Source organism: Janibacter sp. Soil728 (genome assembly GCF_001428305.1).
GTDB lineage: Bacteria > Actinomycetota > Actinomycetes > Actinomycetales > Dermatophilaceae > Janibacter.
The window spans coordinates 454108-511606 of record NZ_LMRZ01000005.1 but is presented as its reverse complement, the minus strand read 5'-3'; the positions used below and the strand labels follow the sequence as shown (position 1 = coordinate 511606).

The following is a 57499-nucleotide window of genomic DNA, read 5'->3' as shown; positions in this document are numbered from 1 at the left end:
CGCGTCCGCCATCGAGGTGCTCAGCACGGCCGACCCGCTGCCCTTCCAGATCGACGAGCGCGTCAGCGTCGGCGAGGAGGCACGCCTGAAGCACCGCTACCTCGACCTGCGTCGCCCGGGCGCCACCAGCGCCGGCGCCGGCCTGCGGCTGCGCAGCAAGGTCAACGCCGCCGCCCGTACCGTGCTCGCGGACCGCGACTTCGTCGAGATCGAGACGCCCACCCTCACCCGTTCCACCCCCGAGGGGGCGCGTGACTTCCTCGTGCCCGCGCGCCTGGCCCCCGGCGAGTGGTACGCACTGCCGCAGAGCCCGCAGCTCTTCAAGCAGCTGCTCATGGTCGCCGGCATGGAGCGCTACTACCAGATCGCTCGCTGCTACCGCGACGAGGACTTCCGTGCCGACCGGCAGCCGGAGTTCACCCAGCTCGACATCGAGATGTCCTTCGTCGAGCAGGACGACGTCATCGAGCTCGGCGAGGCGATCGCCAAGGCCGTCTGGGGCACCATCGGGGTCGAGCTGGATGCGCCCTTCCCGCGGATGACCTACGCGGACGCGATGGAGCGCTTCGGCTCCGACAAGCCCGACCTGCGCTTCGGCGTGGAGCTGGTCGACTGCACCGACTACTTCGCCGACACCCCCTTCCGCGTCTTCAAGAACGACTACGTCGGTGCCGTCGTCATGCCGGGTGGCGCCAGTCAGCCGCGCCGCCAGTTCGACGCCTGGCAGGAGTGGGCCAAGCAGCGTGGGGCCAAGGGCCTGGCCTATGTCACGGTCGGCGAGGACGGCGAGCTCGGCGGCCCCGTCGCCAAGAACATCTCCGACGAGGAGAAGGCCGGACTCGCCGCGCACGTCGACGCCGCACCGGGCGACTGCATCTTCTTCGCCGCCGACAAGCCCAAGGCCGCGCGTGCGCTCCTGGGCGCCGCCCGTCAGGAGATCGCCAAGAAGTGCGACCTCATCGACGAGAGCGCCTGGTCCTTCCTGTGGGTCGTCGACGCCCCGCTCTTCGAGCCGACCGGTGATGCCGTCGCCGCGGGCGACGTCGCGGTCGGTGGCGGTGCGTGGACCGCGGTCCACCACGCCTTCACCAGCCCCAAGCCGGAGTTCATCGACACCTTCGACACCGACCCGGGGCCTGCCCTGGCCTACGCCTACGACCTCGTCTGCAATGGCAACGAGATCGGCGGCGGGTCGATCCGTATCCACCGCAAGGACGTGCAGGAGCGCGTCTTCGCGGTCATGGGGCTCGACGAGGCGTCCGCCCAGGAGAAGTTCGGCTTCCTCCTCGAGGCCTTCAAGTTCGGTGCCCCGCCGCACGGAGGCATCGCCTTCGGCTGGGACCGGATCTGCATGCTGCTCCTGGGTGCCGACTCGATCCGCGATGTCATCGCCTTCCCCAAGTCCGGCGGCGGGTACGACCCGCTGACCGACGCGCCCGCCCCGATCACCCCGGAGCAGCGCAAGGAGGCCGGTATCGACTCGAAGCCGCGCAAGGACGAGGACGACGCCGCCGGCGCGGAGCAGACAGGAGCTTGAGCCGATGAGCACGCCGGTCGAGGTGCTGCTGTGGGACTGCGACGGTGTCCTGCAGCACGGACGATTCGACTGGCGTGCCCGTCTCGACGGTGCGGTCCGGCCGGGTTTTGCGCGGCGCGTCTTCGAGGCCGAGCTGCCCGCCCTGCGTGGTGAGCGGCCACTGCGCACGGTGCTCGAGGAGCTGCTGCACGTGGAGGGGGAGCACGGTGGCCACGTGCCCGTGACCGTCGAGGACCTGCTCGACGTCTGGGAGCAGTTCGACCTCGACCCGGAGGCGGTGGCCGTGCTCACGGCGGTGCGCGAGCTCGGGGTTCGCTGCATGCTGGCGACCAACCAGCAGGACCACCGGGTGCAGCACATGCGTGGGGTGCGTGGCTACGACGACCTCGTCGACGGTTCCTACTACTCCAGCGAGATGGGGGCGATGAAGCCCGACCCGGCCTTCTTCGAGCACATCCTCGACGACCTCGATCTCCCTGCCGAGCGCATCGGGTTCGTCGACGACCTGGCGAGCAATGTCGCCGCCGCACGGTCCGTGGGCATCCGGGCGGTGCACCACGACCCGCAGGCCGGCGCCTCGGGCCTGGTCGAGGTCCTGACCCCGCTCGTGCCGCGGCTCGCCTCCCTTCGCGGCACCTGATGGCCGTCGGCCGCCGCCGGGGAGAACCTGCATTGCCCTAGGGCAATGCACCAGGACCCTGCATTGCCATAGGGGAATGCAGGGTGGTCGGGGTCAGAGGGCGAGCGCCTCTGCGACCCGGTCGAGGAAGGTCGTCTGGGCGGCCACCACGAGGTCACGGGCCGCGTCGAGGTCGTACCACTGCGCCAGGTCCAGCTCGGGGAAGGACTGCCGGCGCCCGGACCGGGGTGGCCACTCCATCTCGAAGCTGCCGGTGCGCACGAGACGGACGCTGTCAGGGTCGCTCACCCGTACCGCCCAGGCGTGCACGACCTTGCCGCCGGACTGCCGGATCTCTCCCAGCGGGATCCGGGGACCGGGCGGTGCCGCCGCGCCCGTCTCCTCGGTGAACTCCCGCTCGGCAGCCGCGAGGAGCTCCTCCTCGGGCTCGACCTCACCCTTGATCACCGTCCAGCCGCGTGGGCGGCGGGTCCACAGGGGCCCACCCATGTGGCCGAGGAAGACCTGCGTGCTCCCGTCGAGCACGACGAAGGGGAGGAGACCAGCACTCGTGCGCGCCACGGCTTCAGGCTTCGGTGAGGATCGCGCGGACCCGTCGCAGGTCGTCGATGATGTCCTCGGCGGCGCGACGCCGGGTGACCGGGTGGTCGGCCAGTGCCCCGAGTGCCTCGCGTGCCTGCGCCATGAGCTCGCTCTGCCCGCGCACCCTGGGGTTCCACGTCGCACCGAGCACGAGATAGCCGACCGCGGCGAGCAGCTCCTCCATGCGTCGGTATGGGCCCACGGCCTCCGGTGCATCGGCGAGGGCCCGACGGGCCACCTGGTCGGAGGCAAGGAGCTCGACGTACAGCTGCCGGCAGTGCTCCAGGTGAGCCGCCATCCCTTCGTCGGTCCGGGTGCGCCGCTCGGCGAGGTCGGCCAGAACGTCGTCGAGGGCAAGGACCACCCGGCGCGCGTGGGCCCGCAGGAGCAGCTCGGGCCGGCCCAGGTGGCTGGAGGCGACGAGGACGAGCACTGCCGCGCCGACACCGATGACGGTGTCGATGCCCCGGTCCAGCAGGATCATCGTCGTGTCCATGCCCGTGACCGCCTCGGAGATGACGAGTGCCAGGGGGGTGAGGAAGACGACGGCGAGCGCGTAGTTGCGGGTGATGAGCATCTCGACGACGAACTGCAGGGCGATGACGACCGCGACGGTCCACCAGTGCGAGAGGTCCAGACGCAGCAGCAGCGCGAAGGCGATCAGCCCGAGGGCGGTGCCGACGGTCCGCTGGAAGGCCCGGTGCAGCTGAGAGCTGCGCGTGCCGCCGACGTGGACGATGAGCACTGCGAAGGCAGCGGCCCAGTAGGCATGGGCGTTGTCGAGGAGCAGGGCCACCGACCCGGCGATGATCGCGGCGGCCGCGACCCGGATGCCGACGAGCAGGTCTTCGCTGGGCCATCTCAGGGCCTGTCGCAGCGACCACCCGGGGCGGGGACGGCCGAGGGAGACCTGGCGGACCCGCGCGGCCTCGTGCAGGGCGAGCTCTGCGGTGACCTCCTCGTCCGGGCCGCCGATCGAGCGCGAGACGGCGCCGGCGTAGCGGCTGTGGACCCGCTGGAGACGACCGTCGAAGCGGTCGGAGCCGCCGTCGGTCACTGCGGTCCAGGCCGTGTTGAGCGCCTGCGCGGCGGCTCGTCGCAGGGCGGGCACCATGTCCCGGTCGCTCTCGGACAGGTAGCGTTCCACGGCTTCTTCGGCGTGGCCGACGGCCGCGTCCTCGATGCCGTGCCCACCGAACCAGACGTCGGAGGTACCGACGACGACGGCCGAGAGGACACCGACGGCGGCGAAGCCGAGGATCGTCAGCGGATCGGCCCCGTGGCTGGCCGCGATGTTGGCGATGCCCGTGACGAGGGCGAAGAAGAAGGCTCCGGGAGGTCCGACCTGCAGCGCATAGGAGAGCACGGCCGCGATGGTCGCGGCCGCAGCCATGCCGAGGACCGCGAGGAAGGGGTGACCGGCGAGGAGGATGCCCAGAGTCATCGAGGCGAGCAGCCCGACACCCGCGAGCGGGGTGACGACGAACCGTCGTCGGACGGGGGCCGCGGCCCCGTAGAGCACGGCGAAGACGCCCATGCCGGCGAGGAAACCCTGCTGCCCGTGGCCGGCCAGCGTGAAGCCGACGAGCGGTAGCGCGACGGCCGCGGCAGCACGCAGGGCGATCCAGCGCCGCATGGGTCCGGGATTCCAGCGCGCGAGCGGGCGGAGGTAGTCGACGAGACCAGCCATCAACCCAACCTCCCGCTGCTCCACTCTGCCTGGACGACGTATCCCAGTGACCGGTAGATCCCGCGGGCCCGGTCGTTGTGGGAGTACATGCCGAGTGTGCACCACCCGTGGTCCGCGACGGCTCGGCGTGTCAGCTCGGCGGTGATCCCGCGTCCGAGCCCCAGCCCACGCGCCGCAGCGACCACCGTGATGCCGGCGAGCACGGGAGCACCGGAGGTCTCGAGCTCGCAGCAGCCCACCCCGAGGAGCGTCCCTGACCCGTCACGCACTCCCACCCACCGCTGTCCCGGTCGGGCGAAGGGCTGCCCATCGGTGTCGGGGTTGTTCTGGTCGAGCAGCGCCTGGATCTCCTCGCCTCGGCCCGCGTCGAGCTCGACCGTGCCGACCGGGGCGACGACGTCGGGAGCATGCGTGGTCGACAGGAACTCCCAACGACCGCGAACCTCGGGGAGCAGCCAGCGCAGGCCCTCGGCGGTGCGGGGGAGGGTGACGCCGTCCGCCCCCTTCGTCCGTGCCTGCGTCAACCACGTGGCGAAGGGGGGAGCCGTCACCAGCTCGTGGAGGAGCGCGTCGTCGCCTCGCAGCATGAGCGAGATGCCGTGCACGTGAGTTGGTCGGAGGAAGACGAAGGCCACGTCCGGGCCGCGGCGCAGGCCGAGCGCAGGCAGCGGCGTCGTGGGGGAGGCCTCGGCCCGCACGACCGGGTCATCGCCGCTCCAGCCCAGCAGCGCGCCCATCGGGATCTGCTCGATGCTCATTCGGTGATCCCGAAGCGCGCGTGCAGGCGCTTCATCCACCTCGGCGCCCACCAGTTCCACTCGCCGAGGACCGACATCGTCGCCGGGACGAGCAGCATCCGCACGAGCGTCGCGTCGATCGCGATGGCGAGCACGAGGGCGACCCCGGTCTCCTTGACCGCGAGGACCCTGGCCAGGACGAAGCCCATGAAGACGATGATCATCAGCAGGGCCGCGCTGGTGATGATCTTGCCGGAGCGCTGCAGACCGAGCCGGACGGCGTCGTTGGTGGTGTGGCCGCGCTCGTGCAGCTCGACGATCCGCGAGAGCAGGAAGACCTCGTAGTCCATCGACAGGCCGAAGCCGAAGGCGACCACGAGAACCGGGATCGAGACCTCGACGGCGCCGACGGAGGAGTAGCCGAGCAGCCCCTGGAGGTGCCCGTCCTGGAAGACCCAGACGAGGACTCCGAGCGAGGCCCCGAGGGAGACGACATTCATCAGCAGGGCCTTGATCGGCACGATGACCGAGCCCGTCATGAGGAAGAGGAGCACGAAGGTGGCGAGGATGACGGTGCCGACCGCCAGGGCCGCGTTGTCGGCGATGGACTGGGTGAAGTCCTCGAGGTCCGCGGCCTGGCCACCGATCTTGGCGTCGAAGGGGGGACGGTCGGTCCGTAGCTGCGAGACGAGGTCCTTGGTCTGGCGCCCGAGCGGTCCGTCGGACGTGCGCAGGTCGACGCTGCGGACCGTCCTGCCCTCGAGGGGGCCGACCGTCGTGACCTCGGCCGACTCGACGCCGGGCAGGCGCGTGGCTCCCTTCGCCCAGTCGCGGACCTCGGCCGGGCCGGCGCTCGTCACGACCCGCACGTCGGGCGCGGAGAGCAGGGGGTAGTCCGTGCCGAGGTCCTCGAAGAACTGTCGTTGCACGCTGTCGGTGGGCAGCAGCTCGACGCCCGAGGAGGTGACCTGCATCCGGGTCGCCGGGAGCGCCATCACCACGAGCGCGGTGAGGACCAGGGCCATGACCGCCCAGGGCGCCCGCTGCACCGTGGCGGCCAACGCCGCGAAGACACCGGTGTCGGGGGTGCGCTCGGTGCGGCCGCGCAGCAGTCGCCGTGCGGACAGGGCGCACAGGGCGGGGATGAGCGTCGTGGCCACCACGAGGCACAGGACGACGACGGATACCCCGGCGGCGCCCGCGGCCCGCATGAAGACGGAGGGGAAGAAGAGCAGACCGGACAGGGCGATGGCCACCGTCACCGCGGAGAAGACGACGGTGCGACCGGCCCGGTCCACGGTGCGACCAGTGGCCTCGATGACCAGGGCCCGGGAGTCCTCGCCCAGGGGTGCGCCGTCGAGGATGTCGCGCATCTCCTCCCGGAACCGGGAGACGACGAGCAGCCCGTAGTCGATGCACAACCCGAGGCCGAGCACGCTGACGATGTTGACGACCGTGGCGTCGAGGTCGATGACGTGGGAGAAGCCCCACAACGAGGCGAGCGCGCCGCCGATCGCTGCGACGGCTCCCGCGATCGGGATGCCCGCCGCGAGGAATCCCCCGAAGACGAGCACCATGACGATGAAGGAGATCGGCAGGGCCAGGCCCTCGCCCACCTTCATGTCGCTGGCCACCTGACCGACGACCTCGTCGATGAGCATCTTCAGGCTCCCGCGCTGGCTGTCGGTGGCGCGGGAGGAGGTGACGATCTGGTCGAACTGGATGCCGACGTCACGGCGGACGTCCTCCAGCTGGGCGTCGCTCAGGCCGTGCTTGAACTCGACGACGGTGAGGAAGCCATAGCGGTCCGTGCCCTGGTCGAGGACGAGCGGGGCCCCCTTCGGGTCCTTGACCCCGCCCTCCAGGACGAGGGGGTTGGCGACGCTCTCGACGGCGGGCATCTCGTGGATGCGCTTGACGGCCTCGGCGACGCCCTGACGGACGAAGGGGTCGGTCGCCGGGGACCCCGAGACCATGAGGGTGTCCGAGTCGAGGTCGCCGCCACCCGCGTCGATCAGGAGCTGTCGAGCGTCCTGGGCCTCGCCCGGGGTGGTCATGTCACCGCTGCTCAGCTGGTCGAAGAGACCGCTGCCGGTGACCCCGCCGAGGGCGAGGGCGAAGAAGGCCACGACGAGAGCGAGCCAGGTGGCCACGACGGTGCGAGGACGGCGACCCATCAGAGAGCCGAGACGGTGCAGCAGCGGCAACCTCGGGGCGCGGTGTCTGCTCACCGGGATAGCGTGCCACTTGTGGAATCGGACGACCTCTTCGCCTCTGCCGCCGGTGACGCAGCCCACGCCGGGGCAGACCTCAACGCGCCCCTCGCGGTGCGGATGCGACCGCGCACACTCGACGAGGTCCGTGGACAGCGCGAAGTGCTGCGGACCGGCTCGCCGCTTCGCAGGCTCGTGGAGGGCAGCGCCAACGCGGTCGCCGGTCCCATGTCAGCGATCCTCTGGGGGCCGCCGGGCACCGGCAAGACGACCCTCGCGCACCTCGTGGCGACCGCCGCCGAGCGTGAGTTCGTGCAGCTCTCGGCGGTGACCGCGGGCGTCAAGGACGTGCGGGCCGTCCTGGAGCGAGCCGCGACGAGCCGCTCGATGTACGGCCGTCAGACGGTGCTCTTCCTCGACGAGATCCACCGCTTCAGCAAGGCGCAGCAGGATGCCCTGCTGCCCGGGGTCGAAAATCGTGAGGTCGTGCTCGTCGCCGCGACCACCGAGAACCCGTCCTTCTCGGTCATCTCGCCGCTGCTGTCGCGCTCGATCCTGGTCACTCTCGAGTCACTCACCCGGGAGGAGGTGGGCGAGGTCATCGACGCGGCGCTGACCGACGATCGCGGGCTCGCCGGCGGCTATGACCTGGCGCCCGAGGCGCGCGAGCACCTCGTCGACATCGCCGGGGGTGACGCGCGACGGGCCCTGACCTCGCTCGAGGCCGCCGCGGGAGTCGCGGAGGAGGACCACCCCTTCGGTCGTGAGGTCCCAGAGGCCGGGGTGCCGCTCACCCTGGCCCACGTCGAGCTGACGGTCGCGCGGGCGGCGGTGCGCTACGACCGCACCGGCGACCAGCACTACGACGTGGCCTCCGCCTTCATCAAGTCGATGCGTGGATCCGACGTCGATGCCGCGCTGCACTACCTGGCGCGACAGCTCGAGGCGGGGGAGGACCCCCGCTTCATCGCCCGCCGCATCGTCATCTCCGCGTCGGAGGATGTCGGGTTGGGGGACCCGACGGCCCTGCAGACCGCGGTCGCCGCCATGCATGCCGTCGCCCAGATCGGTATGCCCGAGGCGCGGATCATCCTCGCGCAGGCCGTGGTGCACAACACGCTGGCGCCCAAGTCCAATGCCGCCTACACGGGGATCAACGAGGCGATCGCCGATGTGCGTGCCGGCAAGGTGCAGGCGGTGCCGCCGCACCTGCGCGGCAGCGGCTACACACAGGCATCCGAGCGAGCCGCCGGTGCGAGCGGGGGAGCCAAGGTCGAGGGCTATGTCTATGCCCACGACCAGCCTGACGCCGTCGCCGCGCAGCAGTACCTGCCTGATGATCTGCACGCCGAGCTGGCGGACCGGTCCTACTACCGACCGACCGATCGTGGCTTCGAGGCCCGCCTGCAGGAGCGGTGGACCTGGCTGCGCGGGCGGCTGCGCGGCAAGGGCTGATCGTCGGGCCGATGGCGAGACCTCGGCCCGCATCGAAGACGCAGGTCCTCAGGACACCGGCATTCCACCGGCGGGACCGGGCTCGTCCCCGATCCTCGAGGTCACCTCCAACCCGGTGGGTAGGGTGGGGGGCATGACTGTGCTTCTCGGACGACCGCGCCGGATCACCGCGCGGCGAGCTATCTCGGGGTCGGCTCGCGCCTGACGCGCCGGTCGCCCCCTTCGCTCCTGCCCGAGTCATCCCCGCACCTGCCCGTGCACACGCACCGATTGGACACGAGACACCCATGGAAACTGCCGAGATCCGGCGCCGCTGGCTCACCTTCTTCGAGGCCAAGGGACACACCGTCGTCCCCTCGGCCCCGCTGATCCACGAGGACCCCACCCTCCTGTTCGTCAACGCCGGCATGGTGCCTTTCAAGCCCTACTTCTCCGGGCAGGAGACCGCACCCTACGACCGCGCCACGAGCGTGCAGAAGTGCGTGCGCACCGGTGACATCGACGAGGTCGGCAAGACCTCGCGGCACGGCACCTTCTTCCAGATGAACGGCAACTTCTCCTTCGGGGACTACTTCAAGCGCGAGGCGATCACCTTCGCCTGGCAGCTGCTCACGACCTCACAGCCCGAAGGGGGCTACGGCCTGGACCCCGAGCGCCTCTGGGCCACGGTCTACGAGGACGACGACGAGGCCGAGCAGCTGTGGCTGGAGATCACCTCGATCCCGGCCGAGCGGATCGTGCGCCGCGACAAGGCCGACAACTACTGGCACATGGGCGTCCCCGGACCCGGTGGCCCCTGCAGCGAGATCTTCTACGACCGCGGCGAGGAGTACGGCGTCGACGGTGGCCCGGCGGTCGACGAGGACCGCTTCATGGAGATCTGGAACCTCGTCTTCATGCAGTTCGACCTGTCCGCGGTCCGGTCCAAGACCGACTTCGACATCGCCGGGCCCCTGCCGGCGCAGAGCGTGGACACCGGCATGGGCCTGGAGCGCATGGCCAGCATCCTGCAGGGCGTCGACAACATGTACGAGATCGACGAGGTCTACCCCGTGCTGGAGAAGGCCGCGGAGATGACCGGCCGCGACTACGGCACGCGGTCGGGCCAGACGGCGGGCGACTCCCACCCCGACGACGTCCACCTGCGGGTCGTCGCGGACCACATCCGCTCCTCCCTGATGCTCATCGGTGACGGCGTCACCCCGGGCAACGAGGGGCGTGGCTACGTCCTGCGACGGATGCTGCGCCGTGCGGTGCGCGCGATGCGGCTGCTCGGGTACGACGAGCCGGCCCTGCCGCACCTCATGCCCGTGTCGATGGAGCGGATGAGCGCCTCCTACCCCGAGCTGCGCACCGGTTTCGACCGGATCGCGCAGATCGCCTACGCGGAGGAGCAGGCCTTCCGTCGCACGCTCGCATCGGGCACCACCATCCTCGACACGGCGGTGACCAAGACCAAGCAGGGCGGCGGCGACACCCTCGCGGGCGCGCAGGCCTTCGCCCTGCACGACACCTACGGGTTCCCGATCGACCTCACCCTCGAGATGGCGGCCGAGCACGGGCTCAAGGTCGACCGCGACGGCTTCGTGCGGCTCATGGACGAGCAGCGTCAGCGGGCCAAGGCCGATGCCAAGGCCAAGAAGGGCGGCCACGCCAACACCGAGGTGTGGAAGGACCTGCGCTCGCTCGGGGCCACCGACTGGCGCGCCTACGAGGAGCTCACGACGACCGGCTCGATCGTCGGTCTGGTCCGCGACGGCGCACGCGTGGAGGAGCTCGAGCCCGGGCAGACCGGTGAGGTCGTCCTCGACCGGACGAGCTTCTACGCCGAGTCGGGCGGTCAGGTCGCCGACGGCGGCACCATCGTCGTCGACGGAGCACGCCTGCTCGTGCGCGATGTCCAGCGTCCCGTCAAGGGCCTGGTGGTCCACTCCGTCGAGGTGCTCGACGGTCCGGTCCGGGTCGGCGCCGAGGCCTCTGCCGAGGTCGACCCGCAGTGGCGTATCGACGCCTGCCAGGCGCACTCCGGCACCCACGTGGTCCATGCGGCCCTGCGCCAGGTGCTCGGTCCGTCCGCGCTGCAGTCGGGCTCGTACAACAAGCCCGGCTACCTGCGACTCGACTTCGCGTGGAACCAGGGCCTGTCCGCCGACACGCGTGCCGAGATCGAGCACGTCGCCAACCTCGCTGTCCGTGATGACCTGCCGGTCGCCGCGGACTGGATGACCCTGCCCGAGGCCCGCGACCGTGGCGCCCTCGCGCTCTTCGGCGAGACCTACGGCGAGCAGGTCCGAGTCGTCGAGATCGGCGGCGAGTGGTCGCGCGAGCTGTGCGGCGGTACCCACGTGCGCCACTCCAGCCAGATCGGGGCACTCACCCTCACGGGCGAGTCCTCGGTCGGCTCCGGCGTGCGCCGGCTCGAGGCCTTCGTCGGGATGAACGCGCTGTCCCACCTGGCGACCGAGCGCGCGCTGGTCGCCGAGCTGTCCGCCATCGTCAAGGCCCCGGCGGCCGACCTGCCCGAGCGGGTGGGCGAGCTCGTCGCGCGCCTGCGCGAGGTGGAGAAGGAGCTGGACAAGGTGCGCCGGGAGCAGGTCGCGGCGTCTGCCGGATCGCTCACCGACACAGCCCGTGAGGTCGCTGGTGTGACCTTCATCGGCCGACACATCGCCGGCGGCGCACCCGAGGACCTGCGTCAGATGGTCACCGACGCACGAGCCCGTCTGGGCGAGGAGCGCCCCACTGTGGTGGCCCTCACCGGCGATGGTCCCGGCAAGCCGGTGATCGTGATCGCCACCAACGAAGCCGCCAGGACGAAGGGGGTCAGGGCCGGCGCCCTCGTGCGGGTCGCGGCCCAGGTCCTCGGTGGCGGTGGGGGCGGCAAGGACGACCTGGCTCAGGGCGGCGGCCAGGACGCCTCCAAGGTCGAGGACGCCCTGTCGGCCGTCGAGCGGGAGCTCGGTGCCTGACGCAGCCGGTACCGCGCGCCGCGGCGTGCGGATCGGCATCGACGTGGGGGAGGCCCGGGTCGGGGTCGCCTCGAGCGACCCCTCGGGCCTCCTCGCGACACCTGTCGAGACCGTGCCGCGTGATCTCGAGCACGACAGCGATGTCGACCGGGTGGTGCAGATCGCCACGGACATGGACGCCATGGAGTTCGTCGTCGGCCTGCCTCGCTCCCTCGACGGGAGCGAGGGACCGGCGGCCGACAAGGCCAGGTCCTGGGCCAGACGCCTGCGAGCGGTGCTCGCTGAAGCACCGATCGGCAACACGCCGATCCGCCTGGTGGACGAAAGGCTCACCACGGTGGATGCTCATCGTGGCCTGCGAGAGAGCGGACTGGACGGGCGCCGTCATCGCGATGTCGTTGACCAGGTGGCCGCCGTCCTCATCCTGCAGACTGCGCTGGACACGGAACGCGCAACCGGTAGACCCCCCGGGGAACGGGTCGGTCGGCCGCGCCGACGCACACCGCTGAAGGGCAAGGACGCATGAGCGAGCTGCACGAGGACATCTTCGACGAGGGGCCGGCCGAGGTGGCCGGCACCCGACGTCAGCAGCGATCGACGCAGGCGCGTTCTTCGCGTCGTGGTGGAGCCGGTTGCCTGGCGATGATCCTGGCCGCGGCCGTCGTCCTGGTGGCGATCTTCTTCGCCTTCGGCTCGTTGCGCTCGCTCATCCCGGGCAGCTCCGAGGCCAAGGACTACGCAGGACCGGGGCACGGGTCGGTCGAGGTGGACATCTCGTCCGGGATGGCCGGCTCCGAGATCGGCGAGACATTGGTCGAGGCCGGGGTCGTGAAGTCCACGAGCGGTTTCACCCAGGTCGCGACGGCGCAGCCGGACAAGGCCGCCTCGATCCAGCCCGGCACGTACGCGATGCTCAAGGAGATGCCGGCCGCCGACGCCTTCGACCGCCTCCTCGACCCGGCCAACCGCGTGGCCAAGGGCATCACGATCCCCGAGGGCCTGTGGCGCTCCGAGATCTACGCGAAGCTCGCCAAGGGCACCGGCACCCCCGTCTCCGCGTACGAGAAGGCGGAGAAGTCCGCCAAGCTCAAGCTGCCCGAGCAGGCCGGCGGCGATGTCGAGGGATGGCTCTTTCCGTCGACCTACGAGTTCGAGAAGGGCACCAGCGCCGTCGCGCAGCTGAACACGATGATCACGCTGACGACCGACCACCTCACCAAGGCCGGCGTCGCCAAGGACGACTGGGAGCGCACGCTCATCGTGGCCTCCATCGTCGAGGGCGAGTCCGGAGCCGCAGACCGCAGCAAGGTGGCCCGCGTCATCGAGAACCGCCTCAAGGACGTCGACGGGCCGACCGTCGGCATGCTCAACATGGACAGCACGGTCCACTACATCTTCCAGGGGCGCGGCAAGGCCGGTACGACGGACGAGATGCGCGCCAGTCCGAGCCCGTACAACACCTACATGCACAAGGGTCTGCCGCCGGGCCCGATCAACAACCCGGGCGGCGCAGCCATCGAGGCGGCGGGCAACCCGGAGCCCGGTGACTGGCTCTTCTTCGTCACGGTCGACCCGGACACGGGCGAGACGAAGTTCGCCACCACCCAGCGCGAGCACGACAACAACGCCAAGGAGTTCGACCAGTGGTGCGCGGACAACCAGGACCGGTGCTGAGCCCGACCCACCACGCGGGGGTCCTCGGGAGCCCGATCCGGCACTCCCTGTCGCCGACCTTGCACCGGGCGGGATATGTGGCAGCTGGCCTCTCGGGCTGGGACTACACCCCTCATGACGTGGACGAAGGGGGGTTGGCCCCCTTCGTCGCCGGGCTGGACGGCTCGTGGCGCGGGCTCAGCCTGACGATGCCGCTCAAGGTCTCGGCCTTCGAGGTGGCTGACGAGGTGAGCGAGCTCGCGCACCGTGCGGGAGCGATCAACACGCTCGTGCGCACCGATGCCGGCTGGCGCGGGGACAACACCGACGTGCACGGGGTGACCCGCGCGCTGGCGGACGCGGGCGCCACGGGCATCACCTCGGCGACGATCGTCGGGTCCGGCGCGACGGCACGCTCCGCCCTCCTCGGCCTCGTGGGGCTCGGGGCCACCCGCATCACGGTCGCTGCTCGCACGCCGCAGCGAGCCGAGGAGCTGCGCGACGTCGCTGATGTCGACGTGCTCATCGTGCCCCTGGACGAGTGGTCACTCACCGGCGACGCGGCGATCGTCTCCACCGTGCCGGGAGGACCGGCCAACGCAGCGGCCGCCGGGCACCTGACCGGAGTCCTCGACGGGGTGACCCTCCTCGACGTCGTCTACGCGGACTGGCCGACGCCGCTGGCGAGGGCCGCACGCGAGCACGGTGCGACGATCGTCTCCGGGCTCGAGATGCTCGTCCATCAAGCCGCGCGGCAGTTCGAGCTGTTCACCGGGACACCCGCGCCGGTCGAGGCGATGCAGTCGGCAGGACGAGCGGCGCTGGGCCACACCCCGGACGCCTGACGGCGCCCCGCGATCGAAGTGCGAGGATTGCGCCCATGTTGCGTTGGTTGACCGCTGGTGAGTCGCACGGCCAAGCCCTCGTGGCGACCCTCGAAGGGCTGCCCGCCGGGGTCGAGGTGAGGACCTCGGACGTGGCTGCTGCTCTCGCCCGACGCCGCCTCGGGTACGGCCGGGGCGCCCGGATGAAGTTCGAGCAGGACCAGGTGACCTTCCTCGGCGGGGTACGTCACGGGAGCACCCTCGGCTCGCCGCTGGCCGTCATGATCGGCAACACCGAGTGGCCCAAGTGGGAGACGGTCATGGGTGCCGACCCCGTCGAGAGCGCGGCCCTGGCCGCCGCCGACGACATCGGCGCCGACAAGGAGATCGCCCGCAACCGTCCGCTGACCCGCCCGCGTCCGGGGCACGCCGACCTCGTGGGCATGCAGAAGTACGGCTTCGACGAGGCCCGCCCGATCCTCGAGCGCGCCTCCGCGCGCGAGACCGCGGCGCGCGTCGCCCTCGGCGAGATCGCCGAGCGCTTCCTCGAGCAGGCCTACGGCATCCGCCTCGTCGCGCACACCGTCGCCATCGGTGAGGGTGAGGCGCCCGCCGACGGGCCGCTGCCCACACCCGACGATGTCGACGCACTCGATGCCAACCCCGTGCGCGCGATGACCCGCGAGGGCACCGACGCGATGGTGGCCGAGATCGAGGCGGCCAAGAAGGACGGCGACACCCTCGGCGGCGTCGTCGAGGTGCTGGCCTACGACCTGCCGCCCGGGCTGGGCAGTCACGTCCACTGGGACCGGCGGCTCGATGCGCGTCTGGCCGGCGCGCTCATGGGCATCCAGGCGATCAAGGGGGTCGAGGTCGGTGACGGCTTCACCACCGCCCGCCGTCGCGGGTCCGCGGCCCACGACGAGATGGAGCGTGACTCCGCCGGCGTCATCCACCGGCGCACGGGTCGTGCCGGGGGGACCGAAGGGGGGATGAGTACCGGTGACGTGCTGCGCGTGCGCGCCGCGATGAAGCCGATCAGCACCGTCCCGCGCGCCCTGGAGACCGTCGACGTGGCCGGCACCGACCCCGCGACCGCCATCCACCAGCGTTCCGACGTCTGTGCCGTCCCGGCCGCCGGGGTCGTCGCCCAGGCGATGGTCGCCCTCGTCCTCGCGGAGGCCTGCGTCGAGAAGTTCGGCGGTGACTCGGTCGCGGAGACCGCCCGCAACCACCGGTCCTACCTCGAGTCGATCCCCGAGCTCATGCGGACGTGGGAGGCGTGAGCGGGGCTCCCTTCGTCGTCGTCATCGGTCCTCCCGGCGTCGGCAAGTCGACGGTCGCCCGAGGGCTGGCCGAGCGCCTCGGCCGACGCCTCGTCGACACCGACGCCCTCGTCGAGGAGCGGGAGGGGCGCAGCATCTCCGACCTCTTCGTCGAGTCGGGCGAGGACTACTTCCGGGCGGCGGAGCAGCGCGCAGTGCTCGATGCACTCCGTGAGGACGGCACCGTCCTCGCGCTCGGTGGTGGCGCGCCGATGATCCCTGCAGTGACCGAGGCGCTGGAGGGACACACCGTGCTCTTCCTCGACGTCGGCATCGCTGACGCCGCCAAGCGGATCGGCTTCGACAAGAGCCGGCCGCTGCTGTCGGTCAACCCCCGGCAGAGCTGGATCAAGACCATGGAGAGCCGTCGCCCGACCTACGAGTCGCTGGCCACCCACCGGGTGGACACCGCCGGGCGCGGGGTCGACGACGTCGTCGCCGAGGCACTGTCCCGGTTGGAGGATGCATGAGCGGCGTGACCGACGATGTGACGGCCATCCCTGTCGGGGAGGACTACGACGTGCTCGTCGGCCACGGGGTCTCCGCCCGGGTGGCCGAGGTGCTCCCACAGGGCGTGGCCCGGGTCCTCGTCGTCCACGGTGCGCCCCTGGCGCGACTCGCGGCGCCCGTGGTGACGGCCCTGCGTGACGCCGGGCTCGAGGTTCATGTCGCCGCGGTCCCGGACGCAGAGGCAGCCAAGACCGTCACCGTCGCCGCCGACCTGTGGGCGACCATGGGGCAGGCCGGCTTCACCCGCAGCGACGCGGTCGTCGCTGTCGGTGGCGGCAGCGTCACCGACCTCGGTGGCTGGACCGCAGCGGCGTGGCTGCGCGGCGTGGCCGTCGTCCACGTGCCGACGACCGTGCTCGGCATGGTCGACGCCGCGGTGGGAGGCAAGACGGGGATCAACACCGCAGAGGGCAAGAACCTCGTCGGGGCCTTCCACACCCCGGCCGCGGTCCTGTGCGACCTGGACCACTTGAGCACCCTGCCGCCGGCGGACCTGTCGGCCGGGCTGGCCGAGGTCGTCAAGGGCGGGTTCATCGCCGATCCGCGCATCCTCGAGATCGTCGAGGTGGACGAGTCGGCCGTGCAGGACCCCGGGTCGGCCGCGCTGCGCGAGGTCATCGAGCGCAAGATCGCCATCAAGGCCACGGTCGTGGCCGCTGACCTGCGCGAGTCGCACCTGCGCGAGATCCTCAACTACGGCCACACCCTCGGGCACGCCATCGAGCACCACGAGGGCTATCGGATGCGGCACGGCGAGGCCGTGGCGATCGGCATGGTCTACGCCGCCGAGATCGCCCACCGGACCGGGCGGATCGACGCCGCCCTCCTCGAGCGTCACCGGTACGTCCTGGGACTCCTCGGCCTGCCGACGACCTACTCGCGGGCGACCTTCGACGAGCTGCTGGTCGCGCTGCGCCGGGACAAGAAGACCCGCGGGGCGACCCTGCGCTTCGTCGTCCTCGACGGCCTCGCCGAGCCCGGCCGCCTCGAGGGTCCCGACGAGTCGCTGCTGCGCGAGGCCTACGCCGCCCTGGCCTGACCCGGCCACCACGACCTGACCGTGCATTGCCCTATGGCAATGCACGGTCAGGGGGCGTCGAGCTCGGCCTCGTGCACGGCGATGGCCACCTGCACCCGGTTGTCCGCGTCCAGCTTGTCGAGGATGCGGCCGACATGCGCCTTGACCGTCGCCACGCTGAGGTAGAGCTGGCCGGAGATCTGCGCATTGGACAGGCCCGAGCCGACGGCTCTGGCGACCTCCAGCTCGCGATCGGTGAGTGCAGCCAGTCTGGCCCGGGCCTCGTCACGAGATGCACCTGACCCGGAGCCGCCGCTCGCCCGCACGGAGCTGAGCACTGACGCCGTGACGCTGGGGGAGAGGATCGACTGCCCCGCGGCCACGAGACGGACCGCCTCGACCAGCCGGTCCGGAGGAGTGTCCTTGAGCAGGAAGCCGTCCGCGCCGTGCTGCAGGGCCCGCATCACGTCGTCGTCGGCGTCGAAGGTCGTGAGGATGATGACCTTGCTCGACGACCCGCTGCGGACCAGCGCGTCGGTGGCGGCCAACCCGTCCATCCGCGGCATCCGGATGTCCATGAGGACGACATCGGGGGAGTGCTCGGCGATGACCGACAGGCCCTGCCGACCATCCGGCGCCTGGGCGACGACCGTGATCTCCGGCGCGCCCCCGAGGATCATCGACAGCGCGGTGCGCACCATCGGGTCGTCATCGACGAGGACGACCGAGATCGGGTCGTTGCTCGGGGTGCTCACGGGGCCCACGGTAGCCACACCTTCAGCCGGTGCTGGTCGTCACGCCAGCCGTGCTCCATCCGTCCACCCGCCAGGCTCACGCGTTCGGACAGGCCGAGCAGCCCGACCCCCGCACCGGGGACGGGGCGCGCATCGCGGCTCAGGGAGCTCGGGTTGGTGACCGTCACCTCGAGCCCGCCACCGGACCGGCCGGCGAGGTGGATGACCACCGTGGCGCCGGGTGCATGCTTGCGGGCATTGGTCAGGCCCTCCTGGATGACGCGATAGGCCGTCCGGCTCGTCGTCTCCGGGAGGGTCGTCAGATCCGGCCCACCCTCGGTGAGGTTGACCCTGGTGCCCGCGGACCGCGCGTCGTCGAGCAGCTCCGGTAGGTCGGCGAGAGTGCGCTGCGGGCGAAGGGGGGAGCCCCCCGCGTCCTCTCGCAGCACGCCAAGCACCTCACGCAGGTCCGTCAACGCGGCTCGTGCGTTGGTGTCGATGGCCGTGATGGCGGCCCGGCGCTCGTCCTCGGGGAGGTCGGGTCGATAGCTGAGGAGACCGGAGTGCATCGTCACCAGCGAGATGCGGTGCGCGAGCACGTCGTGCATCTCCCGGGCGATCCGGCTGCGTTCGGCCGTCTGTGCCTGGGCCACCCGGGCGCGCTGCTCGGACTCCGCCGTCTGGGCCCGCTGCACCCAGGAGCGCACGAGGGCGCGCCGTGAGCCGATGGAGTACCCGACGGCGACGATGATGCCCACGACGAGCACGTTGACCAGGCCCTCGATCCACAGCGGCAGGGAGCCGGGTCCGGGTTCGGGGTAGATGATGCGCGCGGAGAAGAGGCCGGCGGCCACGGTGAGCGCGCCCATCGGGAGGATCTCGCGCCAGCGCTGACGCGTGGCCAGTGACGTCAGGGCGATGGTCTGCGCGCCGGCGGCCACGGTCGAGGCAGCCGTCAGCACCGTCGTCACGGCCGTGATGGTGACGGGCCAGCGCCGGCGGAGCAGCAGGCACCCTGCGGCGATCAGCCCCAGGAGCGGGTCGACGAGGATGAGCCAGAGTCCACGCCAGGTCTCCGGCTCCTGGTCGGGGTCGGGGAAGAGGAGCGCCGCGGTGAAGACCCAGAACACCAGGCCGAGCAGGAGGGCCACGCCCACCCGCCACGTGGTGTCCCACCACGTCAGCCGGTCCGGGAGCCGCTCGTCGAGAGCTGGGGTGGAGGTCACGCCCCAACCGTAGGTGGCAGGCGACCGAACCGGCATCCGCCACAGGTCGGGCTCTCGGGGAGCAGCCCCCTCCCAAAGTCGTAGGTGGGTTCACGACCTGCGGCCGATGCCCACGTCGCCTCCCACGACGCATCGTTGGGGCATGATCACGGCCACCGACCTCACCAAGCGGTACGGCGACTTCACCGCCGTCCACGACATCTCCTTCACGGCCCGCCCGGGCAGCGTCACCGGGTTCCTCGGCCCCAACGGCGCCGGCAAGTCCACCGCGATGCGGATGATGACCGGGCTCACGCCGCCGACCTCCGGTGAGACGCTCGTCCTCGGCCGCCGGTACCGGGAGCTGCCCAACCCCGGGCGCCATGTCGGCGTCATGCTGGACGCCTCCGCCCAGCACCCGGGACGCACCGGCAAGGAGGTCCTGTCCCTCGCCGCCAGGACCATCGGTGTCGGACCGAGCGCAGTCACCCAGGGGCTGGCCACCGTCGGCCTCACCGACAAGGAGGCCGGTCGGCGAGTGCGCAACTACTCGCTCGGCATGCGTCAGCGTCTCGGCCTGGCCGCTGCACTCATCGGTGATCCCGAGGTGCTGATCCTCGACGAGCCGGCCAACGGTCTGGACCCGCAGGGCATCCACTGGATGCGCGGGCTGCTGCGTGGCTTCGCCGACCGCGGCGGCACGGTCCTGCTGTCCTCGCACCTGCTGTCCGAGGTGCAGATCGTCGCCGACGAGCTGGTCATCATCGGGGGCGGCCGCATCGTCGCCGAGGGCACCGTCGAGGAGCTGCTCCAGCAGCAGGGCACCCGCGTGCGGTCCACCGATGACGCGGCGCTCGCCGATGCACTGACCCGAGCAGGCATCGAGGTCACCTCGAGTCCCGCCGGGCTGCTCGCCCAGACGAGCAGCGAGGCCGTCGGCCGCATCGCGCTCGATGCCCGCGTCGTCCTCACCGACCTCGCCTCCGGCTCCGCCGGCGGCCTCGAGGAGCTCTTCCTCACCCTGACCGCCGCCGAGTCCCGAGAGGGGATTGCCGCATGAGCACCGCCACCGCACCCACCGAGTCCGCATCGCAGGCCACGTCGTCGAGCGCCGCGCGACCACCCGTCGACGTGTCCGGTGACCGGGTGCCCTTCGTGCGACTCGTCACCATCGAGGTGCGCAAGATGGTCGACACCCGCGCCGGACTGTGGATGCTCATCACCATGGCCGGAGTCGGTTTCCTCGTCGCCGGCGGTCTGGTCATCTGGGGGCAGGAGCAGGATCACCGGTACCCGACCTTCCTCGGCTTCATCACGATGCCGCTGATGATGCTGCTGCCGATCATGGGCATCATGTCCGCGACCCAGGAGTGGAGCCAGCGGACCGGTCTGGCGACCTTCACCCTCGTGCCCCGACGAGGGCGGATCATCGCCGCCAAGGTCGCGGCCGCGCTCGTCCTGTGCCTCGTCCTGCTGGCTGCAGGCGGGACTGCTGCCGCGTTGGCGACCTTGGTCTCCGCAGGAGAGTTCACCCTGACCGGGATCTCGCTCGCCGGCGTGGTCCTCACCGCGCTGATCTTCACCCTGCAGGGTGTCGCCTTCGGTGCGGCCTTCCTCAACACCCCGATCGCCATCGTGGCGAGCCTCGCGCTGCCGACGGTGTGGACGATCCTCACCGCGATGATCGAGCGGATGTCGGATGTCGCGAGCTGGCTCGACCTCAACCTCGTCACCGGGCCGCTCACGGAGGGGACCATGACCGGGGAGAGCTGGGCGCAGCTGGCCACGAGCTTCGCGATGTGGGTCGGTCTGCCGCTCGTGATCGGCAGCTACCGGATCCTCACCCGCGAGATCAAGTAGCCGGGACCACCTCGTCCTCGCCCGAGGGCGCGGTCCGCCTCATCAGCTCGATGATGGCGGCCGCGTCCTCCTCACCGAGCCGGCCCCAACCGGGCTCGTAGTCGTAGACCTCGCCCAGCGCTGTCGCCTTGCGGTTGCCCAGCAGCAGGTCCACGTCACCGACCGTCAGCAGACCCGGGTGCCAGACACCACAGGCCTCCGACACCTTGAGCAGGTCGCGGCGCAGGGTGCGGATGTAGTTGTTGACGCGCTGCGCCTTGAGGGTCGGGTCGAGACCGCGCGCGAGCCACTGGTTCTGCGTGGCGACCCCGGTGGGGCAGTGGTCGGTGTGGCACTGCTGCGCCTGGATGCAGCCGACGGCGAGCATCGCCTCACGGGCCACGTGCACCATGTCGACGCCGAGCGCGAAGGCGACGAGCGCATTCTCCGGCAGGCCGAGCTTGCCGGAGCCGACCCATACGACCCGGTCGGTGAGACCGGCCTTCGCGAAGATCGCGTAGACGCGGGTGAAGGCCAGGCGGAAGGGCAGGGCCACCGCATCGGTGAAGACGAGGGGAGCCGCGCCGGTCCCCCCTTCGCCGCCGTCGATGGCGATGAAGTCGACGCCACGAGACCCGTCGGCCATGGCCTCGGCGAGGTCTTCCCAGAAGGTCAGGTCCCCGACGGCCGACTTGATGCCCACGGGCAGCCCGGTCTCCGCCGCCAGGAGCTCGACGAAGTCCAGCATGGAGTCGATGTCGTCGAACTCCGTGTGGCGGGAGGGGCTCGCGCAGTCCTCGCCCTGCGGGATGCCACGGGTCTCGGCGATCTCGCGCGAGATCTTGGCAGCGGGCAGCATGCCACCGAGGCCGGGCTTGGCACCCTGACTGAGCTTGATCTCGATCGCCTTCACCGGTGCGGACTCGACGACGGCCTGGAGCTTGGCCAGGTCGAAGCGACCCTCGTCGTCGCGGCAGCCGAAGTAGGCCGTACCGATCTGGAAGATCAGGTCGCCACCCTGCCGGTGGTACGGGGAGAGGGAGCCCTCGCCCGTCAGCTGCATGCACCCGGCGAGGCGGGCGCCCTCGTTGAGGGCGTGGACCGCGTTGCCCGAGAGCGAGCCGAAGCTCATCGAGGAGATGTTGACGACCGACTCCGGCCGGAAGGCATGACGTCGCCCACGAGCCGCGCCCAGCACCTTGGCGCAGGGGAGCGGGGTCTCCTCCCCGTGGTGGGTCGGGGTCGAGGCCGAGACGTCGGAGAAGGTGCGGTGCTTGAAGATCGGGTAGCCCTCGACCCGCTCGACGTCGTTGTCCGTGCCGAAGCCGACGTAGTTGTTCTCCATCTTCGACGACGCGTACACCCACGAGCGCTGGTCCCGGCTGAAGGGACGCTCCTCGTCATTGCTCGTGACGATGTACTGCCTCAGCTCGGGCCCGATCTTCTCGAGGAGGTAGCGGGCATTGGCGAGGACCGGGAAGTTGCGCTTGAGCGAGTGCTGCTTCTGCAGGAGGTCCCGGGCGGCGAGGCCGGCGGTCCCGGCGGCGAGCAGAGCGAGGGCGGACGTCGACTTCATGCCCGCCATACTGCCTCCAACACGAGGGCTTTGCGAGGATGGGTGGTGTGCTGACCTCGATGAGCTCACGTCCCCGCCGGAGGATCCTCGTGGCCGTGGTCCTGGTGATCGCGGTGGTCGCGGCGTTGCTCGTGTGGAGCGCGAACCGAGGCGAGGAGGGCGCCGGCACGCCGAGCGGTCCCCCCGGAGCTGCCTTCTACGAGGTCACGGCGCAGCAGCTGTCGGCCGACCGCCACGGGAGCCTCATCTGGTCTCGTCGGGTGGTCGACGGTCCGACGATCGGTGGCACCACCCATGTGGTCATGTACCGCTCCACCAGCGCGAAGGGGGAGCCCGTCGCCGTGTCCGGGGTGGTCTCGGTGCCCACGGGGGACCCACCGGAGGGTGGCTGGCCGGTCATCAGCTGGGGGCACGGCACGACCGGGATGGCCGACGACTGCGCGCCCTCACGCTCGCTCGTCGACCAGCAGACGGGCGTCTACACCGCCTCGATGGATCAGACCACCGCCGACCTCGTCGACGACGGGTACGCCGTGGTGCGGACCGACTACGAGGGCCTGGGCACTCCGGGGCCACATCCCTACCTGATGGGCCAGTCGGCCGGGGCGGCCATGACGGACATCGTCCTGGCCGCCCATGAGCTCTCCTCGAACCTGTCGGCCCGGTGGGTGGCCATGGGCCACTCCCAGGGTGGGCAGGCGGCGCTCTTCACCAGCAGGTTCACCGATGCCTACTCGCCAGGGCTGGAGCTGAGGGGCATCGTGGCGCTCGCGCCTCCGAGTCAGCTCGGCGCCGTGGTCGAGATGACCGGGAGCTCCACGGTGCTCGGTGCCAGCGAGAAGGAGAAGGCAGCTGCCGCCGAGGCGGGTTCCGGCGCGGCATTCCTCGGACCGCTCATCGTCTCCGCCGCTCGCACGTCCGAGGTGCCGGTCGAGGACCTCGTCAGCCCGGCTGGGCTGAAGCTGCTGCCACAGCTGGAGACGAGGTGCATCGCCGAGCTCTTCGCGCAGGACTCCTTCGGTGGGATGACCCTGGACGACTTCGTGCGCGACGGCGCCGACCTGTCCCGGATCCGGCGCACGGTCGGGACCAATGACGCCGCCGAGGTGCACCCGCACGTCCCCGTGCTCATCGTCCAGGGGACGCAGGACACCACCGTGCCGATGATGCTGAGCGATCGTCTCGTCGAGCAGTACACGAAGCAGGGCGCCGACGTCGAGTACGCGCGGGTGCCGGGGGCAGACCACATCTCCATGCTCCGTGAGAGCGCGCCGACAGTGAATGCGTGGGTGTCCGGGGCGCTCGCCGGTTAGGATGCATGGCGGCCCGCGCGCGCCCACGGCGCAGCAGCAGTAACGGACCGACCAGACGACATGACAATGCGAAGGCGAGCACACACGTGGCAACGACGAATGACCTCAAGAACGGCATGGTCCTCAACATCGATGGCCAGCTCTGGAGCGTCGTGGAGTTCCAGCACGTCAAGCCGGGCAAGGGCCCGGCCTTCGTCCGCACCAAGCTGAAGAATGTCACCAGCGGCAAGACGATCGACAAGACCTTCAACGCCGGCACCAAGGTCGAGACCTCGAATGTCGACAAGCGCAACATGCAGTACCTGTACCACGACGGCACGGACTACGTCTTCATGGACGGCGACACCTATGACCAGATCCCGGTCCCGCCCGAGGTCGTCGGTGATGCCGCCAAGTACATGCTCGAGAACCAGGAAGCGGTCATCGCCCGTCACGACGGCACCGTCCTCTACGTCGAGCTGCCGGCTTCCGTGGTCCTGGAGATCACCTACACCGAGCCCGGCCTGCAGGGCGACCGCTCGACCGGCGGTACCAAGCCCGCCACGCTCGAGACCGGCGCCGAGATCGCTGTGCCGCTCTTCCTCGAGCAGGGCACCAAGGTCAAGGTCGACACCCGCGACGGCTCCTACCTCGGTCGAGTGAGCTGAGTGGGAGCACGCACCAAGGCACGTCGACGGGCCGTCGACCTGCTCTTCGAGGCGGAGTCGCGCGGGCTCAACGCCGGTGACCTCGCGCGCGATCGCGCGGTCACCCCGGTGACCCCGGCTCCGCTCAACGAGTACACCGTGACCGCGGTGACGGGCGTGGTCGCGAACTGGAATGACATCAACGACGCCCTGACCACCTACAGCCAGGGCTGGACGCTGGACCGGATGCCCGACGTCGACCGCGCGATCCTGCGCCTTGGCACCTGGGAGATCCTCTTCAGCGACGACGTCCCCGACGAGGTCGCCGTCAGCGAGGCCGTGGTCCTGGCCACCGAGCTGAGCACCGACGAGTCCCCGAAGTTCGTCAACGGCCTCCTGGGCCGCATCGTCGAGGTCAAGCCCACTCTTGTCTGAGGAGTTGCCCGTGAGCACGACGCCCGATGCACGACCCACCCCGCACACCCCCGACCGTGGCGCTGTCATCGGCGACGGAATCGCCTGGCTGGCGCGATGGTCGATGCGGCTGCTGCTCGTCGCGGCAGGTGCCTTCATCATCTGGTGGCTGCTGGCCAAGCTCTGGGTCGGGGTCTTCCCCGTCCTGCTGGCGCTGATCGTCGCGACCGTCCTGTGGCCCCCGACCCGGTGGCTGCGCAGCAAGGGCGTGCCCGCCGCGCTCGCCGCGGCCCTGGTGATCATCGGTGCTCTGGTGGTCTTCTTCGGTGTGCTCGGTGCGATCGCTCCGTCCCTCGTCAGCCAGTCGGGTGATCTGGCCAGCCAGGCGAGCAAGGGGCTGACCGACCTGCAGGACCGCGCTGCCCAGGCGCCCTTCAACCTCGACAGCGCGACGATCAACGACGCGGTCAAGTCCGCCACGACGTGGCTGCAGGACCAGAGCGGCCAGATCGCCTCCGGTGCGCTCGCCGGTGCCTCTGCGGTCGGCTCGGGCATCGTGACCCTCGTGCTCGTGCTGGTGCTCGTCTTCTTCTTCATCAAGGACGGGCCGCAGTTCCTCCCCTTCGTCCGCCGGGTCTCGGGCGAGCGGACCGGTCAGCACCTCACCGAGGTGGCCACTCGGTCATGGAACACGCTCGGCGGGTTCATCCGCACCCAGGCCCTGGTGTCCGCGGTCGACGCGGTGCTCATCGGCACCGGTCTGGCCCTGCTCGGTGTGCCGCTGGCCTTCGCGCTGGCCATCCTCACCTTCTTCGGTGGGTTCATCCCGATCGTCGGTGCCTTCGCGGTCGGCTTCCTGTCCGTCCTCGTGGCCCTGGTCGCGCAGGGCCCGATGACCGCGCTCTTCGTCCTCATCCTGATCATCGCGGTGCAGCAGCTCGAGGGCAATGTCCTCTCGCCCATGCTGCAGGGGCGGTCGATGCAGCTGCACGCCGGGATCATCCTGCTGTCCGTCGCGGTCGGCAGCACGATCTTCGGCATCGTGGGCGCCTTCCTCGCGGTGCCCGTCGCGGCCGTCGCGGCGGTGATCCTGCGCTATCTCAGCGAGCAGGCCAACCTCAAGGCGGGCATCATCACCGCCGACGACGTCGAGGCGGAGTCCGACGAGGGCGAGGACGTGGCCGAGTCGCTCGACGACGAGGCCGCGGTCGCCGAGTGACTCCGGTTCCGGCGAGGCCCGCCGTAAGCGTCATCCCCCTTCGTGACGCAGGGGAGGGGCTGGAGGTCTTCGTCCAGCACCGCCAGCTGACCATGGACTTCGCTGCCGGCGTCGTGGTCTTCCCCGGCGGACGGTGCGACCCTGCCGACGAGGCACTGGGAGCGCAGCTGCCCCTGCCCGAGGAGGTCGTGGCCGACCACGTGCGTCGTTGGTCCGACCTCGACGGACCGAGTGACGACGCGCAGCTGCGCGCGCGCACCCGCCTGGCCACCGGCGTGCGGGAGCTCGCCGAGGAGACCGGGTACATCGCGAACCCGGCCGACCTGCATCCGTGGGACTCCTGGGTGACGCCCGAGAGGGCACCCAAGCGCTTCGACGTGGCCTTCTTCGTCCTGCCGGTCGAGCGCGCGGGGCCGCAGCCGGTCCACCAGACGAGCGAGGCGGTGGACTCGCGCTGGGAGTCCGTCGCCTCGCTGCTGGCCGATCACGCTGCCGGTGACCTCCGCCTGATGACGCCGACCAGGGTCCTCCTGGAGGAGCTGCGGGACCTCGGCACGCTGGCGAAGGTCATGGCGCTGCAGCCGGTCATCACCGGGGTGCGCGACGACCGAGCCGAAGGGCGCCCCCGCCGTCGTCAGTGAGCCCCTCGCCCAGTGGGATCAGAAGGCGGGCAGGACCTCGCCGCCCGGCCAGGTCTTCTCGATGTAGGCCTTGACCTCGGGGGAGTGGAGCAGCTCGTCGAGCTTCTTCAGGCCGGGGTTGTTCTCGTTGGCCTTCTGCACGGCGAGGAAGTTGGCGTACGGGCTGTCCTTGCCGTCCTCGACGATGAGCGCGTCCTTGGTCGACAGGTCCGCCTCGATGGCGTAGTTGCCGTTGATGACGGCGGCGTCGAGGTCCTGCAGGGAGCGAGCCAGCTGGGCCGGGTCGGTCTCCTTGAACGTCAGCTTCTTCGGGTTGTCCTTGACGTCGAAGATCGTCGCGTTGGTCGCGTCCTTGCCGTCCTTGAGGGTGATGACGCCGTTGTCCGCCAGCAGCTGCAGGGCCCGACCCTGGTTGGACGGGTCGTTGTTGACACCGATCTGGGCGCCGGACTTCAGGTCCTTGACGTCCTTGACCTTGTCCGAGTAGAGCGCGAAGGGCTCGATGTGGATGCCCGTGAAGTGCGCGAAGTCGTACCCACGGTCGGTGACCTGCTCCTCGTAGTAGGGGAGGTGCTGGTAGTAGTTCGCGTCGAGCGTGCCCTCGGAGAGCTGGACATTGGGCTGGATGTAGTCGTCGAAGGTCTTGATGTCGAGGTCGAGCTCGGCCGCGGGAGCCAGCTCCTTGTCGACGTACTCGAGGATCTTGGCGTGCGGTGTCGGGGAGGCGCCGACGGTGATCGTGGTGATGCCCTTGTCGTCGGCCGCGGGGCCCTCGGAGTCACCCTTCGCCAGTCCGCAGGCCGAGAGGCCGAGCGAGGTGACGATGATGACCGCGGCGGCGCGGGTCGTGGAGCGGAAGGTGGACATGGGTGTCCTTTCGAGTGGTGGTGCGGTGGCTGGTGGTGCGGTGGCGTCGTGCGGGTCAGCGGCGGTCGAGGCGGCGGGCGACGAGGTCGCCGATCACCTGGACGATCGTCACGATGACGACGAGGAGCACGACGCAGACGATCATCACGTCGGACTCGAAGCGGTTGTAGCCGTAGCTCATGGCGACCGCGCCGAGCCCGCCGCCCCCGACGGCGCCAGCCATGGCGGTGTAGCCGATGAGGGCGATGACTGTGGTGGTGAGCCCGGCGACGAGGCCAGAACGGGCCTCGGGGAGCAGCACCTTGCGGGTGATCTCGCCGCGACTGGCGCCCATCATCGTCACGGCCTCGACCTTGCCGGCCGACACCTCCCGGAGCGAGGTCTCGACGAGCCGGGCGTAGAAGGGGATGGCCCCGACGGTCAGCGGCACGACCGCCGCCTGCCAGCCGATGGAGGTCCCGACGACCAGGCGGGTGAAGGGGATGATCGAGATCATCAGGATGAGGAAGGGCAGCGACCGCCCGATGTTGACGACGGCCCCGACCGCGCGGTTGAGGAAGGCGCTGGGTGCGGTCCCGCCGGGGGAGGTGGTGAAGAGCAGCACGCCGAGGGGGATCCCCAGGAGCGCGGTGAGGATGCCGGCGACGACCGTCATCGCGAGGGTCTCCCAGATGGCGGTCGGCACGGCCTGCTGGATGATCGGGTTGTCGAACCAGCGGCCCTCGGCCGCCAGGGTGGTGAGGGCGATCATGCGGCGACCTCCGGGGAGAGGTGGGCGGCCTGCAGGAGCCGGACCGCCTCCTGGGTGCGCGTCGGGTCCACCTCGAGCTGGATGCGTCCGACCCGGCGTCCGCCGATGGTCTCGAGGGTGGCCGCGGCGACCTCGGCGGGCACACCCCCTTCGCGCAGGAGGGCCAGGACCGCGTCAACGCTCGTGGTGCCCGAGCGCGCGTCTCCCAGGGCGACCTCGACGTAGCCGCCGTCGTGCTCCAGCGGCAGGGGCGGAAGGGGGACGAGGTCCCGGTGGAGCTGTCCGGTCGCATCGGCGACCACGTCGCTGATGGCGCCGGTCTCCACGACGGTGCCGTCGGCCAGCAGGGTGACGGTGTCGCACACCTCGCGGACGACCGAGGGCTCGTGGGTGATGATCACGACGGTGATGCCGAGTCGCTCGCGCAGGTCACGCAGCAGACCGAGGATCTGGCGGGTCGTCGCCGCGTCCAGTGCCGAGGTCGGCTCGTCGCACAGCAGGATGTCGGGGCGGGTCGCCAGGGCGCGGGCGATGCCGACGCGCTGCTGCTGTCCACCGGAGAGCTGGCCCGGGTGGTTGTCCGCGCGGTCGGTGAGGCCGACGAGGTCGAGCAGCTCGGCGACGCGGGCGCGTCGCTCGCCGGCCGACCAGCCCGCGATCTCCAGCGGGAGAGCGATGTTGTCCGCGGCGGATCGCGAGTCGAGCAGGTTGGCATGCTGGAAGACCATGCCGAAGCGGCGGCGGACCGCGCGCAGCTCGTCGCCGGTGAGCGCCGGGATGTCGGTGCCGTCGAGGTCCACGGTTCCGGCGGTCGGCCGCTCGAGGCCGGTGAGGCAGCGGATGAGGGTGGACTTGCCGGCGCCGGAGCGACCGACGATGCCGTGGATCGAGCCGCGGGCGATGGACAGGGTGATGTCCTCGAGGGCGACGACGGGGCCGCGCGAGGAGGGGAACTCCTTGCGCAGGCCGCTCAGGCGGAGAAGTGGTGGTGTCTCGGTCACGAGTTAGATAATAAGAAGTTATACCTGCCATAAGCAAAACGTTCATATGTCTATTGCGTCTCCTTCGGGTGAGATGAGTTCGAGCTGCTCGGGGGTCGAGCGGTACAGTCGTCGCGACCGACATCCTTTAACCGCTGTCCTGTGAGGCAGAGAAGGAGGTCTTGAGACACCCATGTGTCCGGAGACATCCGCTGAGGGGACACCCCAGCCACCCGCCCGCGAGGTCATGAGCACCTCTGACGTCGCGCGAGGCCTGCGCCGCATCGCCCACGAGATCGTCGAGCGCAACAAGGGAGCCCAGGACGTCGTCCTGCTCGGCATCCCCAGCCGCGGCGTCGAGCTCGCCCAACGCCTCGCCGTCCTGATCACCGAGATCGAGGGCGCCTCGGTGCCCGTCGGGTCCCTCGACGTGACCATGTACCGCGACGACCTGCGCGACCGCCCCATGCGGGCGCCCCAGCAGACCCACTTCCCGCCCTCCGGGGTCGACGACCGGGTCGTCGTCCTCGTCGACGACGTCCTCTACTCCGGGCGCACCGTGCGGGCGGCGCTCGATGCGCTGGCCGACTACGGCCGGCCGCGGGCCGTGCGGTTGGCGGTCCTCGTCGACCGTGGCCACCGCGAGCTGCCGATCCGCGCCGACCACGTGGGCAAGAACCTTCCGACCTCCCAGGCGGAACGGGTCACCGTGCGCCTCACGGGTCACGACGACGTCGACGACTCCGTGACGATCTCCGGCGGTGACCCCCGATGAACCGCCACCTGCTGTCCATCGCGGACCTCGGCGACGCCGACCTGCGCGCCGTCCTCGACACTGCTGCCGAGATGCACGACGTGCAGTACCGCGAGGTCAAGAAGCTGCCGACCCTGCGTGGCCGCACGATCATCAACCTCTTCTTCGAGGACTCGACCCGCACCCGCAGCTCCTTCGAGATCGCCGGCAAGTGGATGAGCGCCGACACGATCAACATCACCGGCAAGGGGTCCTCGACGTCGAAGGGGGAGTCCCTCCGCGACACCGTGCGCACCATCGCGGCCATGGGTGTGGACGCCATCGTCATGCGTCACCAGGCCTCCGGCGCTGCCCACCAGGTCGCCCGCTGGTTCGACGAGTCGGGCGTGCGCGCCGGCGTGATCAACGCCGGTGACGGCACGCACGAGCACCCCACGCAGGCCCTCCTGGACGCCTACACGCTGCAACGCCGGCTCGGCACCCTCGAGGGCAAGCGCATCGCCATCGTCGGTGACGTCACGCACAGCCGGGTCTTCCGCTCCAATGTCCTGTCGCTGCCGCGCCTGGGCGCCGAGGTCACGGTCGTGGCCCCGCCGACCCTGATGCCGAGCGGCGCAGCGCGCTGGGCGGAGTCGGACGGCTTCACCCTGAGCAACGACCTCGACGAGGTCATCGACTCCGGGGTCGACGCACTGATGATGCTGCGGGTGCAGCGCGAGCGGATGGCCGGCGGGTTCTTCCCCACGGCTCGCGAGTACACGGTCGGGTACGGGTTGACCCGCGACCGCTTGGCCGCGCTCACCGCAGTCAACCCCGAGGCGGTCATCTGCCACCCCGGCCCGATGAACCGGGGCCTGGAGATCGCCGCGGACGCGGCCGACGCCGCCGGCAGCCTGGTCCTGGACCAGGTGAGCGCCGGTGTCGCCGTGCGGATGAGCGTCCTCTACCACCTGCTGGCCTCCGGCCTGACCGACGAAGGGGGCGCCGCATGAGCGACCTGCTGATCACCGGCGCCTCACCGCTGGGTGGCCGGGCAACCGACCTGCTGGTCCGGGACGGCGTCATCGCCGCGCTCGGCGCCGACGCAGCCACCGACGCCCCTGCGGACGTCGAGCGTCTCGAGGCCGACGGGCTCGCCCTGCTCCCTGGCCTGGTCGACCTGCACACGCACCTGCGCGAGCCGGGCCGTGAGGACGCGGAGACGGTGCGCACCGGCTCCGCCGCCGCTGCGGCCGGTGGCTTCACCGCCGTCCTGGCCATGGCCAACACCAACCCCGTCACCGACACCGCAGAGTCCGCCGAGCGCGTCCTCGACCTCGGGGTCGCTGCGGGTCACTGCGATGTGCAGCCGATCGGTTCGGTGACCAAGGGGCTCGAGGGCGCCGAGCTCGCCGAGCTCGGGCTGATGCACCGCTCGCGGGCCCGGGTGCGGGTCTTCTCCGACGACGGACGCTGCGTCCACGACGCCCGTGTCATGCGCCGGGCGCTGGAGTACGTGCGGGCCTTCGACGGGGTCATCTCCCAGCACAGCCAGGACCCGGCGCTCGCCGGCCCGGCCGCCTGCTGCCACGAGGGTGAGGTGAGCGGCCGGCTCGGGCTGACCGGCTGGCCGGCCGTCGCCGAGTCGAGCATCATCGCCCGCGACGCCGAGCTGGCGCTGCACACCGGCTCCCGGGTGCACGTCGCCCACGTCTCGACCGCCGAGGGCGTGGAGGCCGTGCGCTGGGCCAAGCGACGCGGGGCCCGGATCACCGCAGAGGTCACCCCGCACCACCTCGTCCTGACGACCGACCTGCTCACCGGCTACGACCCCGTCTACAAGGTCAACCCGCCGCTGCGGCCCGCAGAGGACGTCGAGGCGCTGCGCGCGGCCCTGGCCGACGGGACGATCGATGCCGTCGCGACCGACCACGCTCCGCACGCCCGGCACGACAAGGAGCACGCCTTCCCCGATGCGGCCTTCGGCATGCTCGGGCTGGAGACCGCCTTCTCCGTCGTCCATGACGTCATGGTCACGTCGGGGCGGACCGATCTGGTCACGCTCGCCGAGCGGATGTCCCACGCACCTGCTCGCATCGCCGGGCTCACCGACCACGGACGGGCGATCGAGGTGGGCGCTCCTGCCAACCTCGTGCTCGTCGACACCAGCGCCCGGGTCACCGTCGACCCGTCCGCCTCGCAGTCACTGTCCCGCAACACCCCCTTCGCCGGGCACACCCTCACCGGGGCTGTCCGTACGACGATCCTGCGCGGCCGCGTCACGGCCACCGATGGAGAGGTCATCAATTGAGTCAGCACAGCACCACCCCAGCGGTCCTCGTCCTCGAGGACGGGCGGACCTTCTCCGGAACCGCCTACGGCGCCGTCGGCGAGACCGTCGGTGAAGCGGTCTTCTCCACCGGCATGACCGGTTACCAGGAGACGCTCACCGACCCCAGCTACCGCGGGCAGGTCGTCGTCATGACCTCGCCCCACGTCGGCAACACCGGGTGGAACGACGAGGACGACGAGTCCTCCCGCATCCACGTCGCCGGGTACGTCCTGCGCGACCCCGCGATCCGACCGAGCAACTGGCGATCGCGTCGCTCGCTCGAGGAGGAGCTGACCGGGCAGGGCATCGTGAGCATCGCCGGCATCGACACCCGCGCCCTCACCCGCCACCTGCGTGAGCGCGGCGCCATGCGCGTGGGCATCTTCTCCGGGGACGCCCTCGCGGACGAGGCCACCCTGCTGCAGCGGGTGCAGGCCGCACCCGAGATGGCCGGCTCCGCCCTGGCGGCCCAGGTGAGCACCACCGAGGCCTATGTCGTCGAGGCGAAGGGGGACAAGCGGTTCACCGTCGCGGCGATCGACCTCGGGATCAAGACGATGACCCCGACGCGGCTGGCCGAGCGCGGCATCGAGGTGCACGTCCTGCCTGCCACCGCGACCCTGGAGGAGGTGCTGGCCGTCGGTCCGGACGGGCTCTTCTTCTCCAACGGCCCGGGTGACCCGGCCACGGCCGGTGACCAGATCGCCCTCCTGCAGGAGGCCCTGCGGGCCGGTCTGCCCTACTTCGGCATCTGCTTCGGCAACCAGCTCTTCGGGCGGGCGCTCGGCTTCGGCACCTACAAGCTGAAGTACGGCCACCGCGGGATCAACCAGCCGGTCTTCGACCGGACGACCAACAAGGTCGAGGTGACCGCGCACAACCACGGCTTCGCCGTGGACGCCCCGCTCGACGAGGTGACGCAGACCCCCTTCGGCAGCGCGAGCGTGAGTCACGTGTGCCTCAACGACGACGTCGTCGAGGGGCTGGAGCTCCATGACGACGGCGGACGCCTGCTCGCCTTCTCCGTCCAGTACCACCCGGAGGCGGCGGCCGGCCCGCACGACGCCGCCTACCTCTTCGACCGCTTCACCGATCTGCTGGCTGCCAGCACCAAGGAGACCCAGGCCTGATGCCCAAGCGCGACGACATCACCAGCGTTCTCGTCATCGGCTCCGGGCCGATCGTCATCGGACAGGCCTGCGAGTTCGACTACTCGGGCACCCAGGCCTGCCGCGTGCTGCGCGAGGAGGGGATCCGGGTCATCCTGGTCAACTCCAACCCCGCGACGATCATGACCGACCCCGAGTTCGCGGACGCGACCTACATCGAGCCGATCACCCCTGAGGTGATCGAGAAGATCATCGAGCGTGAGCGCCCCGACGCGGTGCTGGCCACCCTCGGTGGGCAGACCGCGCTCAACGCGGCCATCGCGCTGCACGAGGCCGGGATCCTCGAGAAGTACAACTGCCCGCTCATCGGCGCCAGCGTCGAGGCGATCGAGCTCGGTGAGGACCGCGAGCGCTTCAAGGGCGTCGTCGAGCGCTGTGGCGCCGAGTCGGCCAGGTCGCTCATCTGCCACACGATGGAGGAGTGTGTCGCGGCCGCCGAGGAGCTGAGCTACCCGGTCGTCGTGCGCCCCTCCTTCACCATGGGCGGTCTCGGCTCCGGCTTCGCCTACGACGAGAAGGACCTGCGCCGCATCGCCGGTCAGGGCCTGCAGTACAGCCCGACGACGGAGGTGCTCCTCGAGGAGTCGATCCTGGGCTGGAAGGAGTACGAGCTCGAGGTCATGCGTGACACGGCCGACAACGTCGTGGTCGTCTGCTCGATCGAGAACTTCGACCCCGTCGGTGTCCACACCGGCGACTCCATCACCGTCGCGCCCGCGCTCACCCTCACCGACCGCGAGTACCAGCGGATGCGTGACGTCGGCATCGCCGTCATCCGCGAGGTCGGTGTCGAGACCGGTGGCTGCAACATCCAGTTCGCCATCGACCCGAGCGACGGCCGGATGATCGTCATCGAGATGAACCCGCGCGTCTCGCGCTCCTCGGCGCTGGCGTCGAAGGCCACCGGCTTCCCGATCGCCAAGATCGCCGCCAAGATGGCCATCGGCTACACCCTCGACGAGGTCCCCAACGACATCACCCAGGAGACCCCGGCCGCCTTCGAGCCGAGCCTGGACTACGTCGTCGTCAAGGTGCCGCGCTTCGCCTTCGAGAAGTTCCCGGCCGCCGACCCGACCCTCACGACGACGATGAAGTCCGTCGGCGAGGCGATGGCCATCGGCCGCAACTTCACCGAGGCGCTGCAGAAGGCGCTGCGCTCCGCCGAGCGCAAGGACGCGACCTTCCACTGGGACGGCGACCAGCCCACGATCGAGGAGGGCCGCGCGCTCATCGAGGCCGCGCGGACGCCCACCGACGGGCGCATCGTGCAGGTGCAGCAGGCCATGCGTGCCGGAGTGTCGGTCGAGGAGGCCTTCGAGGCCACCAAGATCGACCCCTGGTACCTCGACCAGCTGGCGCTGATCAACTCCATCGCCCAAGAGGTGCACGACGCCGACGAGCTCAACCCGCAGGTGCTGCGCCTGGCCAAGCGGCACGGCTTCTCCGATGCCCAGATCGCCCGGCTGCGCCGGATGGACGAGGCCGTGGTGCGCGGTGTGCGCCACGCCCTCGGGGTGCGCCCGGTCTACAAGACGGTCGACACCTGCGCTGCGGAGTTCGCCGCTCGCACGCCCTACCACTACAGCTCCTACGACGAGGAGACCGAGGTCGAGCCGCGTGAGCGTCCGGCCGTGATCATCCTCGGCTCCGGGCCCAACCGCATCGGCCAGGGCGTCGAGTTCGACTACTCATGCGTCCACGCCAGCTTCGCCCTGCGCGATGCCGGCTACGACACCGTGATGGTCAACTGCAATCCCGAGACCGTCTCGACGGACTACGACACGAGCAGTCGGCTGTACTTCGAGCCGCTGACCCTCGAGGACGCCCTGGAGGTCATCCACGCGGAGACCAAGGCCGGTCCGATCGCGGGCGTCATCGTCCAGCTCGGCGGGCAGACCCCGCTCGGCCTGGCGGCTGCGCTCAAGGCCGCCGGTGTGCCGATCGTCGGCACCTCGCCCGAGGCGATCGATCTCGCCGAGGACCGCGGCCACTTCGGCCGGGTGCTCCACGAGGCGGGCCTGAACGCCCCCAAGCACGGCACCGCCTTCAGCGCGGAGGAGGCCGTCGAGATCGCCCGCGAGATCGGCTACCCGGTCCTCGTCCGCCCGTCCTATGTCCTCGGTGGGCGGGGCATGGAGATCGTCTACGACGACGCCACCCTCTCGGAGTACGTCACCCGGGCGGCCATCGCCAGCCCGGAGCACCCGATCCTCGTCGACCGCTTCCTCGACGACGCCATCGAGATCGACGTGGACGCCCTCTACGACGGCAAGGAGATGTACCTCGGCGGGATCATGGAGCACATCGAGGAGGCCGGCATCCACTCCGGCGACTCGAGCTGCACCCTGCCGCCGGCGACCCTCGGCACCTCGGAGCTGCAGCGGGTGCGCGAGGCGACTCTCGCCCTTGCCGAGGGCATCGGTGTCCGCGGCCTGATGAATGTCCAGTTCGCCCTCGCCCAGGACGTCCTCTACGTGCTGGAGGCCAACCCGCGCGCCTCGCGCACCGTCCCCTTCGTCGCGAAGGCCACGGGCGTGCCCCTGGCCAAGGCCGCGGCTCGCGTCATGCTCGGCACGAGCATCGCCGAGCTCAAGGACGAAGGGATGCTGCCGCGCCACGCTGACGGCGGCTCGATGCCCGCGCACGCGCCGATGTCGGTCAAGGAGGCCGTGCTGCCCTTCAAGCGCTTCCGGACCAAGGAGGGCGACGTCGTCGACTCGCTGCTCGGTCCCGAGATGCGCTCCACGGGTGAGGTCATGGGCATCGACGCCGACTTCGGCGCCGCCTTCGCCAAGAGCCAGCTCGGGTCCCTCTCGAGCGGTCTGCCGACGACCGGGCGGGTCTTCGTCTCGGTGGCCAACCGGGACAAGCGGGCGATGATCTTCCCGATCAAGCGCCTGGCTGACCTCGGCTTCACGATCCTGGCCACGCAGGGCACCGCAGACGTCTTGCGCCGCAACGCGATCGAGTGCGAGGTCGTCACCAAGCACTCGGAGCGGGCCGAGGGCGAGGAGAGCGTCGTCGACAGGATCCTCGCGGGCGAGATCGATGTCGTCTTCAACACTCCCTCCGGGCAGAACGCCCGGGCCGACGGCTACGCGATCCGGGCCGCGACGACGGCCATGGACAAGCCGATCGTCACCACGGTCCAGCAGCTCGGTGCAGCGGTGCAGTCGATCGAGGCACGCATCAACGGCGAGCTGCGGGTCAAGCCCCTGCAGGAGCACGCACGCGACCTCGACCTGTACGGGGTGGGCCGGTGACCGCACGCACCATCGCGGCTCGCGAGGGATCCGGGGTCGTCCAGGTCGACGCCGAGGTGCTCGGCAACACGGCGGTGGGTGCCTACCGGCACCTGACGCTCGTGACGCCCGGCCTGCCCGAGATCGCCCGACCGGGGCAGTTCGTGGCCCTGTCGGTCGGTGACGGTACGAGCTCGATGCTGCTGCGCCGCAGCTTCTCGATCCACCGGGTCAGCCCTGCCGGGACCTACGGCGCCACGACCGAGATCGTCGTGGCAGCCGCCGGGCCCGGCACCCAGGAGCTGACCCGCCTCGAGGCCGGCGAGAGCGTCAGCGTCATCGGGCCGCTGGGCAAGGGCTTCCCCCTCCCGTCGCAGCCGGTCCCGTGCATCCTCGTCGGCGGTGGCTACGGCTCCGCCCCGCTCTTCTGGCTCGCCGAGCAGCTGCGTGAGCGCGACTGCCCCGTCGAGATCGTCCTCGGTGCGGCCTCGGCCGACCGGCTCTTCGGTGTCGTCGAGGCCCGCCGGGTCGCCGACGGGGTCACCGTGACCACCGATGACGGGTCCGCGGGGACCAAGGGATGGGTCTCCGACGTCCTGCCGGACCTCATCGCGCGCACCGGCGCAGGCGTGCTCTACGGGTGCGGACCGATGGGCATGCTGCGCTCGATGAGCGCGATCGCCTCCGACCACGGCATCGTCGCGCAGGTCGCGGTCGAGGAGGCCATGGCCTGCGGTGTCGGGATCTGCATGACCTGCGTCATGCCCGTGGCCGATCAGCACGGCACCACCAAGATGGTCCGCAGCTGCCTGGAGGGCCCTGTCTTCCGGGGCGACCGGGTGCGCTGGGAGGCCTTCGACGACGGACTGTGCCGGGTGCCGGCCGATGCCGTCGGTGCACCCAAGGAGGTGCGCTGATGACTGCGCTGTCACCCCCTTCGGCCGTGGACATGTCCGTCGACCTGGCTGGAGTCCGCCTGCCCAACCCGATGATGACGGCGAGCGGGTGCGCCGCCAACGGCCGTGAGATGCACCGCTTCATCGACATCGCGCAGCTCGGTGCCTTCGTCACCAAGTCGGTCAAGGCCCAGCCGGTGTCCGGCCGGGGCACGCCCCGCATGGCCGAGACGCCGTCCGGGATGCTCAACTCCATCGGTCTGCAGGGACCGGGAGTGCAGGCCTTCGTCGAGGAGGACCTGGCCTGGCTGCACTCGATCGGCGCCCGGGTCGTGGTGTCCATCGCCGGGAGCACTGCGTCGGAGTTCGCCACCGTGGCCAGGACGATCGTGCGCAGCAGGTACGCCAGCGCCGTGGCGGCCATCGAGGTCAACATCTCCTGCCCCAATGTCGCCAACCGCGGGCTCGTCTTCGCCTGCGACCCGGCGAGCTCGCACAAGGTCATGACATTGGTGCGTGAGGAGGTCCCGCGAGGCCTGCCGATGCTCGCCAAGCTCAGCCCCGATGTCACCGACATCGTCGGGATCGCCGACACCGTCCTCAAGGCCGGAGCCCACGGGCTGACGATGATCAACACCACGCTGGGCGTGGCCATCGACGTCGACCGGTTGCGTCCGCACCTCGTCGCCGCCACCGGCGGACTGTCCGGCCCGGCCATCCGGCCGATGGCCGTGCGAGCGGTGTGGCAGGTCGCCGGCGCGATGCGTGCCGGGCGGATCAAGACCGCGCCGATCGTGGGCGTCGGGGGAGTGCGGCACGGTCGTGATGCCCTCGAGCTCATCGCCGCCGGTGCCAGCGCGATCCAGGTGGGGACGGCTGCCTTCAACGACCCGACGGCACCCGAGCGGGTGGGACGCGAGCTCGAGACGTTGATCGCCGAGCGCGGCTTCACCCGTCTGTCCGAAGTCACCGGTATCGCCCACGAGAGGTTCGTCCCATGAGCATCGACACCGTGCCCTTCGGCGCGCGACTGCAGGCGGCGATGGGGCAGCACGGTCCGCTCTGCGCGGGCATCGACCCGCACCGCGGGCTCGTCGAGTCGTGGGGACTGACCTATGACCTCGCCGGCGTCGAGCGGTTCACCATGACCTGTGTCGAGGCCTTCGGCGGGGCCGTGGCCGCGGTCAAGCCACAGTCGGCCTTCTTCGAGGTCTTCGGGGCGAAGGGGGTGGCCCTCCTCGAGCGGGCCCTGACCGATCTGCGTGACGCGGGCACCCTCACTGTCCTCGACGTCAAGCGCGGCGACATCGGCACGACCGTCGACGCCTATGGCGAGGCCTTCCTGGGCAAGGATGCGCCGGCTGCGGCCGACGCGATCACGCTCAGCCCCTATCTCGGCTACGGCTCGCTGCGCCCGGCCATCGACCTGGCGCACGCGACCGGTCGTGGGGTCTTCGTCCTGGCCCTGACCTCCAACCCCGAGGGCGCTCAGGTCCAGCACGCCCGGCTGGCCGACGGGCGCTCCGTGGCCGGAGCTATCGCCGATGACGCCGGCGTCGACAACGCCGAGGCCCGCGGACGCGGTGAGCTCGGGAGCGTCGGTCTCGTCGTGGGCGCGACCGTGGGCTCGGCAGTACGGGACCTCGGTGTGGACCTGCCCGGCATGGCCGGCCCGGTCCTTGCGCCCGGTCTGGGCGCACAGGGCGCGACCGCTGCCGATGTGCGCTCGGTCTTCGCCGGGGCGCTGCCCCAGGTGCTGGCCAGCAGCAGCCGCGATGTCCTGCGGGCCGGTCCTGGTGTCGCTGCCCTGCGCGACCGTGCGCGGGTGGTGGCGACGGAGGTCGCTGCCATCACCGCCTCGTGAGATGGTGAGCCGATACCCACCACCCGCTCCTTCGGAGGTCCCGTGCCAGTGCCCGTGCCGACGCTCAGCCCGCAGCAGCGGGCCGCAGCGCTGACCCGGGCGTCGCAGGCACGAGCGGCCCGGGCGGACCTTCGGCAGCGCCTGAAGAGTCGAGCCGTCGGACTGCCGGAGGTCCTGGACGCCGGCCGCACGGATCCCGTCGTCGCGCGGATGCGCGTGGTGACGGTGCTCGAGTCGATGCCGGGTGTGGGCCCTGCGACTGCAGTACGCATCATGCAAGAGTTGGGGATCGCGGCCTCCCGCCGCGTCCGCGGGCTGGGCCCGCACCAACGCACCGCACTCCTCGAGAGGTTCACCCGGGTATGAGCTCACCCCGTCTGACCGTGCTGGCCGGTCCCACCGCCGTGGGCAAGGGCACCGTCGCCGCATGGATCCGTCAGAACCACCCGGACGTCTGGCTCTCCGTCTCTGCGACGACGCGGCCGCCGCGCCCCGGCGAGGAGGACGGCGTGCACTACCACTTCATGTCCGGCGACGAGTTCGCCGACAAGGTGGCCACGGGGGAGATGCTCGAGTGGGCGGTCGTCCACGGCCGTGCCTCCTACGGCACTCCGCGGCGCCCGGTCGAGGAGGCCCTGGCCGCCGGCAAGCTGCCCCTCCTCGAGATCGACCTGCAGGGGGCCCGCCAGGTGCGCGCCTCGATGCCGCAGGCCTGCTTCGTCTTCCTGGCCCCGCCGTCGTGGGACGAGCTGGTCGACCGGCTGGTGGGGCGCGGCACCGAGACGGCGGAGGAGCGGGCCGTGCGGCTCGAGACCGCCAAGGTCGAGCTGGCCGCCCAAAACGAGTTCGACCGCGTGGTCGTCAACGACGACATTCGTCGTGCGGCCGAAGAACTCGTATCATTGATGAAATCCCACTGACCTCGACGACAAGGACCACCTCGACGTGTCCGGCACCAAGGCAAACCCCATCGGCATCACCAACCCGCCGATCGACGACCTCCTGACCAAGGCCGACAGCAAGTACGCACTGGTCATCTACGGCGCCAAGCGCGCTCGTCAGATCAACGCGTACTACTCGCAGCTCCAGGAGGGCCTGCTCGAGTACATCGGCCCGCTGGTCGACGCACAGGTCCACGACAAGCCGCTGTCGATCGCCCTGCGTGAGATCAACGAGGGCCTGCTGACCAAGGAGGCCAGCGCCTCCGACGAGGGTACGGCTGCCCCCAAGGCGCCGGCCGCCGCTGCCGACGAGGCCTGACGGAGCCCCCTTCGTGCGCATCGTCCTCGGTGTCGGCGGCGGTATCGCCGCCTACAAGGCGGTTCTCCTGCTGCGCCTGTTCACCGAGAGTGGGCACCAGGTCACGGTCGTCCCGACCGAGGCCGCGCTGAGGTTCGTCGGTGCCCCGACGTGGGAGGCCCTGTCCGGTCACCCCGTCCAGACCGATGTCTGGAGCAACATCACCGATGTGCCGCACGTGCGCATCGGGCAGGAGGCGGACCTCGTCGTCGTCGCACCGACGACCGCTGACCTGCTGGCCAAGGCGGCCCACGGGCTCGCCGGCGACCTGCTGACCAATGTGCTGCTGACCGCGCGCTGCCCGGTCGTCCTGGCGCCGGCGATGCACACCGAGATGTGGGAGCACCCGGCGACGCGAGCCAATGTGGCGACCTTGCGCCACCGCGGCGTGAGCGTCGTGGAGCCCGCCTCGGGGCGCCTCACCGGCGCCGACACCGGGCCCGGTCGGCTGCCGGAGCCCGAAGCGATCCATGCCGCGGCCCTCGCCGTGCTCGAGGCGAGCACGGGTGGAGCACAGATCCCCGCTGACCTTGCCGGACGCAGAGTGCTGATCAGCACCGGTGGCACCCGCGAGCCGCTCGACCCGGTGCGCTACCTCGGCAACCGGTCCTCGGGCAAGCAGGGGCTGGCCCTGGCCGAGAGCGCCGTCGCGCGCGGTGCGTCCGTCACGCTCGTCGCGGCCAACGTGGACCTTCCGGTCCCTGCAGGTGTCGATGTCGTCCGGGTGGAGACCGCGCAGGAGCTGCAGCAGGAGATCACCGCCCGGGTGGCCCACCACGATGTCGTCGTCATGGTCGCGGCGGTGGCCGACTTCCGCCCCGCAGAGTACAACGACAGCAAGATCAAGAAGACGCACGACCCGGCCGACCCCGACGCCGCACCCACCATCACGCTGGTCCGCAACCCGGACATCCTCGCCGGCATCGTCGCCGATCGGGGCCCGGCCACGACCCCCCTGATCGTCGGGTTCGCGGCAGAGACCGGTGACGCCACGGGATCGGTCCTCGACCTGGGCCGGGCCAAGCTGGCACGCAAGGGCTGCGACCTGCTCGTGGTCAACGAGGTGGGCGTCGACAAGACCTTCGGTCAGGACGAGACGAGCGTGCACGTCCTCACCCGCGGCAGCGAGGCGGTGACCGCGCTCGGCCCGGCCAGCAAGTCCGAGGTGTCGCACGGCATCTGGGACGTCGTCGCGAGATCGCTCACCGTCGACTGACCACGGGTGCTTAGACTGGGCCCGCCCTACCGGACGGTCACGTCGGCCGTCCATCCACGATCTTGGGAGTTCTGCGTGTCCGGACGTCTCTTCACCTCCGAGTCGGTGACCGAGGGTCACCCCGACAAGATCTGCGACCAGATCTCCGACTCGATCCTCGACGCCATGCTCGAGCAGGACCCGCACAGCCGGGTGGCCGTCGAGACGATGGTGACCACTGGTCTCGTGCACGTCGCCGGCGAGGTCACCACCGAGTCCTATGTCGAGATACCCAAGCTCGTGCGCAAGGTCATCGCCGACGGCGTCGGCTACGACTCCTCGGAGAAGGGCTTCGACGGCCGCACCTGCGGCGTCTCGATCTCCATCGGCCAGCAGAGCCCCGACATCGCCCAAGGCGTCGACACCGCCTACGAGAACCGCACGGGTGGCGTCGATCCCAAGGACAAGCAGGGCGCCGGCGACCAGGGCCTGATGTTCGGCTACGCCTGCGAGGACACCCCCGAGCTCATGCCGCTGCCGATCTTCCTCGCGCACCGGCTCTCCCAGCGGCTGACCGAGGTGCGCAAGTCCGGCGAGCTGGACTACCTGCGGCCCGACGGCAAGACGCAGGTGACGATCGACTACGACGGGGACCGGGCCGTGCGCCTGGACACCGTCGTCCTGTCCACCCAGCACTCCGCCGAGATCGACCACGAGCGTCAGCTCCCGCAGGACATCCAGAAGCATGTCTTCGAGCCGGTCATGTCCGCGCTGAAGGACTCCGGCGTCGAGCTCGACACGTCGGACTACCGCAGCCTGATCAACCCCACCGGCAAGTTCGTCATCGGTGGCCCCATGGGCGACGCCGGCCTCACGGGCCGCAAGATCATCGTCGACACCTACGGCGGCATGGCCCGCCACGGTGGCGGTGCCTTCTCCGGCAAGGACCCCTCCAAGGTGGACCGCTCCGCTGCCTACGCCATGCGCTGGGTCGCCAAGAATGTCGTCGCCGCCGGACTCGCCGGTCGGTGCGAGGTCCAGGTCGCGTACGCGATCGGCGCCGCGCAGCCGGTGGGCCTGTACATCGAGACCTTCGGCACGGAGAAGGTCGCGGTCGACAAGATCCAGGCCGCCGTCGACAGCGTCTTCGACCTGCGGCCGCTGGCCATCGTCGAAGAGCTGGACCTGCTCCGCCCGATCTACGCCCCGACTGCCGCCTACGGCCACTTCGGTCGTACCGAGGCGGCCGGGTACGACAACGCCTTCCCGTGGGAGCGGACCAACAAGGTCGAGGCTCTCCGGGCCGCCGTCGGCGTCTGATCCTCCACAACGCAACCGGGCGGGATGTCGTTGACACCCCGCCCGGTTACGTTTGTCCCCGTGCGCGTCGCCCAGGTACTCATCGACTCGGGGCTGGTCCATCTGGACCGGCCCTTCGAGTACCTCGTGCCCGAGGAGCTGGACGAGGCCGCACAGCCCGGCGTGCGGATCAAGGCGCGCTTCGCCGGCCGAGACCTGGCCGGCTACGTGGTCGAGCGCAGTGATGTCGCCGAGCACACGGGCCGCCTGGCCCCCGTGCGCACCGTCGTCTCGCCCGAGCAGGTCCTCACCCCGCACATCCTCGAGGTGGCCCGCCGTCTGGCCCGTCACCAGGCGGGCACAGTCATGGACGTGCTCAGGCTGGCCATCCCACCCCGCCACGCGCGCGCCGAGAAGGCCTTGTCGCTCGAGCCGCCACAGCCCGCCCCGCCTCAGGACGACCAGCCACAGGACGACCCGGCTCAGGACGACCCGGCGACGGTGGCGGTGACCGAAGCGGGCGAAGGGGGCGACCCCCCTTCGTCCCTGACGCCGCCGGAGGTGTGGTCCGGCTACCGGGCAGGCTCCGCTTGGTGGTCCCGCGTCGCGGGTGGCGAGTCGCCGAGGGCGGCGTGGATCGCCGGCCCGTCACGACCGCCCGAGACCGACTGGCCGCAGGCCCTCGCCGCGGCCGCCCGGGGCGCCCTGCTCTCTGGCCGGGGGAGCGTCATCGTCGTCCCGGACCAGCGCGATCTCGCGCGGGTGGATGCGGCGCTGACCGAGGTGCTCGGCCCGGGGCAGCACGTGCGCCTGTCCGCGGACCAGGGCCCGCAGGCCCGCTACACGGCGTGGCTGAAGGTGCTGCGCGGGCACGTGCGGGTCGTCGTCGGGACCCGCGCTGCCGCCTATGCGCCCGTGCACGACCTCGGGCTCGTCGCATGGTGGGACGACGGCGACGACCTGCACCAGGAGCCCCGCGCTCCCTACACGCACGTGCGCGATGTCCTGACCACCCGGGCCGATGTCGAGGACGCTGCCCTGCTCGTCGGGGGCCTCGCCATGTCGATCGATGTCGCCGCGCTCGTCGAGGCCGGTGTCGTCCACCTCGTCGGGGGATCGACCCCTCGCCGGGAGGCGCCGCGGGTCGTCGTCGCGGGCGAGGGCGTCGACGAGGAGCGTGATGGTCCCGGTGCCCGTGCGCACATCCCGTCGTCGGCGCACCGCGCCGCGGCCGCGGCACTCACGTGTGGTCCCGTGCTCATCCAGGTGCCTCGACGGGGCTACCTCCCCGCGATGTCCTGCGCGACCTGTCGCGCGCCGGCCCGCTGTCCCGAGTGCCAGGGGCCGCTGGCCCTGCCCTCGCCCGATCGGGCTCCCGAGTGCGGCTGGTGCGGCCGCTCGCCACGCGGATTCCTCTGCCCCCACTGCGACGGCGACCGACTCCGCGCCGGGATCATCGGCGCCCGCCGCACCGCCGAGGAGATCGGTCGGTCCTTCCCCGGGACCCGGGTCATCACCTCAGGAGCGGGGGACGTGCAGGAGAGCGTCGGGGCCGAGCCCGCGATCGTGGTCTCCACCCCGGGGGCCGAGCCCGTGGCCGAGGGTGGCTACGCCGCGGTCCTGCTGCTCGATGCCTGGGCGAGCCTCGACCGGCCCGACCTGAGGGCCGCGGAGGAAGCAGTACGCCGATGGTTCGCCGCATCCGGGCTGGCTCGGCCCTGGACCGATGGGGGACTGGTCGTGCTCTGCGGTGCGCCTTCTCACGTGACGATCCCTGCGGTGGAGGCGCTCGTGCGCTGGGACCCGCAGTGGTTCGCGGCGCGAGAGCTCACCGAGCGCGCGGAGCTGTCGCTGCCCCCGACGACGTGGAGCGCGGAGATCCAGACGGACCGCAAGCGGATCGAGGCGATCGAGCACGCCGTGCGGGCAGCGGCCCCCGCCGCACAGCTCCTCGGGCCGCTGCCCGTGCCCGGGTCCGACCAGCGTCGCCGACTGGTCGTCACCGCTCCCTTCGCCGACGGGCCGCTCGTCGCCGCCGCGCTCAAGGACGTGCGGGCGGGCGAGAGTGCGCGCAAGGCCCCGGACCTGACCTCGGTCAAGGTCGGTCACCTCACCACGGGATGACGCCGTCGGCTTGGGGGCAGTACTCCGCATTGCCCCATGGCAATGCAAGCCTGACTCCCTGACCAGAGCCGCTGCGAGCGACCGGCGGGCGCCCGGGGGCGCTGAGGGCACCTAGACTCGCCCCGTGCGACTGATCTTTGCCGGGACCCCACAGGTCGCCGTCCCCTCCCTGCGTGCCCTGCTCGACTCCGACCACGAGGTCATCGGGGTGATCACCCGTCCGGACGCCAAGGTCGGGCGTGGCCGACGTCTCGAGCCGTCACCGGTCAAGGTCGTCGCCCAGGAGGCCGGACTCGAGGTCCTCGCACCGAGCAGCCCCAAGGACCCACAGTTCCTGGGGCGCCTTCGCGAACTGGCCCCGGACTGCTGCCCCGTCGTCGCCTACGGAGCCCTGCTGCCCGCCGAGGCACTGGACATCCCCGCGCACGGCTGGGTCAACCTGCACTTCTCGCTGCTGCCGGCCTGGCGGGGGGCAGCGCCCGCGCAGCGAGCCCTGATGTCCGGCGACGAGTTCACCGGCGCGAGCACCTTCCTCATCGAGACCGGGCTCGACACCGGACCGGTCCTCGGCACGATGACGGAGCGGATCCGCCCCGATGACACCTCCGGCACGCTGCTCACCCGGCTCGCGGATGCTGGCGCGCCCTTGCTGGTGGCGACCATGGACGGCATCGCCACCGGCGACCTCGAGCCTCGGCCCCAACCTGGCGAAGGCGTCAGCCATGCCGCCAAGATCACCGTCGAGGACGCCCACGTCGATCTCGCGCACCCCGCGCTGGCGGTCGACCGACTCATCCGGGGCTGCTCGCCGGCACCGGGCGCCTGGACGACCTTCCGCGGCGAGCGGCTCAAGCTCGGACCGGTGACGATCACCGACGAGCGGCTGCCCGCTGGGAAGATCGACGCCCGCAAGCGAGAGGTGCTCGTCGGGACCGCCGACCGAGCCGTGCGCCTGGGTGAGGTGACGCCGCTGGGCAAGAAGCCCATGCCGGCTGCCGACTGGGCCCGCGGGGTGCGCATCGATTCCGGGGACCGCCTCGGAGAGGAGACGGCATGACGTCAGAGAACCACCACAAGGGACCGCGCCAGAAGTCGCGGACTGCACCTTCGGCGCGAGCACGCCGGGCAGACGTGCCCCGCGCGACCGCTCAGCAGGTCCTGCGCGCCGTCTCCGAGGACGGCGCCTATGCCAACCTCGAGCTGCCCAAGGCGCTGCGCCGGGCCCATCTGAGCGGGCGGGACGCCGCCTTCGCCACCGAGCTGACCTACGGCACCCTGCGCATGCAGGGGCTCTACGACGCCGTCATCACCCACGCCTCACAACGACCCGTCGCGAAGCTGGACGGGGGAGTGCTCGACGTCCTGCGCATGGGTGCCCACCAGGTCCTGGGCATGCGCGTCCCCGTGCACGCGGCCGCCGACCAGTCCGTCGCCCTCGCCCGCTCCGCAGCCGGACAGGGAGCCGCTGGCCTGGTCAACGCCGTCATGCGGCGCGTCGGTGAGCGCAGCCGCGAGGAGTGGCTCGAGCTGGTCACTCCGACCGAGCCGGTGACCGAGCGACTGTCCGTCTCGCTCTCGCACCCCGTGTGGATCGTCAAGGCGCTGCGTCAGGCCCTGATCGGTCACGGCGTCGCGACCACGGACGACGCGGACGACGTCCTCGAGCAGCTGCTCGAGGCGCACAACATCCCTGCCGAGGTCTCGCTCATCGCTCGTCCCGGCCTGTGCGAGGTCGACGAGCTGCTCGCTGCCGGTGCGCAGCCCGGGCGGTGGTCCCCCTTCGCCGCAGAGCTCGACAGCGGTGACCCGGGCAGCATCGACGCGATCCGCGAGGGCCGCGCCGCCGTCCAGGACGAAGGGAGCCAGCTGCTGGCTCTCGCGCTGGCGGGCGTGCCGGTGCACGAGCGCGCCGACGGTGCACCCGAGCGCTGGTTGGACCTGTGTGCTGGGCCCGGGGGGAAGGCGGGCCTGCTCGCCGCCCTCGCCCTGCGTCAGCGCGCCGACCTCGTCGCCAACGAGCTGAGCGAGCACCGCACCGAGCTGGTCCGGCAGAGCCTGCGTCCCGCGATGGCCAAGGCCAAGGACCACGGTCGCGAGCTCGTCGTCCGCACGGGGGACGGCCGTGAGGTGGGCCGGGACGAACCGCAGACCTACGACCGCGTGCTCGTCGACGCGCCCTGCACCGGGCTCGGCGCGCTGCGCCGCCGCCCCGAGGCGCGCTGGCGCCGGCAGCCGAGCGACCTCGTCGGTCTCGGCCCCCTGCAGCGCGAGCTGCTCGCGGCCGGTATCGATGCCACGCGTCCCGGCGGCGTCATCGCCTACGCGACGTGCAGCCCGCACCTGTCGGAGACGACCTTCGTCGTGCGTGACGTGCTCAAGAAGCGTGACGACGTCGAGGTGCTCGACGCCCGCGAGCACCTGTCTGCCGCAGCGGTGGCCACGCTCACCGGTCTCGGTGACGGACCGCACGCCCAGCTGTGGCCGCACCTGCACGGCACCGACGGGATGTTCCTCGCGCTGCTGCGCAAGACGTCCTGACACCAACTCCATGTCCGCTGTCTGAACCCGTCTCTCCAGCAAGGAAACCCGTGCAGATCTCCCCGAGCATCCTCTCCGCCGACTTCGCCAACCTGCAGTCCGAGCTGGACGCGATCAGCAACGCCGACTGGGCGCACGTCGACGTCATGGACGCGCACTTCGTGCCCAACCTCACCCTCGGCCTGCCCATCGTCGAGTCGCTGCTGCGGGTCAGCCCGATCCCGATCGACTGCCACCTGATGATCGAGGACCCCGACCGCTGGGCACCGCCCTACGCCGAGGCCGGGGCGAAGTCGGTCACCTTCCACATCGAGGCCGCGAAGAACCCCGTCACCCTGGCCCGGGACATCCGGGCCCAGGGCGCGCGAGCGTCGATGGCCCTCAAGCCGGGAACTCCCTTCGCCCCCTACGAGGAGCTGCTGCCCGAGCTCGACATGGTCCTCGTCATGACGGTCGAGCCCGGATTCGGTGGGCAGTCCTTCATGGCCGACCAGATGCCCAAGGTCGCGCAGGTGCGCGAGGCCGTGAAGAAGCACGGCGGCGAGATCTGGATCCAGGTCGACGGCGGTGTCTCCGCGAAGACCATCGAGCAGTGCGCCGAGGCGGGCGCCGATGTCTTCGTCGCCGGGTCGGCCGTCTACGGAGCCGAGTCGGCTGCTGGGGCGATCGACGAGCTGCGGGAGCTGGCGCAGGGCCACGGCCACTGAACGAGCCACGACCGACATCTCGTCTCCTGAGGAGGCGTGGCCAGCCCGTCGCACCACCGCCCCTGGGATGTGCGCCCAGCGCCGTCTGGTCACCGTTCCCTGAGGAGGCGCGCCAGCGCCGTCTTCTTACCCGTTCCCTGAGGAGGCGCGCCAGCGCCGTCTGCTCACCGTTCCCTGAGGAGGCGCGCCAGCGCCGTCTGCTCACCGTTCCCTGAGGAGGCGCGCCAGCGCCGTCTCGAAGGGTTCGTGCGTTGCCCCCTTCACAGGGGGCGAACGGTCTTGGTCCCCGTGGGCGGGGACGAACTGTCTTGCCTGAACGGTCTTGCCCCCTTCAGAGGGGGCGAACGGTCTTGCCCCCCGTGGAGGGGGCGAACGGTCTTGCCCCCCGTGGAGGGGGCGAACTCGTCTTGGTCCCCGTGGGTGGGGACGAACTGTTTGGCCTGAACGGTCTTGCCCCCTTCAGAGGGGGCGAACGGTCTTGCCCCCCGTGGAGGGGGCGAACTCGTCTTGGTCCCCGTGGGTGGGGACGAACTGTCTTGCCTGAACGGTCTTGCCCCCTTCAGAGGGGGCGAACGGTCTTGCCCCCCGTGAGGGGGCGAACTCGTCTTGGTCCCCGTGGGTGGGGACGAACTGTCTTGCCTGAACGGTCTTGCCCCCTTCAGAGGGGGCAAACGGTCTTGCCCCCCGTGGAGGGGGCGAACTCGTCTTGGTCCCCGTGGGTGGGGACGAATGGTCTTGCCCCCTTCAGAGGGGGCGAACGGTCTTGCCCCCCGTGGAGGGGGCGAACTTGTCTTGGTCCCCGTGGGTGGGGACGAACCGTCTTGCCCCCTTCACAGGGGGCGAACTTGCCTTGGTCCCCGTGGGTGGGGACGAACCGTCTTGCCCCCTTCACAGGGGGCGAACTCGTCTTGGTCCCGTGGGTGGGGACGAACCGTCTTACCCCCTTCAGAGGGGGCGAACCCTCTCGGATCAGGTCCCGGGTCTTGCATCTCACGGAGCCAACCCAATGGCCGAGCGGGCTCTCCCTTCGCGCACAATGTCCCTGCACGTGCCACGTGACGCGGTGAGATTCCGCACCGGCGGTGAGAGCCCGCGACCCGGCTGCCTCGGCAGACGGTGAACTCCGGTCCAGAACTCCGGGGCCGACGGTCAAAGTCCGGATGAGAGCGGCGCGCGCGGACTAGGACGACGCATGTCCATCATCGAATGGATCTACTCGGCCGGCGTCGACATCGCTGGCTACCGCCTCTCGCTCATGGAGGTCATCGGGATCTCCTTCGGTCTCGCCTCGGCCGTCGGCGGGATGCTGCGCAAGGTGTGGGCCTGGCCCATCGGGATCGTGGGCAACGCGATCCTCTTCTTCGTCTACATCGGAGTGACGATGGGCGTCGATGACAAGGCGCCCCTCTTCGGGCAGTCCGCCCGGCAGATCTTCTTCATCATCACCTCGCTCTACGGCTGGTGGCGTTGGCGGCAGGTCAAGCAGGCCAACCACTCGGGTCAGGCGCACGCGATCACCCCTCGCTGGGCGACCGTGGCCGAGCGCGTCGGCCTTGCGGTGACGATGGTCATCGGGGTCGTGGTCGTGCAGCAGGTCTTCTCGATGCTGGGCGCTGGCTGGCCGGCCCCGAGGTGGTACCACGTCGCTGACGCCTGGATCTTCATGGGATCGCTGCTCGCGACCTACGCCATGGCCCGGGGGTGGAACGAGTTCTGGCTCATCTGGATCGGGGTCGACCTCGTCGGCGTGCCCCTGCTGTGGCACAGCGACTACCTGCCGACCGCGGTCCTGTACGCCGTCTATGCCGGCTTCGTCCTCTACGGCTTCTTCGTCTGGCTGCGCGCCTCGCGCACCGAGAGTCCGGACCGTGAACCCGTGGACAGCGCACCGGCCCCGGCAAACTAGGCTGAACTCCCGTGAAGACCTTCGAGACCCTCTTCGACGAACTCTCCCGCAAGGCCGCCGAGCGGCCCGAGGGGTCGGGCACCGTGGCGCAGTTGGACGCCGGGACCCATGCCATCGGCAAGAAGATCGTGGAGGAGGCCGCCGAGGTCTGGATGGCGGCGGAGTACGAGAGCAAGGAGGAGCTGGCCGAGGAGATCAGCCAGCTGCTCTACCACCTGCAGGTGCTGATGATCGACGGTGGACTCACCGTCGAGGACGTCTACACCCACCTCTGAGAGGACCGCCGTGCGCATTGCCGTTCCCAACAAGGGCTCGCTGTCCGAGCCCGCCGTCGAGATGCTCCGCGAGTCGGGCTACCGGGTCCGCCGCGACAGCAAGGAGCTGATCGTCGCCGACCCCGACAACGACGTCGAGTTCTTCTACCTGCGTCCCCGTGACGTCGCGCTGTACGTCGGCAAGGGCCAGGTCGACGCCGGCATCACCGGCCGCGACCTGCTGCTGGACTCCGGGTCCACCGCCACCGAGGTCATGGGGCTGGGCTTCGGTGGATCGACCTTCCGCTTCGCCGGCCGTCCCGGTGAGGCGACCAGCGCAGCCGACCTCGACGGGCGACGGGTGGCGACCTCCTACTCCGGCCTCGTGCGTGACCACCTGGCGGCGAAGGGGGTCACCGCGGAGGTCGTGCGTCTGGACGGAGCTGTCGAGACCGCCATCACGCTCGGCGTCGCGGACGCCATCGCGGATGTCGTCGAGACGGGCACCACCTTGCGGCAGCAGGGCCTGGAGGTCTTCGGCGAGCCGATCCTGCGCAGCGAGGCAGTGCTCATCCGCCGCAGCGACGCCAGCGAGAGCGGCATCGACGTGCTCCACCGCCGCATCAAGGGCGTCGTCACCGCCCGCGAGTACGTGCTCCTCGACTACGACTGCCCCGCCGAGCTCGTGGAGCAGGCCGTGCAGCTCACGCCGGGACTCGAGTCACCGACGGTGAGCACCCTGCACGACGAGCGCTGGTGCGCTGTGCGCTCGATGGTCCCGCGCGGACGGACCAACCGGATCATGGACGAGCTCTACGACCTCGGCGCCCGGGCCATCCTCGTCACCGAGATCTCGGCCTGCCGACTATGACCCTGCCCGACAGGGCGGGCGCCGCCACCTTCCGGCCCGTCCGAGGGCGAGTCGTCTCGACCGTCCTCGGGGTGGCGATCCTCGTGGGCTCGGTCGGACTGGCCATCGCGCTGCCCGAGCGCTTCGGCGTCATGGATCGCGTCACGTCCGTCCTGATCGGTGCTGGCGTCGCCGCCTTCATGACCCGCTACGCCACGATCCACGCGCGGCCCACGGCCGAGGGGCTGTGGGTGCGCAACCTCGGACCGGGCGAGCTCGTCCCCTGGGAGGAGATCACGGCTGTGCGCTTCTCCGAGGGCATGCCCTGGCCCCGGCTCGACCTGGCGGACGGCATGGACATCGCCGTCATGGCGATCCAACGATCCGATGGTCCGGGGTCCGTCGACGAGGCGCAGCGCCTCGCCGATCTCATCGGCCGCTAGGACCTGTGTCCGAAGACATCTCGATGGCGAGGTGGGCCCGCTCGCGAGTGCGGTCGGCGGCGAAGAGCGCGGCCTCCTGCTGCGCCCACATCTCCCAGTGCTCCTCGAAGAGCGGGCCGTCGCGGTCGATGGCGCGTTGACGACGCAGCTCGGCGGGTCCGTCGAGCCATATCCTCGTGCCCTCCAGCGCTGACGCTTCGCCGACGCTCGAGCCGCACCCCTCGACGACGAGCCGCTCACCGACCGTGATGGACAGGAGTGGGCCCGGGCGGTCCGCGAGCCAGTCCCACGTGGGGACCACCGGCTGCTCGCCGCGGGCGAGCGGATGCAGGACGTGTGTGACGAGCAGGGGAGGTGCTGCAGCCAGACCCGACCAGCCCGGGTAGATCGAGTCCATCGACACCACGGGGGCGTCCCATGCCCGGGCGACGGCACCGGCCAGCGAGGTCTTGCCGGAGCCGCTGCGCCCGTCGAGCGCGATGATGCGCACCGCTCCGCACGACGGGGGGACGGAGTCGGCGTGGGCCAGGACCTGCTCGAGGGACGACATCGCGCCGAAGCGTATCCGTCCGGCTCGGTAGGCTGCCCTCGTGTCTCTCGCCGTGCGTGTCATCCCCTGCCTCGACGTCGACGCCGGACGGGTCGTCAAGGGCGTCAACTTCGAGAACCTGCGCGACGCCGGTGACCCGGTCGAGCTTGCCCGACGGTACGGCCGGGAGGGTGCCGACGAGCTGACCTTCCTCGACGTCACCGCGAGCAGCTCCGACCGAGCGACCACCTATGACGTCGTGACCCGCACTGCCGAGGAGGTCTTCATCCCCCTCACGGTGGGTGGGGGCGTGCGCACCGTCGAGGACGTCGATCGACTGCTGCGCTGCGGCGCGGACAAGGTCGGGGTCAACACGGCCGCGATCAACCGGCCGGAGCTGATCAGCGAGGTGGCCGACCGCTTCGGCGCCCAGGTCCTCGTGCTCTCGGCCGATGTGCGGCGTCGCACCACCGACGACGGCTCGCTCTCAGGTGGGTTCGAGGTCACCACGCACGGGGGTCGCACCCGCACCGGCATCGATGCGATCGAGTGGTGCGCGCGGGCGGCGCAGCTGGGGGCCGGGGAGATCCTGCTCAACTCCATGGACGCCGACGGGACCAAGGCCGGCTTCGACCTCGAGCTCATCCGTGCGGTGCGCGCCGAGGTGAGCATCCCGGTCATCGCGAGCGGCGGGGCCGGCTCTGCGGCGCACATGCCGCCGGCCGTCGAGGCAGGTGCGGACGCGGTCCTCGCCGCGAGCATCTTCCACTTCGGCGAGGTCTCGATCGGTGCGGTCAAGGACGCGCTGGCCGCCACGGGTCACCCCGTGCGCCGCGGCCGCGCCACCTGACGCTCCCCCTTCGTCCCTCCACGCAGATCTGCATTGCCATAGGGCAATGCAGATCAGGCACCCAGGAGGTTGCATTGCCATAGGGCAATGCAGATCTTGGGTGGCGCCGGTGCGGCTCGCCGGCGGGTCAGATGCCGTAGGGGGTGGTGCGCACGATCTCGACGGTCTCAGGGGGCCCGAGGAGCTCGACCTCGGCCACGGCCTGGCGACCGAAGCCGAAGAGGATGATCTCGCCCGGCCGACCGTGGATCTCCACGACGGGTCCCTTGCCCGAGCCGATCCGCGTGCGCCGCTTGGCCGTGACGATCTCGAGGTCGGCGCCCGCGGTCTTGCGGAAGAGCATCTTGGCCATGACCGCGAGCCGGTCGCCGAGCGCCGAGATCATCGCAGGGTCCAGCGCACGACGCGGCGCACCGAGGCCGGCCCTCAGGATGTCCTCGTGGTGGACGAACATCTCGACGAGGTTGGCCTGCTCGTCGACCGGGGGGAGGCTCATCGGGTGCCAGCGCGGCGGGCCCTTGCGAAGCCGCTCCACGAGCGTCTCGAAGTCGTTGTCCCGCAGCAGCGCGGCCATCGCGGCCTCGGTCCGTCCCGCGAGCGGCGCGGCGAGGATCCCAGCGGCCTGGTCCGGGCGGCCCTCCCGCACGATGAGGTGCGCCAGGAGGTCCCCGGTGGTCCAGTCCCCACACAGGGTGGGTGCGTCGGGCCCCACCTGCAGCAGGGTGTCGCACAGGGCAGCGCGCTCGGCGCGGGCGTGGCGGATCATCGGGCCTCCGGGAGGAGAGAAGTTGCTGACTGACTGTGCAGCGTAACCCCGCACGGACGCGAAGGGCGATGACCTGACGGGTGATCGCGTGGGCGGTTCGTGGTCGTCACAGGTGGAAGTGCCAGAATGCGAAGGGTGTCCACCCCTTCGTCCTCGCCCCTGCCCGAGCAGCTCGCGACCCGGCTGCGCCGCGACGCCGCGGGCCTCGTCGCCGCAATCGTCCAGCAGCACGACACCGGCGAGGTGCTCATGCTCGGCTGGATGGACGACGAGGCCGTGCACCGCACGCTGACCAGCGGGCGGGTGACCTTCTGGTCCCGCAGCCGTGAGGAGTACTGGCGCAAGGGGGACACGTCCGGACACGTCCAGCACGTGCGCTCCGTCGCGGTCGACTGCGACGGTGACGCCCTGCTCGTGCGGGTCGACCAGGTGGGTGCTGCCTGCCACACCGGGGAGCGCACCTGCTTCGACGCCGGGGGTGACCTCGGCGCTGTCGTGGGGGAGCCGCGATGACCGAGGCGCAGACCGCAGTGCCCGACCTGACCCCCGGCCGCACCTGGCCCGACCTCGACACCTTCCAGGTGCTCGCGCGCGATCGCCGGGTGGTGCCCGTGGTGCGCCGTCTCGTGGCCGACGGCGAGACGCCCGTCGGGGTGTACCGCAAGCTCGCTGGCGACGCACCGGGAACCTTCCTGCTGGAGTCTGCCGAGCACGGCGGGGTCTGGTCGCGGTGGTCGATCATCGGTGCGCAGAGCCGCGCGACGCTCACCGAGCTCGACGGGCAGGCCCACTGGATCGGTGAGCCGCCGGTCGGGGTGCCCACCGACGGCGACCCGACCGCCGCCCTTCGCGCCACCATCGAGGCCTTGTCCACCGACCCGATCGATGGGTTGCCGCCGCTGACCGGTGGGATGGTGGGCGCCATCTCCTACGACGCCGTCCGCCGCTGGGAGAAGGTGCCGTCCGTGCTCCCGGACGTCCTGGGTGTGCCCGAGCTGGGCATGGTGCTGGCCACCGACGTCGCGGTCCTCGACCACAGCGACGGCTCGCTCCTGCTCGTGGCCAATGTCGTCAACTACGACGACACCGACGAGCGGGTCGAGGAGGCATGGCAGGACGCGGTCGAGCGTCTTGACGCGATGACCGAGCGGCTCGCCGCCCCGGCGCCCAGCACCGTGGCGACCATCGATCCCGACCTGGCCGCTGCCGCACGCACCGAGGTGACCAGCGATGTGAGCGTCGAGCGCTTCGAGGAGATCGTCGAGCAGGCAAAGGAGGACATCCGCGCGGGCGAGGTCTTCCAGGTCGTGCTGTCCCAGCGCTTCTCCACGCCCTGCCCGGTCGATGCCCTGGAGGTCTACCGCGCCCTGCGCCGCAGCAACCCCAGCCCCTACATGTACTTCGTCCGCCTGCCGCACCCCGACGGCTCGGTCTACGAGGTCGTCGGCTCCTCACCCGAGGCGCTCGTCAAGGTCACCGGCCGGCGGGCCATCACCCACCCGATCGCCGGTACTCGTCCGCGCGGCAAGTCCCCGGAGCACGACCTGCAGCTCGAGGAGGACCTCATCGGGGACCCCAAGGAGCGCTCCGAGCACGTCATGCTCGTCGACCTCGGTCGCAACGACCTCCAGCGGGTCTGCACGGCCGGCACGGTCGACTGCGTCGAGTTCATGAACCTGCGTCGCTACAGTCATGTCATCCACCTCGAGTCGACCGTCGTCGGGGAGATGGCGAAGGGGGTCGACGCCTTCGACGTCCTCGTGGCCACCTTCCCGGCGGGCACCCTCTCGGGAGCACCGAAGCCACGGGCCCTGCAGCTCATCGAGCAGTACGAGCGCAGTCGTCGCGGCATCTACGGGGGAGTCGTGGGCTACCTCGACTTCCACGGCGACATGGACATGGCCATCGCCATCCGCACGGCCCTGATCAAGGACGGCGTCGCGCACGTGCAGGCCGGGGCCGGCATCGTTGCCGACTCCGTGCCGAGCCTCGAGCAGGAGGAGACCGTGCACAAGGCCGGTAGCGCCCTGGCCGCCGTCGCGTCCGCCCGAGCGATCCGCCCGGTCGGAGGCGTCCGGTGAGGCTGCTGGGCCGCAAGGCCGTCGTCGTTCTGCTGGCGATCGCTGGCGGCATCATCCTGCTCGCCGCGGGCCGTGCCGAGTGGATCACGGGCACCGTCGACGGGGTGGCCGGACCGGTGCGCGACTCTGCACTCGGCACCGAGGCCGCTCCGGGTCTGGCCGGCCTCGCGCTCGTGGCGATGGCTGCGGCGATCGCGGCGACCACCTCCGGTCGCGTGGCGCGCTGGATCTCCCTGACGATCCTGGGGCTCGTCGCCGTCGGGGTGGCCGCCCTGTCGATCCGCACCATCGTCGACGCGCCGCACGTGCTCGGCACGGCGGCGGCGACCCACTCCGGCGGGACGGCGACGCTCGAGGCCACCGGGTCGGCGACGACCTGGCCGTGGATCGCGATCATCGCCGCACTCATCCTGCTGCTCGCCCTCGTCGGGGGCCTCGTGGGTGGTCGCCGGTGGGGTGGTCTGGGCCGCAAGTACGAGCGCCCGGTCACGGATCCTGACGCAGGTTCGGTGAGCGGGCAGCGCGGCGAACGCGTGGACTCCGACTGGGACCGGGTCACTCTCGGGGACGACCCGAGCGTCGACTAGCCTGTCGGCATGCCCAGCGTCCTCGACCAGATCATCGAAGGGGTCCGTGAAGACCTCGCCGGACGCGAGGCTCACACCTCGCTCGAGCGCCTGCAGCGGCTGTGCGACGGGATGCCCGCCCCGCGGGACGCCGAGGCGCTGCTGCGCCGGCCCGGACTCTCCGTCATCGCCGAGGTCAAGCGCGCCAGCCCGAGCAAGGGCGCCCTTGCCGACATCGCCGACCCTGCCGCGCTCGCCGGCGCCTACGAGGCCGGGGGAGCCAGTGCCATCTCCGTCCTCACCGAGAAGCGACGCTTCGGCGGCAGCCTCGAGGACCTTGACGCGGTCCGTGCCGCGGTCGACGTGCCGGTCCTGCGCAAGGACTTCATGGTCAGCGAGTACCAGGTGTGGGAGGCCCGTGCCCACGGCGCGGACATCATCCTGCTCATCGTCGCGGCACTGGACGACCGTCGGCTGGCCGACCTCATGGCGCTCGCCGGTTCGCTCGGGATGACCTGCCTCGTCGAGGTCCACGACG

General features: G+C 70.8%; 55 protein-coding genes and 1 riboswitch (2 of these 56 running past the window's edge). Of the genes, 43 read left to right on the top strand and 12 right to left on the bottom strand.

The window, feature by feature from the left end; translation table 11 throughout:
• On the top strand, positions 1-1537 hold the 3' portion of the coding sequence (aspS, locus tag ASG73_RS13170; protein WP_055995933.1) for an aspartate--tRNA ligase. Its footprint begins 281 nt before the window's first position; the window shows 1537 of its 1818 coding nt (coding positions 282-1818); its start codon lies beyond the left edge, outside the window; its stop codon occupies positions 1535-1537.
• Positions 1538-1541: 4 nt separating this feature from the next.
• Complete coding sequence (locus ASG73_RS13165) at positions 1542-2177, top strand: HAD family hydrolase (protein ID WP_055995930.1); 636 nt, start codon at positions 1542-1544, stop codon at positions 2175-2177.
• A gap of 93 nt (positions 2178-2270) precedes the next feature.
• On the opposite strand, the gene ASG73_RS13160 is transcribed toward ASG73_RS13165, so the two are convergent.
• Genes ASG73_RS13160 through ASG73_RS13145 form a run of 4 tightly spaced genes read right to left on the bottom strand, consistent with a single transcriptional unit; the run spans position 2271 to position 7417 of the window.
• On the bottom strand, positions 2271-2738 hold the full coding sequence (locus ASG73_RS13160; RefSeq protein ID WP_055995927.1) for an NUDIX domain-containing protein: 468 nt from the start codon (positions 2736-2738) through the stop codon (positions 2271-2273).
• Between the two features lie 4 nt (positions 2739-2742).
• Positions 2743-4449, bottom strand: coding sequence for an FUSC family protein (locus ASG73_RS13155; protein WP_055995925.1), 1707 nt, complete (start codon positions 4447-4449; stop codon positions 2743-2745).
• Positions 4449-5207 carry a GNAT family N-acetyltransferase gene (locus ASG73_RS13150; RefSeq protein WP_055995923.1) on the bottom strand — a complete coding sequence of 253 codons (759 nt, stop codon included), beginning with the start codon at positions 5205-5207 and terminating at the stop codon, positions 4449-4451. Before ASG73_RS13150 ends, ASG73_RS13155 begins: the two co-directional genes overlap by 1 nt.
• Positions 5204-7417, bottom strand: coding sequence for an MMPL family transporter (locus ASG73_RS13145; RefSeq protein ID WP_055995920.1), 2214 nt, complete (start codon positions 7415-7417; stop codon positions 5204-5206). Before ASG73_RS13145 ends, ASG73_RS13150 begins: the two co-directional genes overlap by 4 nt.
• A gap of 18 nt (positions 7418-7435) precedes the next feature.
• Between ASG73_RS13145 and ASG73_RS13140 the strand changes: the two genes are divergently transcribed.
• From ASG73_RS13140 to aroB, 8 genes are all read left to right on the top strand, one after another.
• Entirely contained in the window at positions 7436-8854 is a 1419-nt protein-coding gene (locus ASG73_RS13140) for a replication-associated recombination protein A (RefSeq protein ID WP_055995917.1), read from the top strand.
• A gap of 287 nt (positions 8855-9141) precedes the next feature.
• Positions 9142-11823 (top strand): alanine--tRNA ligase, encoded by a 2682-nt coding sequence (gene alaS, locus ASG73_RS13135; protein WP_055995915.1) that lies wholly within the window; start codon positions 9142-9144, stop codon positions 11821-11823.
• Positions 11816-12349, top strand: coding sequence for a Holliday junction resolvase RuvX (gene ruvX / locus ASG73_RS13130; protein ID WP_055995912.1), 534 nt, complete (start codon positions 11816-11818; stop codon positions 12347-12349). Before alaS ends, ruvX begins: the two co-directional genes overlap by 8 nt.
• The gene (gene mltG / locus ASG73_RS13125; protein WP_055995909.1) at positions 12346-13497 is read left to right on the top strand and encodes an endolytic transglycosylase MltG; all 1152 of its coding nucleotides are present in this window, start codon (positions 12346-12348) and stop codon (positions 13495-13497) included. Before ruvX ends, mltG begins: the two co-directional genes overlap by 4 nt.
• Complete coding sequence (locus ASG73_RS13120; RefSeq protein ID WP_055995906.1) at positions 13491-14321, top strand: shikimate dehydrogenase; 831 nt, start codon at positions 13491-13493, stop codon at positions 14319-14321. Before mltG ends, ASG73_RS13120 begins: the two co-directional genes overlap by 7 nt.
• A gap of 35 nt (positions 14322-14356) precedes the next feature.
• Positions 14357-15586, top strand: coding sequence for a chorismate synthase (gene aroC, locus ASG73_RS13115; protein WP_055995903.1), 1230 nt, complete (start codon positions 14357-14359; stop codon positions 15584-15586).
• Complete coding sequence (locus ASG73_RS13110; protein ID WP_055995900.1) at positions 15583-16095, top strand: shikimate kinase; 513 nt, start codon at positions 15583-15585, stop codon at positions 16093-16095. The genes aroC and ASG73_RS13110 overlap by 4 nt, the downstream gene beginning before the upstream one ends.
• On the top strand, positions 16092-17174 hold the full coding sequence (gene aroB / locus ASG73_RS13105) for a 3-dehydroquinate synthase (protein ID WP_055995897.1): 1083 nt from the start codon (positions 16092-16094) through the stop codon (positions 17172-17174). The genes ASG73_RS13110 and aroB overlap by 4 nt, the downstream gene beginning before the upstream one ends.
• A gap of 47 nt (positions 17175-17221) precedes the next feature.
• Here the strand turns inward: aroB and ASG73_RS13100 are convergent, their stop codons facing one another.
• Positions 17222-17908: a response regulator gene (locus ASG73_RS13100; RefSeq protein WP_082567245.1), complete on the bottom strand. Its 687-nt coding sequence runs from the start codon at positions 17906-17908 to the stop codon at positions 17222-17224.
• Positions 17905-19113, bottom strand: coding sequence for a sensor histidine kinase (locus tag ASG73_RS13095; RefSeq protein WP_055995894.1), 1209 nt, complete (start codon positions 19111-19113; stop codon positions 17905-17907). Before ASG73_RS13095 ends, ASG73_RS13100 begins: the two co-directional genes overlap by 4 nt.
• Before the next feature lie 142 nt (positions 19114-19255).
• Here ASG73_RS13095 and ASG73_RS13090 point away from each other — a divergent pair, with 142 nt between their 5' ends.
• Complete coding sequence (locus ASG73_RS13090; protein WP_055995891.1) at positions 19256-20152, top strand: ABC transporter ATP-binding protein; 897 nt, start codon at positions 19256-19258, stop codon at positions 20150-20152.
• Positions 20149-20952, top strand: a complete 804-nt coding sequence (locus tag ASG73_RS13085; RefSeq protein ID WP_055995888.1) for a hypothetical protein — start codon at positions 20149-20151, stop codon at positions 20950-20952. The genes ASG73_RS13090 and ASG73_RS13085 overlap by 4 nt, the downstream gene beginning before the upstream one ends.
• Here ASG73_RS13085 and ASG73_RS13080 read toward each other — a convergent pair.
• Positions 20945-22507 (bottom strand): FMN-binding glutamate synthase family protein, encoded by a 1563-nt coding sequence (locus ASG73_RS13080; protein WP_055996115.1) that lies wholly within the window; start codon positions 22505-22507, stop codon positions 20945-20947. The genes ASG73_RS13085 and ASG73_RS13080 overlap by 8 nt on opposite strands.
• 59 nt (positions 22508-22566) lie before the next feature.
• Between ASG73_RS13080 and ASG73_RS13075 the strand changes: the two genes are divergently transcribed.
• From ASG73_RS13075 to ASG73_RS13055, 5 genes are all read left to right on the top strand, one after another.
• Positions 22567-23820, top strand: coding sequence for an alpha/beta fold hydrolase (locus tag ASG73_RS13075; protein WP_162253989.1), 1254 nt, complete (start codon positions 22567-22569; stop codon positions 23818-23820).
• A gap of 86 nt (positions 23821-23906) precedes the next feature.
• Positions 23907-24467, top strand: coding sequence for an elongation factor P (gene efp, locus ASG73_RS13070; RefSeq protein ID WP_055995882.1), 561 nt, complete (start codon positions 23907-23909; stop codon positions 24465-24467).
• A complete protein-coding gene (gene nusB, locus ASG73_RS13065; protein WP_055995880.1) occupies positions 24468-24881 on the top strand; it encodes a transcription antitermination factor NusB in 414 nt (137 codons plus the stop codon).
• Between the two features lie 10 nt (positions 24882-24891).
• On the top strand, positions 24892-26079 hold the full coding sequence (locus tag ASG73_RS13060; protein WP_055995879.1) for an AI-2E family transporter: 1188 nt from the start codon (positions 24892-24894) through the stop codon (positions 26077-26079).
• Complete coding sequence (locus tag ASG73_RS13055) at positions 26076-26720, top strand: NUDIX hydrolase (RefSeq protein ID WP_082567226.1); 645 nt, start codon at positions 26076-26078, stop codon at positions 26718-26720. Before ASG73_RS13060 ends, ASG73_RS13055 begins: the two co-directional genes overlap by 4 nt.
• An 18-nt stretch (positions 26721-26738) precedes the next feature.
• Here the strand turns inward: ASG73_RS13055 and ASG73_RS13050 are convergent, their stop codons facing one another.
• The 3 genes from ASG73_RS13050 to ASG73_RS13040 are packed head-to-tail and all read right to left on the bottom strand — an operon-like array spanning position 26739 to position 29339.
• A complete protein-coding gene (locus ASG73_RS13050) occupies positions 26739-27587 on the bottom strand; it encodes a MetQ/NlpA family ABC transporter substrate-binding protein (protein WP_055995876.1) in 849 nt (282 codons plus the stop codon).
• Positions 27588-27642: 55 nt separating this feature from the next.
• The gene (locus ASG73_RS13045) at positions 27643-28338 is read right to left on the bottom strand and encodes a methionine ABC transporter permease (RefSeq protein ID WP_055995873.1); all 696 of its coding nucleotides are present in this window, start codon (positions 28336-28338) and stop codon (positions 27643-27645) included.
• Positions 28335-29339, bottom strand: coding sequence for a methionine ABC transporter ATP-binding protein (locus tag ASG73_RS13040; protein WP_055995870.1), 1005 nt, complete (start codon positions 29337-29339; stop codon positions 28335-28337). The genes ASG73_RS13045 and ASG73_RS13040 overlap by 4 nt, the downstream gene beginning before the upstream one ends.
• Before the next feature lie 172 nt (positions 29340-29511).
• On the opposite strand from ASG73_RS13040, the gene pyrR reads away from it, so the two are divergent.
• The 21 genes from pyrR (at position 29512) to ASG73_RS12935 (ending at position 52169) form a co-directional block, all read left to right on the top strand.
• Positions 29512-30093: a bifunctional pyr operon transcriptional regulator/uracil phosphoribosyltransferase PyrR gene (gene pyrR, locus ASG73_RS13035; RefSeq protein ID WP_055995867.1), complete on the top strand. Its 582-nt coding sequence runs from the start codon at positions 29512-29514 to the stop codon at positions 30091-30093.
• On the top strand, positions 30090-31064 hold the full coding sequence (locus tag ASG73_RS13030) for an aspartate carbamoyltransferase catalytic subunit (RefSeq protein WP_055995864.1): 975 nt from the start codon (positions 30090-30092) through the stop codon (positions 31062-31064). The genes pyrR and ASG73_RS13030 overlap by 4 nt, the downstream gene beginning before the upstream one ends.
• The gene (locus ASG73_RS13025) at positions 31061-32362 is read left to right on the top strand and encodes a dihydroorotase (RefSeq protein ID WP_055995861.1); all 1302 of its coding nucleotides are present in this window, start codon (positions 31061-31063) and stop codon (positions 32360-32362) included. The genes ASG73_RS13030 and ASG73_RS13025 overlap by 4 nt, the downstream gene beginning before the upstream one ends.
• Positions 32359-33513, top strand: coding sequence for a glutamine-hydrolyzing carbamoyl-phosphate synthase small subunit (gene carA / locus ASG73_RS13020; protein ID WP_055995858.1), 1155 nt, complete (start codon positions 32359-32361; stop codon positions 33511-33513). Before ASG73_RS13025 ends, carA begins: the two co-directional genes overlap by 4 nt.
• The gene (gene carB, locus ASG73_RS13015; protein ID WP_055995855.1) at positions 33513-36815 is read left to right on the top strand and encodes a carbamoyl-phosphate synthase large subunit; all 3303 of its coding nucleotides are present in this window, start codon (positions 33513-33515) and stop codon (positions 36813-36815) included. Before carA ends, carB begins: the two co-directional genes overlap by 1 nt.
• Positions 36812-37711, top strand: coding sequence for a dihydroorotate dehydrogenase electron transfer subunit (locus tag ASG73_RS13010; RefSeq protein ID WP_055995852.1), 900 nt, complete (start codon positions 36812-36814; stop codon positions 37709-37711). Before carB ends, ASG73_RS13010 begins: the two co-directional genes overlap by 4 nt.
• The gene (locus ASG73_RS13005; protein ID WP_055995849.1) at positions 37711-38691 is read left to right on the top strand and encodes a dihydroorotate dehydrogenase; all 981 of its coding nucleotides are present in this window, start codon (positions 37711-37713) and stop codon (positions 38689-38691) included. The genes ASG73_RS13010 and ASG73_RS13005 overlap by 1 nt, the downstream gene beginning before the upstream one ends.
• Positions 38688-39554, top strand: coding sequence for an orotidine-5'-phosphate decarboxylase (pyrF, locus tag ASG73_RS13000; RefSeq protein ID WP_055995846.1), 867 nt, complete (start codon positions 38688-38690; stop codon positions 39552-39554). Before ASG73_RS13005 ends, pyrF begins: the two co-directional genes overlap by 4 nt.
• 48 nt (positions 39555-39602) lie before the next feature.
• Positions 39603-39920 (top strand): integration host factor, actinobacterial type, encoded by a 318-nt coding sequence (mihF, locus tag ASG73_RS12995; protein ID WP_055995843.1) that lies wholly within the window; start codon positions 39603-39605, stop codon positions 39918-39920.
• Positions 39917-40474 (top strand): guanylate kinase, encoded by a 558-nt coding sequence (gene gmk, locus ASG73_RS12990; RefSeq protein ID WP_055995840.1) that lies wholly within the window; start codon positions 39917-39919, stop codon positions 40472-40474. The genes mihF and gmk overlap by 4 nt, the downstream gene beginning before the upstream one ends.
• 25 nt (positions 40475-40499) lie before the next feature.
• On the top strand, positions 40500-40814 hold the full coding sequence (gene rpoZ / locus ASG73_RS12985) for a DNA-directed RNA polymerase subunit omega (protein ID WP_055995836.1): 315 nt from the start codon (positions 40500-40502) through the stop codon (positions 40812-40814).
• A gap of 13 nt (positions 40815-40827) precedes the next feature.
• Entirely contained in the window at positions 40828-42069 is a 1242-nt protein-coding gene (gene coaBC, locus ASG73_RS12980; RefSeq protein WP_055995834.1) for a bifunctional phosphopantothenoylcysteine decarboxylase/phosphopantothenate--cysteine ligase CoaBC, read from the top strand.
• 75 nt (positions 42070-42144) lie between these two features.
• Positions 42145-43368, top strand: a complete 1224-nt coding sequence (metK, locus tag ASG73_RS12975; protein WP_055995831.1) for a methionine adenosyltransferase — start codon at positions 42145-42147, stop codon at positions 43366-43368.
• Positions 43369-43428: 60 nt separating this feature from the next.
• The gene (locus tag ASG73_RS12970) at positions 43429-45471 is read left to right on the top strand and encodes a primosome assembly protein PriA (protein WP_082567225.1); all 2043 of its coding nucleotides are present in this window, start codon (positions 43429-43431) and stop codon (positions 45469-45471) included.
• Positions 45472-45595: 124 nt separating this feature from the next.
• The gene (gene fmt / locus ASG73_RS12965; protein ID WP_055995824.1) at positions 45596-46528 is read left to right on the top strand and encodes a methionyl-tRNA formyltransferase; all 933 of its coding nucleotides are present in this window, start codon (positions 45596-45598) and stop codon (positions 46526-46528) included.
• Positions 46525-48009 (top strand): RsmB/NOP family class I SAM-dependent RNA methyltransferase, encoded by a 1485-nt coding sequence (locus ASG73_RS12960; RefSeq protein WP_055995821.1) that lies wholly within the window; start codon positions 46525-46527, stop codon positions 48007-48009. Before fmt ends, ASG73_RS12960 begins: the two co-directional genes overlap by 4 nt.
• 50 nt (positions 48010-48059) lie before the next feature.
• Complete coding sequence (gene rpe / locus ASG73_RS12955) at positions 48060-48716, top strand: ribulose-phosphate 3-epimerase (RefSeq protein ID WP_055995818.1); 657 nt, start codon at positions 48060-48062, stop codon at positions 48714-48716.
• Positions 48717-49761: 1045 nt separating this feature from the next.
• Positions 49762-49892: riboswitch (FMN riboswitch) on the top strand.
• 16 nt (positions 49893-49908) lie between these two features.
• The gene (gene pnuC / locus ASG73_RS12950) at positions 49909-50622 is read left to right on the top strand and encodes a nicotinamide riboside transporter PnuC (RefSeq protein ID WP_055995815.1); all 714 of its coding nucleotides are present in this window, start codon (positions 49909-49911) and stop codon (positions 50620-50622) included.
• Between the two features lie 11 nt (positions 50623-50633).
• Positions 50634-50897, top strand: coding sequence for a phosphoribosyl-ATP diphosphatase (locus ASG73_RS12945; protein WP_055995812.1), 264 nt, complete (start codon positions 50634-50636; stop codon positions 50895-50897).
• 10 nt (positions 50898-50907) lie between these two features.
• A complete protein-coding gene (hisG, locus tag ASG73_RS12940; protein ID WP_082567224.1) occupies positions 50908-51747 on the top strand; it encodes an ATP phosphoribosyltransferase in 840 nt (279 codons plus the stop codon).
• Complete coding sequence (locus ASG73_RS12935) at positions 51744-52169, top strand: PH domain-containing protein (RefSeq protein WP_055995809.1); 426 nt, start codon at positions 51744-51746, stop codon at positions 52167-52169. The genes hisG and ASG73_RS12935 overlap by 4 nt, the downstream gene beginning before the upstream one ends.
• Here the strand turns inward: ASG73_RS12935 and ASG73_RS12930 are convergent.
• A complete protein-coding gene (locus ASG73_RS12930; protein ID WP_235499451.1) occupies positions 52156-52719 on the bottom strand; it encodes a hypothetical protein in 564 nt (187 codons plus the stop codon). The genes ASG73_RS12935 and ASG73_RS12930 overlap by 14 nt on opposite strands.
• A gap of 40 nt (positions 52720-52759) precedes the next feature.
• Between ASG73_RS12930 and hisF the strand changes: the two genes are divergently transcribed.
• Positions 52760-53548, top strand: coding sequence for an imidazole glycerol phosphate synthase subunit HisF (hisF, locus tag ASG73_RS12925; protein WP_055995806.1), 789 nt, complete (start codon positions 52760-52762; stop codon positions 53546-53548).
• A 127-nt stretch (positions 53549-53675) separates the two neighbouring features.
• Here hisF and ASG73_RS12920 read toward each other — a convergent pair whose 3' ends face one another.
• Positions 53676-54314, bottom strand: coding sequence for a TIGR03085 family metal-binding protein (locus ASG73_RS12920; protein WP_055995803.1), 639 nt, complete (start codon positions 54312-54314; stop codon positions 53676-53678).
• Positions 54315-54440: 126 nt separating this feature from the next.
• Between ASG73_RS12920 and hisI the strand changes: the two genes are divergently transcribed.
• The 4 genes in view from hisI to trpC are tightly spaced (at most 9 nt apart) and all read left to right on the top strand, a layout consistent with a single transcriptional unit that may run on beyond the window.
• Positions 54441-54827: a phosphoribosyl-AMP cyclohydrolase gene (hisI, locus tag ASG73_RS12915; RefSeq protein WP_055995800.1), complete on the top strand. Its 387-nt coding sequence runs from the start codon at positions 54441-54443 to the stop codon at positions 54825-54827.
• Positions 54824-56395, top strand: a complete 1572-nt coding sequence (locus tag ASG73_RS12910) for an anthranilate synthase component I (RefSeq protein ID WP_055995797.1) — start codon at positions 54824-54826, stop codon at positions 56393-56395. Before hisI ends, ASG73_RS12910 begins: the two co-directional genes overlap by 4 nt.
• Positions 56392-56982, top strand: coding sequence for a Trp biosynthesis-associated membrane protein (locus ASG73_RS12905; RefSeq protein WP_055995795.1), 591 nt, complete (start codon positions 56392-56394; stop codon positions 56980-56982). The genes ASG73_RS12910 and ASG73_RS12905 overlap by 4 nt, the downstream gene beginning before the upstream one ends.
• A gap of 9 nt (positions 56983-56991) precedes the next feature.
• A protein-coding gene (gene trpC, locus ASG73_RS12900) for an indole-3-glycerol phosphate synthase TrpC (RefSeq protein ID WP_055995792.1) crosses the window boundary here: on the top strand, positions 56992-57499 show its 5' portion. Its footprint extends 284 nt past the window's final position; only the first 508 of its 792 coding nucleotides appear in the window; its start codon is at positions 56992-56994; the stop codon falls past the right edge of the window.

Excerpts from the sequence above, each read along its gene's own strand:
- ASG73_RS12960 (WP_055995821.1), top strand. The coding sequence starts at position 46,525 with ATGACGTCAGAGAACCACCACAAGGGACCGCGCCAGAAGTCGCGGACT.
- ASG73_RS13050 (WP_055995876.1), bottom strand. The coding sequence starts at position 27,587 with ATGTCCACCTTCCGCTCCACGACCCGCGCCGCCGCGGTCATCATCGTC.
- ASG73_RS13155 (WP_055995925.1), bottom strand. The coding sequence starts at position 4,449 with ATGGCTGGTCTCGTCGACTACCTCCGCCCGCTCGCGCGCTGGAATCCC.
- mltG (WP_055995909.1), top strand. The coding sequence starts at position 12,346 with ATGAGCGAGCTGCACGAGGACATCTTCGACGAGGGGCCGGCCGAGGTG.
- hisI (WP_055995800.1), top strand. The coding sequence starts at position 54,441 with ATGCGAAGGGTGTCCACCCCTTCGTCCTCGCCCCTGCCCGAGCAGCTC.
- pyrF (WP_055995846.1), top strand. The coding sequence starts at position 38,688 with ATGAGCATCGACACCGTGCCCTTCGGCGCGCGACTGCAGGCGGCGATG.
- ASG73_RS12930 (WP_235499451.1), bottom strand. The coding sequence starts at position 52,719 with ATGTCGTCCCTCGAGCAGGTCCTGGCCCACGCCGACTCCGTCCCCCCG.
- aroB (WP_055995897.1), top strand. The coding sequence starts at position 16,092 with ATGAGCGGCGTGACCGACGATGTGACGGCCATCCCTGTCGGGGAGGAC.
- ASG73_RS13165 (WP_055995930.1), top strand. The coding sequence starts at position 1,542 with ATGAGCACGCCGGTCGAGGTGCTGCTGTGGGACTGCGACGGTGTCCTG.
- ASG73_RS13045 (WP_055995873.1), bottom strand. The coding sequence starts at position 28,338 with ATGATCGCCCTCACCACCCTGGCGGCCGAGGGCCGCTGGTTCGACAAC.
- ASG73_RS13075 (WP_162253989.1), top strand. The coding sequence starts at position 22,567 with ATGAGCTCACGTCCCCGCCGGAGGATCCTCGTGGCCGTGGTCCTGGTG.
- carB (WP_055995855.1), top strand. The coding sequence starts at position 33,513 with ATGCCCAAGCGCGACGACATCACCAGCGTTCTCGTCATCGGCTCCGGG.
- alaS (WP_055995915.1), top strand. The coding sequence starts at position 9,142 with ATGGAAACTGCCGAGATCCGGCGCCGCTGGCTCACCTTCTTCGAGGCC.
- ASG73_RS13085 (WP_055995888.1), top strand. The coding sequence starts at position 20,149 with ATGAGCACCGCCACCGCACCCACCGAGTCCGCATCGCAGGCCACGTCG.
- ASG73_RS12935 (WP_055995809.1), top strand. The coding sequence starts at position 51,744 with ATGACCCTGCCCGACAGGGCGGGCGCCGCCACCTTCCGGCCCGTCCGA.
- ASG73_RS13150 (WP_055995923.1), bottom strand. The coding sequence starts at position 5,207 with ATGAGCATCGAGCAGATCCCGATGGGCGCGCTGCTGGGCTGGAGCGGC.
- aroC (WP_055995903.1), top strand. The coding sequence starts at position 14,357 with ATGTTGCGTTGGTTGACCGCTGGTGAGTCGCACGGCCAAGCCCTCGTG.
- pnuC (WP_055995815.1), top strand. The coding sequence starts at position 49,909 with ATGTCCATCATCGAATGGATCTACTCGGCCGGCGTCGACATCGCTGGC.
- gmk (WP_055995840.1), top strand. The coding sequence starts at position 39,917 with ATGAGCTCACCCCGTCTGACCGTGCTGGCCGGTCCCACCGCCGTGGGC.
- pyrR (WP_055995867.1), top strand. The coding sequence starts at position 29,512 with ATGTGTCCGGAGACATCCGCTGAGGGGACACCCCAGCCACCCGCCCGC.
- ASG73_RS12910 (WP_055995797.1), top strand. The coding sequence starts at position 54,824 with ATGACCGAGGCGCAGACCGCAGTGCCCGACCTGACCCCCGGCCGCACC.
- ASG73_RS13025 (WP_055995861.1), top strand. The coding sequence starts at position 31,061 with ATGAGCGACCTGCTGATCACCGGCGCCTCACCGCTGGGTGGCCGGGCA.
- ASG73_RS13090 (WP_055995891.1), top strand. The coding sequence starts at position 19,256 with ATGATCACGGCCACCGACCTCACCAAGCGGTACGGCGACTTCACCGCC.
- ASG73_RS13080 (WP_055996115.1), bottom strand. The coding sequence starts at position 22,507 with ATGAAGTCGACGTCCGCCCTCGCTCTGCTCGCCGCCGGGACCGCCGGC.
- ASG73_RS12920 (WP_055995803.1), bottom strand. The coding sequence starts at position 54,314 with ATGATCCGCCACGCCCGCGCCGAGCGCGCTGCCCTGTGCGACACCCTG.
- ASG73_RS13030 (WP_055995864.1), top strand. The coding sequence starts at position 30,090 with ATGAACCGCCACCTGCTGTCCATCGCGGACCTCGGCGACGCCGACCTG.
- ASG73_RS13005 (WP_055995849.1), top strand. The coding sequence starts at position 37,711 with ATGACTGCGCTGTCACCCCCTTCGGCCGTGGACATGTCCGTCGACCTG.